This window comes from Ralstonia sp. RL (assembly GCF_001683835.1).
GTDB classification, from domain to species: domain Bacteria; phylum Pseudomonadota; class Gammaproteobacteria; order Burkholderiales; family Burkholderiaceae; genus Ralstonia; species Ralstonia mannitolilytica.
In genome coordinates, this window is the sequence record NZ_LWRX01000203.1 from 1 (window position 1) to 43,868 (window position 43,868).

Below are 43,868 nucleotides of genomic sequence, written 5' to 3' on the forward strand. Positions count from 1 at the left end.
CAAGACAAAGAAAGTAAGTCGCCCCCGGCAGGGGGTGAAACAAGGGATGCACCACCAACAAACAACCATATCGACAACAACAAGGAGACAACACATGCAGCACCCCCGCCGCACCATCCTCCGCCTGTCAATCGCCGCCACGCTGGCCACATCGCTCCTGGCCGGCGCCATCACCACCGCCCACGCAGAAGCCACCGAAGTCCGCATCTCCCACGGCTACGGCATCCTCTACCTGCCCATCATGGTCATGGCCAGCGAGCACCTGCTGGAGAAGCAAGCCAAGGCCGCCGGCCTGGGCGACGTAAAGGTCAGCTACCGCATCCTCGACGGCGGCAACGTCATCAACGACGCCATGCTCTCCGGCGCGCTCGACATCGCCTCGCTGGGCGTGCCCGGCTTCCTCACGTTGTGGGACAAAACCCGCGGCAGCGCGATGGAAGTGCGCGGCCTGTCATCGCTCAGCTCGTCGTCGATGTACCTGATGACGCGCAACCCCAACGTCAAAACGCTGGCGGATTTCTCCGACAAGGACCGCATCGCCGTGCCCGGCATCAAGACCTCGTTGCCCGCCGTGGTGCTGCAAATGGCCGCCGCCAAGACCTTCGGCGACAAGCAGTTCAACAAGCTCGACCCGATCACCGTGCCGCTGCCGCACCCCGACGCCACCGCCGTGATGCTGGCCGGCGGCAGCCAGATCAACAGCCACATGGCCTCGCCACCGTTCTCGTACACCGAGGCCGCTGCCCCGGGCCTGCACCGCGTGTTCAACACGGTCGACGTGCTCGGCAACATCACGCTGGACATGACCTACACGAGCAAGAAGTTCTACGAGGCCAACCCGAAACTGTCGGCGGCATTCGTGGCGGCGCTGGACGAAGCCAACGCATTCATCGCCAAGGACAAGACCAAGGCGGCGCAGATCTACATCGCCCAGTCGAAGGTGAAGAGTTCGCCGGAAGAGGTGAAGAAGATTCTCGATGATCCGGATTCGCGCTTCACGACGACGCCGGTGGGTGTCGCACACTATGCTGAGTTCATGCAGCGCGTGGGCACGCTCAAGAACAAGCCGGCGTCGTGGAAGGATCTGTTCTTCCCAACGGTGCAGAGCCGGCAGGGTTCGTAAGCACGCCGCGCGCAGCATCCACACGGAGACATTCCATGGCACTACGCATCGTCAGGCTCGGCGAGCCGCGTCACCCCGATGAAGGCTTGCGCATCGGCACCGTGCGGCGCCCGCCGCGCGGCGTGCCCAAGGAAGCATTCGCCAGCCGCGATTTCTATGACGTGTGGATGCCGCTGCTTTCGCCCACGCCCGAACTGGTCAAGCAAGCCCAGGCCGCGCAATCCCAGCACGATGAAAAAGCCTGGCACACCTTCGTGCGCCACTTCCGCACCGAAATGCGCGACGGCGATGCCGCCCGCCTGCTCGACATGCTGGCCGCGCTATCGCATCAGACCAACCTGTCGGTGGGCTGCTATTGCGAGGACGAAGCCCATTGCCACCGTTCCGTGCTGCGCGTGCTGCTGCAGGAGCGCGGCGCCAGAGTGGTCGGCTGACCCGGGCGCCTCAGCGCTGTCCTACCCCGCTCGGGTGACGACACTGCCCCCCGGCGAACCTATAACGAACGTACGCGCGACGCCCGTTTCGGCATCGCGCGGCCATCGTTTAGTTTCAGGAGTACCGCCATGGGCCGCCGCTACATCGACTGCCGGGCCTTCCCTAGCGAGACCAACTGCTCGGTCGCCATCAGCGCCGACAGCGACGCCGAGCTGCTCGAAGCCGCCGTGCAACACGCCGTTTCCGTGCACAAGCATGCCGACACGCCCGAGCTGCGGGCGCAGCTTCAAACGCTGTTCAAGGACGGCACACCCAGCGCCGAAGCGCCCCAGGTGGCAGCAGCCTGACCGCGCAGCCGCGTCAGCGGCGGGCGGATGCCGCGAGCATCAATCGCACCACATCGCATTGACTGTGCGTGTTCGTCTTGCGATAGACGTGCTTGAGGTGCGTGCGCACCGTGTCGAGCGAGATGCCGAGCTTGCGGGCAACGCTTGCCGGATCGGCGCCGTGTGCCAGCAGGTCGGCCACATCCGCCTCCCGCCGGGTGAGGTGGAAGAGACCTGTCAGCCAGGCGTTGGCCGGCTGCACCGGCGCCACGCCTGCGCGGGCGGCCGCGCGCTGCCAGCACAGCGGCAGCGCCTGTGCCACATGCGGCAGCAGAGCGAGCGGCCCCGCCCGGTACCCCGCACGCGCTCGCTGCCCCCGCGGCCGATCCTCGAACCACACCATGCCGCGCACTTCGGCGTCGGCAATCGGCCAGCCGGTCACGCCGTCGCCGTGCCTGGCGTGCAGCAGCAGCCTGGCCATGCAGACACCCTGCGACGCCGCCCAATGCCACCGCCCATCAACGCGCCAGCGCACCATGGCTGCGGCATGACGTGCACCGCACGCATCGCGCACTACGTCCATCATACCCACGGCATCGCCCGCGCACGCCGCCACGTAGCATTGGCGCAGCACGATTGCCGAGGCATGAGACGGCATGGCAACAAAGCGCGGCATGGATGCAATACGGGCGCAGCGGCCTGGCCGGTGCGCCCGTCGAAAAAAAGAACTTCATTATAGGAAGCACGCTTTGCGCGTGCTGCCATTTTTGCCCTAGGCCAATCCGCCCATCAGGCAAGGACACGGCGCGCCATCCAGCGTGCGCGCAGGTGATCGTAGGCGAGGTTGAAGAAGAACGTGTACGGCAGAAACAGCAGCATGATGCCGATGTCGAGCACGAACGCTTCCCACAGACCGACGTCGAGCCACCAGGCGGCCAGCGGCACCAGCATCAGGACCAGCCCGCCTTCGAACAGGCAGGCATGGACCACCCGCAGGATCACGGTGCGCGAGAGCCTGTAGCGACGCTCCACGCGCTCGAAGATGGCGTTGAACACCATGTTCCACACCATCGCCACTGCCGCAAACATGAGCGTCATCACGCCCATTTCGGCCAACGGCAAATCCATCAGCCAGCTAAACAGCGGCGCGCAGATCAGCATGGCAACCAACTCGAACGTCAGCGCATGGACAAGGCGCTCGGCCGGCGTTTTCTGTATGACTTGCATTGCATATACCTCCAAAGAACAGGGGTATTTTCATCGGTAAGAACCGTATGATCCAGTTCTTTGATATCGGTTTTTCCGATACTATGGGCGCTATGCCGCTCGCCGGAGGACTCAATGCGTCATTCACCCGAAGCCTTGCTCGCCTTTGCCGAAGCCGCCACGCTCGGTTCCTTTTCCGCCGCCGCCCGCAAATTGGGCAAGCGGCAGTCCACGATCAGCGAGGCGATCGCCAATCTCGAAATCGACCTGGGCCTGACGCTGTTCGACCGCAGCACGCGCCAGCCCACGCTGACGGAGGCGGGCCGCGCCATGTTCACGCAGGTGCGCCGCGTGCTCGAGGCCAGCGAGCAGATGGACCGGCTCGCCGCGCAGATGGCTGGTGGGCTGGAGGCACGCCTCACGCTGGTGGTGTCCGATACCTATCAGTCCGACCGCTATGAGCAGACGCTCGCCACGCTCGAGCAGCGCTACCCCGAACTTGAACTCGAATGCCTGATCGCCGAGCACGAAGACGTGGTCGACATCATCCAGCTGGGCCGTGCCCAGATCGGCCTGGTGGCCGCGCAGGCGGCATATCCGGCCGATATTGGATGGGCAACCATTGCGGAACAATCGGAGATCGGATTGTTCGTGGGGCTGCAGCACCCACTCGCCCGATACGGCGACGAGGAAGTGCCGCACGCCATACTCCGTGAGGCGCGCGAGCTGCGGCTGAACACGTTCGTCGATCCGACGGGCCCGCGAACCGACGCTGTGCCCGTGCGCAGCCTGCGCCGCTGGTCGGCGCCGAGCTACCTGATGCTGCTGGAAATGGCGGTGCTGGGCTTCGGCTGGACGGAACTGCCGCGCTGGCTGGTGGACCACTTTGCCGCCGACCGCCTGCACGAAATCCGCGCACGGGGCTGGCCCCGCCAGGTGCAGGTCGATGCAGTATGGTCGCGCAACCGTACGCTGGGCCAGGCAGGGGCGTGGCTGCTCGAAACCATGCTGTCGGGCTGATCCGTCAAAGCGGCTCGTCCAGCCGTTCGATGATCAGCCGGGACAGACGCGCCGTCTGCTCCTTGGTCAGCGTGAATTCCACGCCGAACGATGGAAACGCCGTCGTGCCTTCTTGCACCGACGACGTACCGGCCACGCGCCCCACCAGAGCGAAATCCTCCTGCTGCCCGTCGACGTAGGCGCTGAAGTCCAACGCAATGCGGTCGCCCGACCGAAACGTCGGGGCGGCACTCTGCACAAGGGCTCCGTTCAGGCAGATATCGCGCAGCACGGCGACGCGGTCCGTCGGCGCCGGGCACTGCCCTTCGGGACGCACCGTCGCACCAATGCGCACCTGCACCCGCCGCGCACGCCGCAACGGCATCTTTTGGACCTTGGCGGGCATGGACAACACGAGATAAGGCACCGGGAACTGGCCCGTCGCGACCACGCTGCACATCATGGTGATGACCGCGCGGCCCGAGAAGCCGCGCACCATCAGCACGTCGCGCGCTCCGGGCCGCAACGTGCGCTTGGCATCGGCAGGCTGCGTGATGAAGAGCGCCTCGCCTTCCACGTAGCCGATCAACCGGCACGGCAGAGGCCCGCGCAACGGCGCCGACTTCTCGTGGACTTGCAGCACGGTTCCGATGCTCAGCCCCGTGGCGCTCAGGCGCGGCCTGCCTTCCGGCGGTTCCTTGGGAGGCTCGGTGCCGGCGGTGTCCTGGGTGTCGACCTGCGTCAACGCCAGCACGGGCCCATGCTGGAACAGGAGCCGCACATCGTCGGGGTCGTGCACGACAACGCCGGCGGGCAACAGCAGACGGCCAGCGGGGTCGCCCATGATGAAAGGCAACGGTTGCCCGATCGGTACATCGTCCTGCGTGAGTTGCCGTGCGGCTTGGATCATGTCTTGGAGCGAGTCGTCTGTCGTGGTCACGGGCAAAAATGCCCGGGCAGGAACCTCCGGCATCTTGCAACAATGGCCGGTAAACCGACGGACATCAACCCCCCTCACGCGGCCTCATGCTGACGCCCGTCAACGGCAAGCGTTTTGTCATCCGGCCAGCGCCGTCGCCTCGATCTCCACGGCCAGGCCGTAGTGCAGCGTCGGCACCGGCACCACCGCACGCGCCGGGCGCACGTCCCCGATCCACGTACGGTACAGCGCATCGAAAGCCGGCCAGTGCGTTTCCATGTCGGTCACGTATACGCGCACCTGCACGAGGCGCGAGCGGCTGGTGCCCGACGCGGCCAGCACGGCGTCGAGGTTGGACAACACTTGCCGCACCTGCGTCTCGAACGGCGCGTCGACGAGTTTTTCACCGGCCGGCGTCACGGGAATCTGACCGGCCACGAAGACGAAGCCGTTGGCGCACACCGCGTGCGAGTAGTGCCCGGCGGGCGGGCGCAGCGCCGGCGCGTTGAGATAGCGCGCCTCGGTCGTGTCGCTCATGCGTGCTCCAGAACGAGCCTGGCGAAGTGCTGCAGGTCGACATTGCCCCCCGAGATGACGATGCCGACGCGCCTGCCGCGCACATCGACCTTGCCTTGCAGCGCCGCCGCGGCAGCCAGGCAGCCCGTAGGCTCGACCACCGACTTCATGCGGCCCGCAAAGAAGCGCATGGTGGCGACGAGTTCTGCATCGCTGACCGTGACGATGTCGTCGACGAGTTGCCGGATCACGGCAAACGTGTAGCGGCCCAGATGCTGGGTCTGCGCGCCGTCGGCCAGCGTCTTGGGCGTATCGATATGGACGATCTCGCCACGGCGCAGGCTCTGCTGGCCGTCGTTGCCGGCTTCGGGCTCCACGCCGATGATCTTGCAGGCGGGGTTCAGTGCGCGTGCGGCCGTGGCACACCCCGAGAGCAGCCCGCCGCCGCCCAGCGGTGTGAGCAGCACATCGAGCGGGCCGACTTCTTCGATCAGTTCCTTGGCCGCCGTGCCCTGCCCGGCCATCACGTGCGGATGGTCGTACGGCGGGATCAGCGTGAGGCCGTGTTCCTCGGCCAGCTTGCGGCCGATGGCCTCGCGGTCTTCGGTGTAGCGGTCGTAGAACACGACTTCACCGCCGTAGCCGCGCGTGGCTTCCACCTTGATGACAGGCGCATCCTTCGGCATGACGATCACCGCGCGCATGCCGAGCAGCCGCGCCGACAAGGCAATGGCCTGCGCATGGTTGCCCGACGAGAACGTGATCACGCCCGCCTTGCGCTGCTCGGGCGTGAACTGCAGCAGCGCGTTGTATGCGCCGCGAAACTTGAAAGCACCCATGCGCTGGAAGTTCTCGGCCTTGAAGAACAGCTCTGCGCCGGTCTGCGCGTTGGCGGTGCACGAGGTCAGCACGGGCGTCTTGTGCGCCACGCCTTGCAGGCGGGCATGCGCGGCAGCAATGTCGTCGTACGAAAGGGGCAGGCTCATGCAATGTCCTCGGAGTTTTCGGGCAGGTAGGTGTAGACGGTGGAGCGCGCCACGCCGAGCGTCTGCGCGACTTCAGACAACGCGCGGCGCAGGTTCAGCAGGCCGCTGGCGGCCAGTTCTCGCATGGCCTCGCGGCGCTGGTCGAGCGTCATCGCCATGGGTGTGGTGTTGCGCGCGACGGCAAAGCGTTCGAGTGCGGCACGCACTTCTTCCACGCGGCGGGGCGCGAGCGACTCGGCCACCGGCGGCGCTGCCACGTCAATGCGCACCAGTTGCGTGAGGCCGGCCGTCACGGCGCCGAGCATCGACACGTCCATGTTCAGGCAGATGGCGGCCACGTACTCGCCGCGGCTGTTCTTCAGCCCGATCGACGTGCTCTTGGCCGGCCGCCCATCGGGAAACCGGTTGGCGTAGTTTTCGATGACTTCCGGGAAGCCGGAATCGGCCATGCGCGCCAGGCCCATTTCCGTCGCGGCGTCGCCCACCCGGCGGCCCGAAAGATTGTTGGCGATGGCGACCACGGAATGGTCGGGATCGGTCAGGTCGTGCAGCACGACCTCCACCAGCGGCGCCAGCGTCTTGCCTAGCGCCTCGACGATCTTGCGCCCCTCGCGCAGGAGGAGGCGGTTTTCTTCAGCAGCCCTCATGGGTGTTGACGATACGTTATTTGTTGACATTTCGTCAATGGAAAGAGGCTCTGGCGCGCGCCGTCGGCCACCTCGCGCCACCGCTGAACTGTTACGCAATGGTCAACGTTGCAGCCTTTGTCTTCTGACAAACCCTCGGTGTGGTCAACGCGCGCCCTTGGCCGGCGTTAATCGGTCACGCACGTATCCCGTGTGCCTCGTTGAGGGTCTCGTTATGAAACTGTCTGCGTTGATGTTTTCGATGGGTGCGCTGGTGATGGGATCGGCGTTTGCGCAGGGCACCGCGGCGCCGGCCGCGCCCGCCGCCGCGGCACCTGCTGGCGTGCACGCAGTCTGCAAGGACGGCACGCCTTATAGCGGGGCGACCCTCAAGGGTGCCTGCCGCGGTCATGGCGGCGTCGACAAGAAGGCCAGCGCCGCGAGCGCCTCGACGGCACCTGCTCCGGCTCCGGCCCCTGCGGCCGCTGCACCGGCCAAGCCGGCTGCTGCCGCGCCCGCTGCACCTGCTGCAGCACCCGCCCCGACGCCCGCGCCCGCGCCGGCCAAGCCCGTTGCCGCTGCACCCGCCAAGCCGGCTGCCGCAGCGCCAGCCACCGTGGCTGCCGGTGGCGGCCCCGACAAGGTCTGGGCCAACGCCACCACCAAGGTCTACCACTGCGCGGGCGACCGTTACTACGGCAAGACCAAGCAGGGCCAGTACATGACCGAAGCCGACGCCAAGGCCCAGGGCATGCGACCGAGCCGAGGCAAGGGCTGCGCCAAGTAAGCGCCGCCGCCTGCTGCTGACACCGCACGCCGCGCCCGCCTGGTCGCGGCGTCTTCCTTTTCTGCCCTGCATCGCATGCCTTCACACCAGGAACATTCCGCCACCGCGCTGCAGCACGCAGAGAACTTCGCGCCGCTGGCCGCGCCCCCGCAGACGCCGCAGCGCCGCGTGCTGGGCGATGTGGTCGCCGGCCTGTCGATTGCGGGCCTGCTGCTGCCCGAAGCCGTCGCCTATGCGGGCATCGCGAGCCTGCCGCCGCAGGCAGGGCTGATCGCGCTGCTGTGCGGCCTCGTTGTCTACGCGCTGCTCGGCACAAGCCGGTTTGCCATCGTCTCGGCCACATCGTCGTCTGCGGCGGTGCTGTTCGCGACGGTGCTCTCGGAGCCCGGTACGAACGGCGCGACGGCACTCACGATGGCGGCGGCGCTCGTCATCGCGACGGGCGTGTTGTTCATCCTGGCCGGGCTGGCACGGCTGGGCGGCATGTCGGACTTCATCGCGCGGCCGGTGCTGCGCGGCTTCACGTTCGGGCTGGCACTGACCATCGCCATCAAGCAGTTGCCGAAGATCCTGGCGGTGCCCGTGCACCACAGCGACACCCTCCGCGTGGTACTGGACCTGCTCGGCAGCACGGGAAGCGCCAACCGCTACAGCGCGGCGCTCGGCGCGGTGGCACTTGTGCTGCTCTTCGGGCTCGGGCGCTGGGGGCGCATTCCGGCCACGCTGGTCGTCATCGTGCTCGCCATCGCAGTGGGCTATGGCGTCGACTGGCACGCTTATGGCATTGCCGTGGTGGGCCAGATCGACCTGCAGAACGTGAGCTTCGGCGTGCCGAGCCTGGGCCGCGTGCAATGGATGCAGAGTGCGGAGCTCGGCTTTGCGCTCATGCTGATCCTGTATGCCGAGTCGTACGGCTCGATCCGGAACTTCGCGCTCAAACACGGCGACAGCATGTCGGCCAACCGCGACCTCGTCGCGCTGGGCTGCGCGAATCTGCTGTCGGGCCTGCTGCACGGCATGCCGGTCGGCGCCGGGTATTCCGCCACGTCGGCCAACGAGGCGGCGGGCGCGCAGTCACGGCTGGCCGGGCTGTGCGCGGCGGCCGTGGTGGCGCTGATCGTCTGGCTGTTCCTTGCGCAGCTCGCACGGATTCCCGAGCCGGTGCTGGCCGCGATCGTGATCTTTGCCGTCAGCCATTCGCTGCACCCGGGCGTGTTCAAGCCGTACTGGACATGGCACCGCGATCGCCTCGTCGTCATCGCCGCGCTGCTGGCCGTGCTGGTGCTTGGCGTGCTGCACGGGCTGCTGGCGGCGATCGGCGTGAGCCTGCTGCTGACGCTGCGCCAGCTCTCCGAGCCCAACGTGAGCGTGCTCGGACGCCTGCGCGACAGCCATGATTTCGTCGATGTGTCCCTGCACGCCGACGCGAAGCCGCTGCCTGGCGTACTGATCGTCCGGCCGGAGGTGCCGCTGTTCTTCGCCAATACCGAACGCGTGCTCGGCAACGTGCGGGCGATGCTGCAGCAGCCGTACGACGTGCCCTTGCGCACGATCATGCTGAGCCTCGAAGAAACGCCCGACGTCGATGGCTCGGCCATCGAGGCCTTGCGCATCTTTGCGGCGGAATGTGCGGCGCGCGGCCTGCAGCTGATGCTGGTGCGGCTCAAGCCGCGTGCGCTGGCCGCCCTGCTGCGCGCCACCGACGAAACGCTGCGCCCGGCGATGCTGCACGAATTGAGCGTCGATGAGTGCGTGCAGTCCCTGGCCGCCGGCGGTTGACACGCACGAGGCGCGGCGGCCACGACTGCCATCGGTCAGCGCGCGACGGCCCCGCCGCCGCCCGCGCGTGCCCCTTCGAGGATGATCCGCGCCAGCTTGGCGTAGTCGCCATCGAAGTGATGGCCGCCGGGCAGCCTGACGAGCTGAACCTGCTTCGGGTCCAGGGCGGGGCAATTGCTGTCCTTCTCGTCCTTGCCGTAGATGCACATGCCGAGGCCCGTGGGCAGCCTCTGCGCCTCGGGCAGGATCAGCAGGCCCGACGAGCTGCTCGACACCCAGTTGGTCATGTGGAATTCGAAGTCGGCGCGCTTGCCCAGGCCCATCATCACCGCCAGCGCAACGTGGTCGCGCGAGGCGGCCGGCATGCGGTTGACGATGAACGGCAGCACGTCGGCGCCTTGCGAATAGCCGATCAGCAACGCCCTCGGCTTCTTCCACCGCGCGGCGTAGAAGCGCACGAGGCGGTCCATGTCGGCGGCAGCGGAGGCCGGTGTGCGCGGCGTCCAGAAATAGCGCAGCGAATCGACGCCGACCACCGGCACGCCCGATTTGGACAACGCGGCCGCGACCTCCTTGTCCAGCCCGGCCCAGCCGCCGTCGCCGGAGAGCAGCACCGCGAACAGGTCGGACGACGTGCCGGGCTGCGCGGCGACCTCGATGATCGGCAAGTCCGACACCGCGGCAGGCGGCGGCGCAGCGGGTGGCTTGCGCTGCGCCACGAGCTTGGCGAAGGCGGCCTTGAACAGCTCGTTCGCGGTGATGGGCTGAGCGTTCGCGCCCGACACGGACGCCGGCAGCGCCACCGACTGCGCGCCCGAGATCGTGTTGATGAAGGCTTGTGTGGCATGCGCATCGCACAGCGGGCCGGAGCGGCGCGCAAACGGCGTGAGCGTGTCGGATTGCAGCACGACCCACGGCGCCGACAGCTTGGTCGCCGGCAGCAGCACCACGCCGGCGTTCTCGGGCGGCTTGGTGCGCTTGGCGGTGGTCCGGCTCTCGCTCTGGCGGCGGCTGAAATGGATGCCCTCGCCCTTGCACAGCGGCTTGCGCAGTTCGAGCACCGGGCAGAACTCGATCGACATGGCTGCCGCGAAGATGTTGGGGCGCGCCTGGGCGATCATGGCGTACGCCAGCGCACCGCCTTCGTTGTCGCCGACGAGGATGGGCGGGAAATAGCCCGGCACCTTCTCGTACGCCTGCAGGAAGCGGCTGAAGTTTTCGAGATCCCCGTCGGGGAACGCGCAATCGCCAAAGTCGGCCTCGAGGCTGGAGAACAAAGCGGGCGTGGAGAGCCCCGCCACCAACGCACCCTGGTCGGCCAATGCCTCGGCCATGCGCGAGGCCGTGGTCGTCCAGCCCAGATCGCCCGAAAGCATCAGCACGACCGAGCGGATTTCGCCCCTGGGCTTGTAGACCGGCACATCGCGAAAGCGCCCGTGGGTGACGAACTCGACGGCGCCGGGCGCGGCAGCCGAGGTGGCCGGCGACACGACCGGCAGCGACAGCACGCCGCCGTTGGCTGCCTTGTTGGCCGCGACGGCGGCGGGGCTCATCTGCACGCGCGGCGGCATGTCGCCCTGCGGTGGCGCGGCTGTCACGCCGCTGGCGCCGGTCATCCCGACCGGCGGCACGAGCACCGGGCCCTGCACCGGCGCGGGCTTCGGTGCGGTAGCGGCCGCCCACGCATTGGGCACCACGGCGCACGCGGCCGCCAGCGCCATGCAGGCCGCGCCCACGCGGGCCGCCAGACGCCAGCCCCTGGGCTGCACTCCCCGATGCCGCGCCTCTTGCGGGCGCGGTGCTTGCCGACTCATTTGGAGATCACTCCCTTCAAGCCGCCGCCGATCAGCGCGGCGACGTCCGTCAATGTAAACAGCGGCGCGAGGCCGCCGCGTGCGAGCAGGTAGCGGGCTTCCCATACCGGCTCGAACTTGTCCTTGAAATTGCGCAACCCGCGGAAATTGTAGAAGCGCGCGCCATGGCGGAACATCATCCGTCCGAACCGGTGCCAGCGCGGCGCAAGCTGGTGCTCGACCATGCCGGACATGGGCGCCATCCCTAGTCCAAAGCGCTGATACCCCTCGGCCTGGAAGTGGAGAATGACCTTGCCGAACAGGAAATCCATCGTGCCCGGCGGCACGTTGCTGCGGTAGCGCATCAGGTCGACGCTGGCCTCGATGCGCAGCACGTCGGGGCACATCAGCGTGGCAAAGGCCAGGATGGCGCCTTCGCGTCGCACCACCGCCACGGGCTGGCGGAGGATGTAACGGTCTTCAAACGCGCCGAGCGAGAACCCCTTCTCGCGCGCGTTCTGGTTGCGCAGCCACTCGTCGGAGATGGCGCGCAGCTCCTCCAGGATGGCCGGCACGCCTTGGGGCGGCACGATCTCGAACGACAGCCCTTCGCGCTCGCCGCGCGTCACGCCGTGGCGCAGGTTGGCGCGGCGGGATCCCTTCAGGCTGAATTCCGGCAGGGACACGTATGCCTCCTCGCCGAGCTTGTACGCGCGCAGGCCGGCATCAAGGTACAGCGGCAGCGTCTGCGGGCGCGTCTTGTAGAACGCCGCGCGGCCGCCGTGCGCATCGGCCATTTCGATGAAGCGCCAGATCAGCTCGGGCCACTCCTGCTGCGCGCCCACCGGGTCGGACAGCGCCACCCACGAGCGCCCCTGCCGGGCATACATGATGAAAGCCTTGCCGGACGGCGAGAACAGCAGGCTCTTGTCGCCCATCAGGGCGAGCACGGCGTCGGCGGCGGGTTGGGCGCGGATGATCTCGGCGGCGCGGGCAAGGTCTTCTTCGGTGGGCAGGGCCGTCTCGCCGGGCTCGCTGCGGAACAGTTGCCACAGGCCGAAGCCGAGGCCCGTCACGGCCACCGCCATGAGCGCGCGGATGGAGCGCGGCGCATCGCCATCGAAGGTGAACTGCCACCAGAGCTGGTTGGCGTAGGCGACTTCGCGGTAGGCAAAGAAGAGGATCCACACGCACGCCGCGAACACGCATGCCATGGCGATGAGCCAGCCGGCCTCCAGCCGCTGCGAGAACAGCGACGACGGCCGGTCGAACTGCCGGCGCGAGATGACCAGCAGCACCGCCAGCGTCACGAGCACCGCCATCTCCGACACGGCGATGCCCTTGGGCAGCGCCAGCACGCCCGCCAGCAGCGACAGCACCAGCGCCGCCCACCACGCCGCGTCGAGCCGATGCAGCAGCCCCCGCGCGACAAACAGCATGACGAGCCCCGCCACGCTGCCGATCATGTGCGACGCCTCCACCAGGAACAGCGGCACGTGCATGCGCAGGAGATCTTCGGCCTCGTCGGTGGCAGGGGTGACGCCGGAGACGAGCAGCATCACGCCCGAGACCATCGTCAGCGCCGCCAGCAGCCCCGGCGATAGCTTGACCGCCGCGCGCCCGAACGGGGCAAACGGCGCACCCGCACCGGTGCCCGAGCGCAGCTCGAAGACGCCGAGCATGGCGGTGGCCAGCACCAGCGGCATCAGGAAGTAGATCGCCCGGTAGTAGAGCAGCGCAGCCAGGATCTCGGCCGGCGCCGCCTGGTCGCCGCACCCCAGCAGGATCACGGCCTCGAACACCCCCAGGCCGCCCGGGCTCTGGCTCAATACGCCCAGCGTGACGGCCAGCGCGTAGAAGGCTACGAACGTGGGCAGATCGACGGCGCCGGCCGGCATCAGGACCCACAGCGCCGCCGCCGCCGCGCTCAGGTCCGCCGCCGAGATCACGAACTGCCGCGCCGCGAGCCCGGGCGGCGGCAAGCGGATTTCCCAGCGGCCGACCAGCGTGACGTGCCGCTGCCGCAGGCACAACGCCAGCAGCACGACCACGCCAGCCAGAACGAGCAGCGCCACCGCTTCGAGCAGCGACGCCGGCAGATGCGTGATGGCGGCGATATGCGGTGCGCCCCACAGCAGCCCGACCGCGCCGAAGGCCGTGGTGGACACGCCCAGCGCGCTGGCATCGAACGCCACGGCAGCGGTCACGCGGTCGGCGTCGACACCGGCCGCTGTGTACAGGCGCGTGCGCACCGACCCCGCCGTCAGCGAACCGAGCCCGATCGTGTTGCCGAGCGCATAGGCAATGAACGAGGTGGCAGCGACCGTGCCTGGCGCCAGTTGCGCGCCGACATACCGCAAGCCCGATGCGTCGTACCGCGTCAGGGCGGCATAGCTGAGCGCCGTGGCCAAGGCGGCCAGCAACAGGCGCGAGAACGGCATGGCATGCAGCGCAGCCACCATGTCGGCGTAATGCACGTGGTCGAGCAGCGCATACAGGCTGTCGAAGACGAGCGCGCCCAGGACGAGCACGATGCCGATGACGGACCAGCCGCCCAGGCCGAAACCGGAATCGGCGCGGGAGGCGCTGGCGGATGGGTCGAGCGCGGCGTCTGCGCCGTCACGGGCGGAACGCTTGGGCGACGGTCTGCGCGAGGGGGGACTGGCGTCGTTGGACGCGGCGTCAGGCATGGTGAAACACGAAATCCTGCTGGCTTGAAGGGTGCGCCACGTCATGCACGCGGCTGAGCGCGGCGCCGGTGGCGCACCGGATGGGATGCGGGTACGCGCAAACGGGAGGTATCGGCGCGCGCCGGGCCGGAATCTGGCGGCCCTGCGGCTTGCGCCTCAAGAAGCGTCCCCAACCTGTGTTGAGCCCCCGTTGTTGCCGGGCGCGGTCGGTTGTCTTGCGGCCGCCGGCGCGCCGGTCATGTCGCGCGTGCGCGATCCGAACGTCATCTCTGATGTCACGTAATACGGACGAAGTGGCGATTGCGTTGACACATATTGCGCATTTTATGGCCTGGGCGCCTGTGCCGGCACTTCCGGCGGGACATCGGGCTTGCCGGTATCGACCGACACCGGGTCGCTCGCGGGAAAGGTTTCTTCGATGCCCTCGTCGAGCAGTGCCTCTTCGTGCGTATCCGCGACGGGCGGATACGGGTTGGCGGGCGCGGGCGTGGGCGAGGCGCGGTCGTCTGGCATGGCGTTCTCCAAGGGTGCGGATCCAGCATAGGCAAAGGTGGTGATGAGGTGGGCGGCCCGCCCCATCGACGCGGTGCGGTGCGGCGCGCCCGGCACATCCCCCAAGGGGTTAGCAAGTGCTGCACCTGCGCGACGCGGCGGCGTAGGAGCGCGTACGCAAACGTTTTCTCTGTGCAAAAGGTTCTACAACCTATTGCCTAGGAAGGTGGAGTCCGGTACACAATCGTCCGTCTCATCACTAATTCACAATTCGCGCATGCCTCTCCAGCGCGCTACGGCGGCCCTTCTGCGACGCCCTCCCCTGCTGATCGCCGGGGCGTCGGTGCTGTCGCTCGTGGTGACTGGGTTGACGGCACTGTCGCTGTGGGAGATGCGCGTCGACGCGCTGGCGCGCGCGCGGGACAGCGCAGACAACCTCGCACTGATCCTGCAGCGCGACATCGCGCGCAACATCGAAGTGTACGACCTGTCGCTGCAGGCCGTCATCGACACGGTCCATGATCCAGTCATCAGCGCGCTGCCGGCCAACGTGCGGCAGCTGGTGCTGTTTGACCGGTCCACCAACGCACAGGACATGGGCTCGCTGCTGGTCACGAACGCGGCGGGCGACGTGGTCGTCGATTCGCGCGCGGTGCCGCCCCGGCGCATCTACCTCGGCGATCGCGACTACTTCCAGGTGCAGCGGGGCTCCCCGAACATGGGGCTCTATATCAGCGAGCCGTTCAAGCCGCGCGTGAGCGGCCTGGAGACGTCGATCGGCCTGAGCCGGCGCCTGAACGGTCCCCACGGGGAGTTCAACGGCATCGTGGTCGGCACGCTGCGCCTGAACTACTTCCGCCGGCTCTTCGACGGCATCAACCTCGGCCCGCACGCGGCCGTGACGCTGGTGCGCACCGACGGCACGCTGCTCATGCGCCGCCCGTACGACGAACAACTCATCGGCCGCAGCGTTGCCGGTGCCACCGCGTTTCAGAAGCGCCTGCTGGCACCCGAGGGCTCCTACATCGACGTCGGCGGCATTGACAACATCGAACGGCTCTACAGCTTCCGCCATATCGGAGACCACCCGCTGATCGTCACGGTCGGGCTGGCCACCGAAGACATCTACGCCGAATGGTGGCAGCGCGCCTGGGTGATCGGCGGCATTGTGCTGATCCTCGACGCGGTGTTCATGGTGCTGTCTGTGCTCTTTGCGCGGCAGCTGCGCAAGCGCCTCGAGATGGAGCAGCAGCTGCAGCTCATGGCCAACACCGACAGCCTGACCGGCCTCGGCACGCGCCGCGCGCTCGATGCCGCGCTGGAAATGGAATGGCTGCGGTCCAACCGGCACCGCACGCCGATGTCGGTCCTGATGATCGACGTGGACGACTTCAAGCGCTACAACGACCGCTACGGCCACGCCGCCGGCGACACCGCGCTGCGCACCGTCGCGCGCTGCGTGAACGACAGCATCAAGCGGCCCGGCGACTTTGCCGGCCGGTACGGCGGCGAAGAGTTCTGCGCCGTGCTGCCCAATACGGACCTCAGCGGCGCCGTGCGCGTGGCTGAAGCCATTCGGGCCGCTGTCTTGGCGGCCGACGAGCCCAACGCGGGAAGTGCGTACGGCAAGCTGACGGTGAGCATCGGCGTGGCCGTGCATTCGGGCGTTGCCGCCGAAGACGACACGCTGGAAGACCTTGTTCGGCTGGCCGATGGACGGCTGTATGAAGCCAAGGCCGCAGGCCGCAACGTGGTCATGCCCAGACCGGAGCGGCCAAGGCTGGCGGTGGTGTAGGCGAGCGTGCGGCGTAAACCCTCCTTTTGGAGCATGCCGTCATCGGCCACGACTTCTGCACAATGCCGGGGGCTTTGAGGAAACCGCCGTGAGCAAACCACCGCATTCCCACTTCGATACATCTGCGCTTGCGCGCGAGCATCAATTCGCCGCGTGGCGGGACGCGATCAACGTGCTGTTCGACACGCGCTCTGCCGTGCCGCGCGCGGAGGGGTTCCGGGCCAGCGTCGATGCCTATCTGTGCGGGGAGACCGGCGTGGGCATGCTCAGCGCACAGGCACAACACTACGACCGCTCCCGCTCCAAGCTCGGGCGCGACGGCGTGGATGTCTACGTTCTGCAGTATTACCTGGAAGGCAGTTGCGGACAGCGCGATGGCGACAGCGGCAGCGCCACGCGCCCGGGCGATCTGTTCATCGTCGACGCTGCGCAGCCGCTCGCCACCAGCACGACCGACAGCCGCTTTCTGAGCCTGGCCGTGCCACGGCGCCTGCTGGCACCGCTGCTGCGCGCACCCGACGAACTGAGCATGCGCGTGCTGCGCGGCGACGCCCCGATGGTCGGGCTGCTGCGCGATCACCTGTGTTCGCTCTATCAGTCGATGGGGAAGTTGAGCGATGCCGAAGCGCAGGCCGTCATCCCGGGCACCCTGCAACTGGCTGCGGCCGCCATCAACTGCCAGGTGACCGAAGCCAGTGCGCCGGCCGTGAGGGAAAGCCTCTTTGCGTCGATCTGCCGACACATGCAGCACAACTTGTCGGATCTGACGCTTTCGCCCGAAGGCGTGGCCGTGCAGTTTGGCATCTCGCGTGCCACGCTCTACCGGCTGTTCGAGCGCGAAGGCGGCTTCTTCAACTACCTGCGCATGCAGCGCCTGCGACAGTGCCACGCGATCCTCGCCGACCGGTCGCAGACACACCGTTCGGTGGCCGAAATCGCGCAGACCTACGGTTTTTCCGACGCTTCGAACTTTGCACGTGCATACCGCCGCGCGACCAGCATGTCCCCGCGTGAGACGCGCATGCTGGCCGTCGAAGGGCGCGCCGCTGCCATGCCCTTCGTGCAGCACAAGGACTGGCGCACCTGGGTCATGCAGATGCGCTGATGCGCGCAGCGCCCCTCTTCCCGCACGCGTTTTTTCCTCCCTCCTCCCGCGCTTGCCGCTCCTGGGCTGAGACGCGCTGACAGGTTCGCGCGACAGCGGAACCGGTTAGCGGCGGCATGCGCCTTCTTCGTTGAAGCGCGCCCGTCGTGCATGCGAGCATCCGGCCCGACCTGACGAGAGCCGATGCGCTTGCGGCGGGCACGGACGATGTGCCCTCTCTTCGTCGAACAGGTCAAAGCGGTGCGGGCATCCCGCGCTTCGCACAACTCACAACGACAAAACGGGGGTCTCGTGAAAGACATAACGGGAAAAACGCTTGCCTTGACGCTGTTCGCCACCGTGGCCCTGGCCGCGTGCGGCGGCGGAGATTCCGGCAGCAACACGGCCAGCAATGGCGGCGGCAACAACGGCGGCAACACGCCGCCCGCATCCACCTGCGCAGAAACTGGCGTCGATGCCAAGTACGCCTGCCAGACCGGCAGCACCGAGCCGCTGTACGCCTACCAGTGGGCGCTCAGGCAGGCGAACAGCTTCTTTGCGGCGTTCGGTCTCGTCGCCGACGGCACGACCGACATTGATGTGGAAGACGTACACCGGGCCGGCGTCAAGGGCCAGGGCGTGAACGTGCTCGTGCTGGACGACGGCATCGATGTGCACAACGAAGACCTGTTCGCCAATGCCAACTCGGACATGACGCACAACTTCGACGATGGCTCAAACGATCCGACACCGGCAGACAATCCCGCGAACATCAAGGACGCGCACGGCACCAACGTGGCCGGCATCATCGCCGCGGCGCAGAACGGCAAGGGTGTGATGGGGATCGCGCCGCGGGCGACGTTGGGCGGTGCACGCTACCTGCGCGCGGCGAACCCCGACATTAACGCCGCCTATGGCGGCGCGGCCTGGTCGAAGAACGGCCACATCATCAATGCGTCGTACGGTGCGAACCCGCAGGCGCCCCTGGAGTACGACACGCCCACCTCGGCACAGACCGCGGTTCGCGCGTTCCCGAACCTGCGCGGCGGCCGTGGAATGGTGATGCTCAAGGCAGCGGGCAACGAGTATGACGCGATCGTGGTTCCAGGGCAGCCGGAGCGGACGTGCCCTGCCGCCGGAGGCGTTCCTGGGCTCGTCAGTTGCGAGAATCCGGCCAATGACCCCGAAGCGCTTGAGCCGGGCGTGATCCTGGTGGGCGCTGCCAATGCGCGTGGCGTCAAAGCGAGCTATTCAAACGCCGGATCGGTCAACTGGATCACGGGCCTGGGCGGCGAGTCCGGCAACGGCGGCAAGTACGGCGAGGTCGGGTCCGGGCCGAAGATCTTCTCCACCGACCTCAGCGGCTGCGCGCGCGGCTACAGCCGTGCCAATACAGACGAGCTGGATGACTTTGCGATGGCGGGCACGGCCACCAATCTGAAAGACAACCCGAAATGCGACTACTCGAGCATGAACGGCACGTCTGCGGCAACGCCCACGGTGTCCGGCGTGGTTGCGCTGATGCTCTCGGCCAATCCGAATCTGACCTGGCGCGATGTGCGTGAAATTCTGCGGGCCACCGCACGCAAGATCGACCCGGACTACGGCAATCGCGACGGCCGCAATGCCAAGATCGACCTGACGAGCAACACCACCACGGCCGACACGAGCACGAGCCTGGTTGACGGCGCCACCACCGCACGCCTGGACTACGGCTGGCAGACCAACGCCGCTGGCTATGCGTATTCGACGTGGTACGGCTTTGGATTGATCGACGCATCCGCCGCCGTGAAGATGGCCAAAGCCACCACAACGTATAAGCCGGCTGCCTTGTCGGTGCCGGATTTCGCGGCGGCGTTCGCCAACGTCAACCAGCTGAACTACGGCGCGGTGCAAAAGCTCGGCCAGTTCAACGTGTCGGGCACTGACAAGGTCGATGCCTTGCAGTTGCGGGTGTCGGGCTCCGTCTGCATTGGTAGCGTCGGCTTCTTTGTGAAATCGCCGTCGGGCACGGTGTCGGCGTTGTCCCTCCCGTACAACGGCTACTACAACAACGGCGTCAATGCCGTGAACAAGTACGGCCTTGGCAGCTACGCCTTCTACGGCGAAAACGCAGCCGGCACGTGGGAGGTCTATGCCGTCAGCGGCGTACCGACCAACGCCTGCTCGACGTACCAGCCCCAGGGCGGCACCCACACCGTGACCCTGGCCACGCCCCTGGCCGTGGAATACCGCGTGATTGCCGCCAAGTGAGCCCGTTCGGAGAACATTCAACATGATCCATGCAACTTTTATGAAAACCGCGTCGCTGGCGGTGCTCCTCTCGATGGGCGCCGCCTGCCAAGCCGCGGACCTGGCGGTCGGCAAGCACCTCAGCACGCAGGAACTTGCGCAGTACGCAAGTGCACCGACGGTGCAGATCGAAACGCAGTCGTTCAAGGTGCTTTCCAGCGGCACGCGTACCAAGGCCGCGGGCGCTGCGTCGGCAGCCGTCACGCAAGTCGCCAACGAGCGCGGCGTAGTTGGCGAGAGCCGCAACGAAGTGGTGGTCTCGCAGGTGTCAGTCGACAGCGTGCGCCAGGCAGTCGGCACCCTGCCCGCAACACCCGTGTCGGCGGAGTATTACGGACACCTGAACATCAGCACGCTGCGCTTTGCGTCGTTCCAGGAGGCCGTGAACGCGCGTGCGCAGCTCAAGAAGACGCTGCCGCAGGCGCGGGTCGACATTCCGATCCAGTACGCCAAGCCCGTGGCGCGCTGAGCGCCGCCGCCCCGTTGTACAAGACGCCCCGCCTCCGCGCGGGGCGTTTTGCATGGGGCGGCGTATCATCCGGGCCTTTCCCCAGTCAGGACAACACCATGACCAAGGCCACCGGCAGCTTCGAAGCGCTGGCCGCACGCGAAGGCGGCCTGCAGCACCGCCTCTCTTCCGCGCAACTCACCATGATCGCCATCGGCAGCGCGATCGGCACCGGCTTGTTCCTCGGCAGCGGTGCAGCCATTCAACTGGCCGGCCCGGGCGTCATCGCGAGTTACGCCATCGGGGCGTTCATCGCGCTGCTCCTCATGGGCTGCCTTGCCGAAATGGTCGTGGCGCACCCGACCACCGGCTCTTTCGGCGCCTATGCCGAGCACTACGTGAGCCCGCTGGCCGGCTTCCTCGTGCGCTATGCGTATTGGGCGGCCGTCGTCTTCGTCATCGGTGCAGAAGTGACCGCGGTCGCGGTGTACATGGCGTACTGGTTTCCGGGCGTGCCGGCGTGGGTGTGGATCGTCGGGTTCTCTGCCGTGCTGGTGTGGATCAATGCCAGCAGCGTCGACGTGTTTGGCGTGGCCGAATACTGGTGCTCGATGATCAAGGTGGTGGCCATCGTCGCGTTTCTGGCGGTGGCGAGCTACGCCATCTATCGTGCACCCGATGGCGGCCCGATCGGCTTTCACAACTACGTGAGCGCGGGCGGCTTCCTGCCGCACGGCTGGAATGGCGTGTGGTTCGGCGCGGTGGTCAGCATCTTCAGCTTCTTCGGTATCGAGCTGATTGCCGTGGCCGCCGGCGAGGCACGCGAGCCCGAAGCCGCCGCCACCAGCGCCTTCCGCTCAACGCTGTTCCGGCTGGTGTTCTTCTACCTTTGCACGCTCGCGCTGATGCTGGCCGTCGTGCCGTGGCAGCAGGCCGGCACGGGCAAGAGCCCGTTCGTGCGCGTGATGGAAATCCTCGGTATTGCCGGGGGTGCGGGCGTGATGAACTTCGTGGTGCTGACCGCAGCGCTGTCGTCGATGAACGCGCAGCTGTATGTATCGACGCGCATGCTGTTCAGCCTCGCGCGGGGCGGGCAGGCGCCTCAGGCGTTGGGCGCGGTAAGCCAGCGCGGCGTGCCGCTGCGCGCGCTGGCGGTGTCCAGCTCCGGTGCGGCATTGGCGGCGGTGCTGAGCGTGGTGCTGCCGGGGCACTCGTTCCTGCTGATGATGTCGCTGGCGATGTTCGGTGCGCTGTTTACGTGGCTCGTCATCTTTGTGACGCACTTGCGCTTCCGGCGGGCCGCCGAGCGCGAGGGTCGCGCATTGCGCTTTCGCATGTGGGGTTTTCCGGTGCTGACCACGCTTGGCGCGATCGCCATGGCGGTCATCATCGTGAGCACCGCTTGGATGCCCGATTTCCGGATGACGCTGGTGGTGGGTGTGCCGTTTCTGGTGCTGCTGGCGGTGGTGTTCGGGTGGGTGCGCGGCCGGCAGTGAACGCCTGACCGCGCCCCGGCTTCAGGCGCGCGCCAGCGCCTGATCCAGATCGGCCAGCAGATCATCGATATGCTCGATGCCGATCGACAGCCGGATCGTCTCCTGCCGCACACCGGCCTTGGCAAGCTCTGCCTCGGACAGCTGCCGGTGCGTGGTCGATGCCGGATGCGTCGCCAGCGACTTGGCGTCGCCAATGTTCACCAGCCGCGTGAACAACTGCAGCGCATCCTGAAAACGCGCCCCGGCAGCAAAACCGCCCTTCACGCCAAACGTGAGCAGCCCCGGCGCCTTGCCTGACAGGTATTTGTGCACGAGCCCGTGGTCGGGGTGGTCATCCAGGCTGGCGTGGTTGACCCACTCCACCTTGGCATGCCCGCGCAGATGCTGGGCGATCTGTGCTGCGTTCTGTGTGATGCGGTCGATGCGCAGGCCCAGCGTTTCGATGCCCTGCAGGATCAGGAACGCGTTGAACGGCGACAGCGCCGCGCCGGTATTGCGCAGCGGCACCACGCGGGCGCGGCCGATATACGCCGCGTCGCCCAGCGCTTCCGTATAGACGACACCGTGGTAGCTGACATCCGGCTCGTTCAGCCGCTTGAAGCGCGCCTTGTGCTTGGCCCACGGAAACTTGCCCGAATCGACGATCGCGCCGCCCAGGCTGGTGCCGTGGCCGCCCAGGTACTTCGTCAGCGAATGCACGACGATGTCGGCGCCGTGCTCGAACGGGCGCGTCAGGTACGGCGTCGGCACCGTGTTGTCGACGATGAGCGGCACGCCGTGGCGGTGCGCGATCTCCGCCAGCGCGGCAATGTCGGTGATGTTGCCGAGCGGGTTGCCGACGGTCTCGGCAAAGATGGCCTTGGTGCGGTCGTCGATCAGCGCTTCGAATGAAGCGGGGTCGCGCGGATCGGCAAACCGCGTGGTGATGCCCGACAGCGGCAGCGTGTGCGCAAAGAGGTTGTAGGTGCCGCCGTACAACGTGCTGGCCGAAACGATGTTGTCGCCGGCTTCCGCAATCGTCTGGATCGCATACGTGACAGCCGCCTGCCCCGACGCCAGCGCGAGCGCCCCGATGCCGCCCTCGAGCGCGGCGATGCGCTTCTCCAGCACATCGTTGGTCGGGTTCATGATGCGCGAGTAGATGTTGCCCGGCACCTTCAGGTCGAACAGATCGGCGCCGTGCTGCGTGTCGTCAAACGCAAAGGCCACCGTCTGGTAGATCGGCACGGCCACCGCACGGGTGGTCGGGTCGGCGCTGTAGCCGCCGTGCACGGCCACGGTGTCGAGTTTCCAGGCGGGGGCGATCGTGCTCAGGGATGGCTGCGTCATGCTGGCGTCTCCGGAAGGTCGTTCCGGCGAGCATATGGGCAGGCCCGCGGCGTGCGAACGACCGTTTTCGTCTTTGCTTATTCGCTGTGCCCGCCCCGGGGAGTGATCCACGCACGACGCCGTGTGCCGCCAGCGGCACGAATCTCGCTGCACGCAGGGCACACGTTCCGACGGAGCACGACAATGGCAAACCATGGCGGCACCACGACTTCTTACTGGGCGGCAAACACCGAACTGGCCAGCGCGCCGCTGCAGGGCGATGCGACCTGCGATGCCTGCGTGATTGGCGCCGGCATGGCCGGGCTGTCGGTCGCCTATGAACTGGCCGCAGCCGGCGCATCGGTCATCGTGCTGGACGCCGACACGGCAGGCGCCGGTGAAACGGGCCGCACCACGGCGCATCTCATGACGGCGTTCGACGACCGCTACTTCCACATCGAGGACCACCTCGGCCGCGAGGCCGCGCACATGATCGCGCAAAGCCACGCCGCCGCCATCGACCGGATCGAGACGATCTGCACGGCGGAATCCATCGCCTGCGGTTTCGAGCGGGTGGACGGCTACCTCTTTGTCGAATCGCCCGAGGATGAGGACGTTCTCGCCAAGGAGTTCGAAGCGGCACATCGCGCCGGGCTCGTGGATGTCGAGCGCGTGAGCGCCGTGCAGACGGGCAAGGCGGTGCTGCGCTCGGCGCTGCGGTTTCCGCGGCAGGGCCAGTTGCATCCGTTGAAGTATCTTGGCGGCCTCATCGAGGCCATCCGCCGTCGCGGCGGCCAGGTGTACGGCAAGACGCGCGCGACCGGCGTCGAAGACGGCAGCCCCGCCCGCGTGCTTACCGCCGATGGCCACCGCATACGCGCGGGCAGCGTCGTGGTGGCGACCAACACGCCGTTCATCGACCGGTTTGCGATCCACACCAAACAGGCGGCCTACCGCACGTTCGTGGTCGCCATGAAGGTGCGCCGGGGCGACATGCCGAACTGCCAGTTCTGGGATACGCCCGACCCCTACCATTACGTGCGCATCGCCGGGGACATCGACGCCGATCACCAGTTGCTCATCAGCGGGGGCGAAGACCACAAGGTCGGGCAGGCCGACGATGCCGACGCGCGCTTTGCCCGGCTCGTCCGCTGGACGCAGCAGCGCTTCCCGGTGGTGGACGACCCGCTGTACCGCTGGTCGGGCCAGGTCATGGAGCCGGTGGATGGCGTCGCCTTCATCGGGCGGAACCCGGGCGACGCGCATGTCTACGTGGTCACCGGCGACTCCGGCAACGGCATCACGCACGGCGCCATTGCCGGCATGTTGATCTGCGACCTCGTGCGCGGCCGCGACAATGCCTGGGCCGCGCTGTATGACCCGTCGCGCAGGTCGCTGTCGGCCGCGCTCGAATATGCCCGCGAGAACGCCAACGTCGCCGCGCGATATGCCGATTGGCTGGGCGGCGCCGCCGCCACGGCGTTGGACGCCATCCCGCTGGGCGAAGGCCATGTCGTCAAGGCGATCGGCCGGCATGTCGCCGCCTTCCGCAGCCAGGACGGCGTGCTGCACACCTTCGATGCCGCGTGCCCGCACCTGAAGTGCATGGTGCATTGGAACAGTCTGGAGAAGAGCTTCGACTGCCCCTGCCACGGCTCGCGCTTCGGCCCGGACGGCGCCGTGCTGCATGGGCCGGCCAACGTGGGGCTCAAGCGCATCGACGTGGGCAGCGACACAGAGCAGCGCTGAGCGGCTTCCGCGCTATTTCTCGTCCATCGCGCACGTCGACTCGGCCAGCGTGTGGAATGCCCGCTCCCCGGGAATCGTCTGTACGGGCTTGTAGTAGTCCCTCGGCCGCACCCGCTCCGACGGCTTCTTGACCCCGAACAGGCAGATGTCGTGGAGCATCATGCCGTCGGCGCGCACGTAGCCGCCATGGGTATACATGTCGTCGATCATCATCGACCTGAGCTTGGCCATCACGCGGTCGGCGTCGTCCGTGCCCGCAGCCTGCACGGCGTTGAGACACGTGAGCATGGCGGAATAGTCGACCGCCTGCAGCAGGTAGGACGAAAAGTCCGGGGCGCCGAGCGGATGCTTCCTGCCACCCACCACCCTGCCGCCGCCCGCTGCGACCACGCGGGCGATGCGCCGCGAACGGCCCCGCCGGAGGAACACACTGTCAAGCAGAGGCCGACAGTGGTGCGTTGAGGCGCTCGGCGCTCAGAAGACGCTGTTGATGACCACGACCGCATTCAGCGCCGTCACCAGCACCGTGGCCACGGTGGTCAGCACCACGACGCCGCGGCCGGCCACGTGCGGGCCCATCACATCGGGCCGACCCGTGAGCCAGACCAGCGCCGCCATCGGAAACGGCACCGCCATGCTCAGCACCACCTGGCTGAGCACCAGCGCCCGCGTCGCGTCCACCCCCGCCCCGATGACGATGAACGCCGGCACCATGGTGATCAGCCGCCGCAGCCAGACTGGAATGCGCACGTGCAGGAAGCCCTGCAGCACGATCTGCCCCGCCAGCGTGCCGACCACCGAACTGGACAGCCCCGAGGCGATCAACCCCACCACGAACACGACCGCCGCCGCCGCACCGAACAGCGGCATGAGCGTGACGTAGGCCGTTTCGATGCTGGCCACGTCGGCATGTGCGTCGTGAAACGCGCTGGCCGCTACCAGCACCATCGCCAGGTTGATGCAGCCGGCCACCGCCAGCGCCACCACCACCTCCACGTTGGAATAGCGCACCAGTTGCGCAGTCTCGCTCGCACTGCGCGGGCGCACGCGCGTATCGGTCAACCCCGAGTGCAGGAAGAGCGCATGCGGCATCACCGTCGCGCCCACGATGCCCGCCGCCAGCATCAGCGCATCCGGCGGCATGGCAGACGGCATCACGGCCTGGCGCAGCGCCGCCCCCCACGCAATGGGCAACATCCACACCTGGATGATGTAAGAGATACCGATCACGCCGACCAGCGCCCCGATCAGCAGTTCGACGCTGCGAAAGCCGCGCGCCTGCAATGTCAGCAGCAGATAGGTCGCGACGCCGGCCCCCACCATCGCGTGCAGCAGCGGCATGCCGGTCAGCAATGCGATGCCCACGGCGGCGCCGACGAACTCCGCCAGGTCGGTCGCCATGGCGGCCAGCTCGCTGATGAGCCACATCGCCAGGGCGGCGGGCGCGGGCAAATGCGCGCGGCACAGCTGCGCCAGGTTCTGACCCGTGACGATGCCCAGCCGCGCCGACAGCGCCTGGAACAGCATCGCCACCACGTTGGCTGCCACCACCACCCACAGCAGCTGGTAGCCATAGCCGGCGCCAGCCTGGATGCCGGTCGCGATATTGCCCGGGTCGGTATACGCCACCGACACCACGATGGCCGGCCCCATGAGGGGCGCCAGCACCCGCCAGCCTCGGCGCCGCCCTTCGAGCACGTCGTGCACCTGCGCGACCACGCAGGCAGAGGCAGAAGGCTTGTCGTGCACGAGGGGGAGACTGTCGTCCATGGGCGCAATGGGAGGGAGGGGCGTGGCGCTGCGGGTATTCGCAATCGGCGTTCCCGGGCCGACCGGCAGCGGCATACACAAAGGCCGCGCGCGATGGAACAGCCGTTGCGGACAGACCTTCGCCACTCCGGCATACGCACACCTGAACACGCTCTCAGGAGAATCCCATGTTCATGCACAACAAGCGATTGCAGTACACCGTGCGGGTCAGCGAAACCGACCCGGGCCTCGCCAACCTGCTACTTGAGCAGTTTGGCGGCCCTCAAGGTGAGTTGGCCGCGGCCATGCGTTACTTCACGCAGGCGGTGGCCGAAGAGGATCCGGGCCGCAAAGACATGCTCTACGACATCGCCACCGAAGAGCTGAGCCATCTGGAAGTGATCGGCACCATCGTGGCCATGCTCAATCGCGGGGCCAAGGGTGAGCTGGCCGAAGCCGTGGACGAACAGGCCGAGCTGTACCGCAAGCTCAACGGCGCTGGCAACGACAGCCACGTCACGCAGGTGCTCTATGGCGGCGGTCCGGCGCTGACCAACTCCGGCGGCGTGCCCTGGACGGCCGCGTACATCGACTCCATCGGCGAGCCCACCGCAGACTTGCGCTCGAACATCGCCGCGGAGGCACGCGCAAAGATCATCTACGAGCGCCTGATGAACGTGACCGACGACCCCGGCGTGCGCGAGGCGCTCGGCTTCCTGATGACACGCGAGATTGCGCACCAGAAGTCGTTCGAGAAGGCGCTGTATTCCATCTCGGGCAACTTCCCTCCGGGCAAGCTGCCGCCGGTGCCGGAGTTCAGCGATGCGTACTTCAAGATGTCGCGTGGGGCACCGGTGGTGCAGGCGCCATGGAACAGCGGCACGGGCCTGGAGCTTGTCGAAGAGCCGCCCATCCCGGCCGACCCAGGCGGCGACGGCAGTGCCTCGGTCCAGTTGAGCGACGTTGAACTCGCCACGCTGCAGGCGATGAAGGAGCGCCAGGCCTCCGACACCGCCACCGACCCGCGCACCGGCGCCGAACTGGGCGAGATGGGCGCGCAGGACGAAGAAGGTACCGCGTAATCCGCAACCCGCAACTCGAGCCGGCCCTTCCGTTCCGGCGTGGTGCGGAGGGGCCTTTCAGGAGAGCACGCATGGAAACCCAGGAACTGCTGACCATCGTCGTGACCACACTCGCAGCCATTGCAGCCTATTCGCTGGTGCGCGACCCGGCCGCCATACCCGGCGCCGTCGCCTCGCAAGCGGCCGTGCCGCGTTCGCGGCCGGCCCCCATGCTGGTGGACCTGGGATGGTGATGCACATGGCTTCCCCCGCCTCTGACAACAATGAAGCGCCGCGCATGTCCGACCTTCCCGATGCGCGCGTGGAATACGCCGGCTATACGATCCTCGTGTACGCGATCGAGAACGAACAAGGCGTGTGGCTGCCGCGGGTGACGGTGCTCCAGGGCGCAGAGCGCATCGAGATGCCGCAGCTCACGCAGGCGTGGCGCGGCTGGCTGACCCGCGGTGAAGCTGTGCGCGACGGCCTCGAGCAGGCGCATCTGCTGCTGAGCGGCGACCGGCATCAGCCGTGATCCCCCTCGGCGCCGCGCCGCTCGCGGGCCGGGCCTCGAATCGGCCGGACCAGCTCCATTGCGACACCGCCGGCTGCGAATGCAGCCGCTTGCCCGCGCGGCTGCCCACGGCGCGCTAGATCAGGGCGCCATAGGCGAGCGCCACCACGCATAGCAGCGCCACGAAGATCCAGCGGATGTCGGCCATCGGAGCGACCCGCGCTCAGCGCTTGGCCTCGAGCCCAGGCGTCTGTGCGCGGGTCAGGAAGGCCTGGGTCACTTCAGGCAGATGCTGCGACAGCCATTCGGCCATGGCGCGCTCCTGCGGCAGGATCGCGTCGCAGACGCGCACGGTCTCGGTGTCGCCGCAGTGCTGGGCCGCCGCGCGCAGCGTCGTATACGCCGCGATCTCCATGTGTTCGAACACATAGCCTGCCATCGAACCCTTGACGACTTCGTCCGAGACGAACATGCCGCTCAGGCCCTGCCCGAATGCGGTGATGCGCGCGGCCATGTCCTTGATGGCCGACGTGCTGCCGCCGAGCCGGTCGATGCACGACTTCACCATGCGCTGCTGCTCCCGCGTCTCTTCGATGTGCTGATCGATGCGTGCCTTGAGCTGCGGGTAATGCTCGAGCCGCGACGATTGGGAGCGCAGCATGTGTTCGGCCTGTTCTTCCATGGCGTGCGCGTCGCGCAACCAGTCGAGCAGATGGTCTTTGGCGGAGGTGGTCATAGGAACTCCTGTGTCGAGTGGAGCCAACGACAACGCAATGCACGGGCCTGCGCCGCTCGGGCAAGAGCCGGCGTGCGGCCGGCGAGCGGCACACGCATTGCTGCATCGTGCATGCAGGACTTGTTGCCTGCACCAACGACGGAGCAAATGATGTCCAACCAGAAGCGTAGCGAAGACAAGAGCAGTCAGACGTCCCGAAACGAAAACCGCCGCGACGAGGAACGCCGCGAGGGCGGCTCGGCGGAAAACCGGCGCGAGGAAGACCGCGAGCGCGAAAGCCGGCGCGATGAAGAACAGCGCCGCGAGCGCCGCGACGAAGAGCAGCGTCGCCAGGAGTAAGCCCGCAACCTCCTCCGGCCCGGGCCTCGCCGATGCGTTGCGGGGCCCTTTTTTTTGCCCCGCCCAGTGAGACATGCCATGACGCGCCCCTTCTCCGTTGACGACATCCTCCACCATGAGCGCATCACCGGCCTGGCTGCGTGCCCGGCACAGCGCGCGGTCTATTGCGTGGAATCGATCGACGCCCATGCCGACGCATACCGATCGTCTCTCTGGATCGCCGGCAACGAAGACGAACCGCCGTGGCAGCTCACCAGCGGCACCGCGCTCGACAGCGCCCCGCAATGGGCGCCCGATGCGCGCACCATCGCCTTTCTTTCCGACCGCGACGGCGGACCGCCGCAGATTTACACGATCCGCCCGCACGGCGGCGAGGCGCGCCGGCTCACGAACCTGCCCAATGGCGTGCAGACCTTCGCCTGGGCGCCCGATGGAAGGTCGCTGCTGGCCATCGCGCTCGCGCACGTCGACCCGCCGGACACGACGCACGGCAAGCGTTGTGCAGAAGGTGTGCAGGTCATCACGGAAGTGCCGTACAAGCTGGACGGTGTCGGCTTCACGCTCGATGAACGTACGCACCTGTTTACCGTCGATGCCGGCAGCGGCGCGCACCGGCAGCTCACACAGGGGCGCTACGAAGTCCGGCACGCAACGTGGAGTGCCGATGGCGAATCGCTGTACTACACACGCACGCGCGAAGGCAGGATGGCGCACCGCACCGACATCTGGACCCTGCGCCGCGACGGCACGGATGCGCGCCAGCTCACGCACGAAGTGGCCATCGTGCAAGACCCGGTGCCCTCGCCGGATGGCAAGCGCATCGCCTTTGCGGGCAGCGAGTGCGGCGGAGATTCCCAGACGCGGCTGTGGTGCCTCGACCTCGGCACGGGCAGCGTCAGCGGGCTCGGCAGCGCGGACATCGAAGTGGTTTCCGGCAAATCGCTGCACTGGTCTGCCGCGTCCGATGCCGTGGAGACCATCGCCGCCCGCAACGGCTTGCAGGAGGTGGCGCGCATCGACGCGGCGTCCGGACGCACCGAGACGGTGTTGTCCGGCCTCAGGCACATCTCGGCCATGAGTCGCGCGGGCGACACGCTGTACTTCGTGGCCGAGTCGATCGGCGAGCCCGGGCAGCTGCACGTCTGGGACGCCGGCAGCGGTGAAGAGCGCCAACTCACGGCACTCAACGCATGGTGGTACGAGCGCTGCCTGCCCGAGGTGCGCTACGAACCCTTTGTGGTGAAGAGCGATGCGGGCGGTGAGGAGACGGTCTGGGCCTGGGTCATCCGCAGTGCGCAGCCGCACACACCGGGGCCGTTGCTGATCGACTTTCATGGCGGGCCGGCGAGCTACGTGCTGCTGTCGTTCGCATCACACCCGTACTGGAACATCCTGTGGTCGCACGGGTGGACGATCGTGGCCGTCAACGCCGTGGGTTCGAGCAGCTTCGGCCGCGCATTCAGCGACAGGCTGCGCGGCCGGTGGGGTGAGCTGGACCTGCCGCAGCACCTCGCGGTGGCTGATACGCTGCACGCGAGTGGCGTGCACAACGGCATGCTCGCGGCTGCCGGCAAATCGTATGGCGGCTATCTCGCCGCATGGGCGGCGTGCACGACGGACCGGTTCCGCGCTGCGATCGTCTCCGCGCCGGTGGCCGACCTGCGCAGCCATTTCGGCACATCCGATTCGGGCCCGTATGCCGACCCCTACGCGCTGGACGGCAGCCCGTGGGACGCGCCGCAGACGTACAACCGCCTGTCGCCGGTTGCGTGTGCAGCGAATACCGTGACGCCGATGCTGCTTCTGCAAGGCATGGACGACGAGCGCTGCCCGCGCGGGCAAGCCGAGCAGCTCTTCACCGCGCTCACCGCCACCGACGCAGCCCCGGCGGAACTGGTGCTCTACCCTGGCGGCGGGCACCATTTCTTCGAGGACGGCCGCCCGTCGTACCGCATCGACGCGGCAGCACGCACGGTGGACTGGCTCACCCAGTGGCTCGCGCTGGAGCCGCCCCACCGCTGATGCGCGGCCGGATGCGTGCTATGTCTTCCACCCTTCGGCCGACATCCGTCCGAGGAGGATGCCGGCGCTCAACGCCATCCCAAGCGATATGAAACCCTCCGGCAGCCCAGAGGCGGTCCATCCCGTCGGCGCGCCGTCTGTGGGAATGAACCGGAATTCGCTGTGCCATCTGCCGTCTTCGCCCCGATCTGCGCGCACTTCCACGCGCCCCTTGTTCGCGCTCACTGTGGTCTGCATGCTCTTCTCCGTTGCCATCGCCGGTCTCCGCCTCGCATTCGGATGGCCCTTCCGTGAATGACCATACGAACGGCCGAAACGGGTGTCCAGCGTCTTATGCGCGACTCTGCGCAATAGTGATACGGGCGTTGGCTCTTACCGATGTGACGCCGGACGCAGGAGAGGAATTTGCTACGTGCGGCGTCCGTGCTCAAAGAGCGGCTCGCCGGCCTGCGTGAGCTCCAGGCCGCGCGTGCAGCGGCGCTGCCACGGCGCGCCGGTTTCGCGCGCCAATGCCTTCAGACGGCTGCTCAGGTTCGAGCGCGTCATGGCGGGCTTTTGCGCGGCGGAGGTAAAACTGCGCGCCTCCACGATCTCGACCAACAGGTGGATGAGCTTGAGCTCCATGGCGGGGCAGGAGCAGCAGCTCGGCGTTGTTCAATGGCATTCACCAGTGTGCGCAATCCCAAGCAGATTGTTCAGCGCCGTCCAATCCGGCATGCTGCGTAGATTCGAACCACAGCCAGACCGAGGCACCGAGACCTCGCGCCCGTCACCACGGAGACACGCATGACCGCCCACCTGATCTTCGACGATCGCCCCACCGACGCCGATACGCTGCTCGCGCGCGGCGCCGCCCTTGCCGGCGGTCTGCGCCGCATGGGCGTTCAGGAGGGCGACGTGATCGGCGTGCTGCTGCGCAATGCACCGGCCTACATCGACGTGATGCACGCCTGCCGCATCGCGGGATGCTACTTCTGCCCGATCAACTGGCACTTCACGCCGGCCGAGGTGGAATTCCTCGTGCGCGATTCGGGCGCCAAGGTATTGATCGGCCATCGCGATCTCGTCGACGCGGCGGAACCGCTGCTGCCGGCCCATGTGCAGCTGCTGCGCGTGGACGCCGAAGGCACCGACCGTGCCGACGGCTATGCCAACTGGCTTACGCTGCAGACGCCGTACGACGGGCCGCTGGTATCGCCGCGCGGGCACATGGCCTATACCTCGGGCACTACCGGGCGGCCCAAGGGCGTGGTGCGTCAGGCCGTGCCGCTCGACCAGCTCGACGCGCATCTGCAGAAGGCACGTGCCGTGGTGGCGGCCACGTTCGGTATCGTGCCGGGCTGCCGTGCGCTGGTGCCGGCGCCGCTCTATCACAGCGCACCCAGCCTCTTCGCACAGCAAGCCGCGCAGATGGCAGAGCTGCTGGTGGTGAACGCGCGTTTTGATGCGCTGCGCGTGCTCGAGCAGATCGAGCGCTACCGCATCGACACCGTCTACCTCGTGCCGATCATGTATGTGCGCCTGCTCAAGTTGACGGACGAAGAGCGCAGCCGCTACGACCTGTCTTCGCTGCGCTTCGTGGCGTCCACCGGTGCACCGTGCGCGCCGGAGATCAAACGCAAGATGATCGACTGGCTCGGCCCCGTCATCTATGAAACCTATGCGTCGAGCGAAACCGGCATGATCACGGTGATGGACCCGCGCGACGCCGCCACCCGCCCCGGCAGCGCGGGCCGCCCGGTGTGCGACGCCGAGGTGCGCATCCTGCGCGAAGACGGCACGCCATGCGCGACGGGCGAGATCGGCCTGATCTACAGCCGCCAGCCCGCCTACCCCGATTTCACCTACCGCGGCAACGACGAGGCGCGCCGCAAGATCGAGCGCGACGGCCTCGTCACGCTCGGCGACATGGGCTATCTCGATGCCGACGGCTACCTGTATGTGTGCGACCGCGCATCGGACATGGTCATCTCGGGCGGCGTGAACATCTACCCGGCCGAGATCGAACATGCGCTGCTGCGCCACCCCGATGTGGTCGACTGCGCCGTCTTTGGCGTGCCGTGCGATGAATACGGCGAGCGCCTCGTCGCGGTGGTGCAGACCGAACGCAAAGACCCGCAGGCCGAACCCGTGATCGAATGGCTGCGCGGGCAGATTGCAGGCTTCAAGATCCCGCGCCAGATTGAATTCACCACAGCACTGCCGCGCGACGACAACGGCAAGATCGCCAAGCGCCGGCTGCGCGATGCGTGGTGGGGCGACCGGCAGCGACGCGTATAAGGCTGCACGCACCGCCGCCGGCATCGGTCACGCAACTACCGCCTCCTGCGCTGTGCCCGACTTGGCGAACAGCGTGCGCTCCGTGAACTTGATGTTCTGCGGATCGTAGTACGGGTCGGCCCATGCGCCGGTCGGCTTCAACACCAGCGGCTTGTCGGCCGTGGCCTTCGATTCCCCCGCGCGAAAGCGGTAGTGGTCGAACAGGCGGATGGCCTCGATCGCATAGGCCGTGACGATGGCCGGGTCGTAGATGGCGATCAGGCTGTCGCCGTTCTGCTCTTCGCCGCCCTTTGACAGGTTGGACGAGCCGCAGAACACGACCGGCTCATCGCCATTGAAATCGCACACGACAAACTTGTGGTGGATGTGCTGGCCGGTGCCGGCATCCACTTCCTGCTTGAACGGCGCAGGCGCTTCGTCCTTCAAATACGCGAACGACACGGTTTGCGACGGCACATCGCGGCCGGGCGCAAAGGCATCGACACCACCCTGCTTGTCGATCACGCCCAGCGAGAGCAGCCCAGCCTTGTGCGGCACCACCTGTTCGAGCGTGGTCAGCATCTCGCCGCCGCCATCGGTGGCCATCACCGCAAACAGCACGGACGACAGCGCGCCCTTGACGCGGTCGGCCGCCTCCGTCAGCAACGCATCGGTCTGATGCGGCGAGAAGCCGAAGCGCGCACGCGGCGTACTGCCTTGCGGCACCGCCTGCCAGCTGGCGGCCAGCGCGTCGGCGCGGAAGGCTGCGGCCACCTTGCGGCTGCCGGCGGCGTCTTCACCGTATTGACCGATCCATCCCCACAGACGCTCGAACACCTGCGCATACAGCTGCGCAACGTCTTGCTCGAACACGAGCACGCTGTTGGCCTGCACATACAACCCGCGCAGCGAGAAGTTGGCAGAACCGGCCAGCACGCGCACCGGCTTGCCGGCCGCATCACGCAGCAAGATGGCCTTGTGGTGCTGGAACCGCGCCAGGTGCGTGCGGCGGACATCGGCGCCGGCTTGCCGGAAGTATTCGGCAGCCTGCGTCTCAAACGCGTTGGCGGTGCCGTGGCCCGTCGGGCTGGCGCCGTTGCCGACGTAGTTGTCCTGAATCACGCGGACCTTGCGGCCGTTCTGCGCAAGCCACGCAATCGCACGGATGATGTCAGGCTCGTCCAGGTCATAGGCCAGCACGTCGATGCCGTAACCCTCGGACGCATGGCACTGGTTCAGCAGATCGATGATGAGACGGCGGCCGGTGGCGCCCAGGTAGGCGTACTTGTTCTGATACGGCTGCGTGTCGTACAGCAGCGGCGATTTTGTCTGCGCGCGCTTGTCCGGCGCCAGCGCGGTGTTGCCGCCGTAGTGATCGATGAACGCCTGCGACGACACATACCCACGCACCATGCCCACGGTGGCCCAATCGCTCATCGGCTGCTGCAGCGTGACGGTGACGGTGCGCGTGGCGCGCGTCTCCAATTGCACAGGGTTCGTCGACGCGAAGTAGCGCGCGTGCACGGTGTAAGTCAGCTGCGCAGCGGCATGCGGCGGAAAGTGGACCCAGTGGAACGACTGAAACGGCGCGTCGATGGAATCGGCATAGTGGCCGGCCTTCAGCGGCGCATCTGCATGGATGGGCGTGTCGAAGGTGAGCCGGTTGGGCACCCAGTAAGGTGCCCCGCCCTGCGGCGTGCACTGGATGGCAAAACCGGCCAGATCGGCGCGATCGGCATCGGCCACATCAAAGGCGAACAGCACGGCGCTGTCGCCCTGATACACCTTCACCTGAAATGAATCGACGGATGTCGCCATGGGAGCCTCCTGGGGTGGCAGAGCATCCGTCCAGTTAGCACCGCGATTGTGACAACCATCTGACGCCGGGCACCGAAACCCAACTGCCATGCGGGTTGGCAGGCCGTGACTTCAACGCGGTTTCAATCCGATCTGCGGAGTCGCCCAGCCGGTGCGAGACGGCGGGGCAAAAAACGCGCAAAAAAAAACGCAGCGGAAGCCGCTGCGTACGATGAGAACGTGAGGGGTGACCTCTCCTCGCCCGCGTAAGTTACACGTAAGTGATGACAGAAATTTGTCACGAAACCGACTTATTACGCCGGACAGCCTGCAGGAAATGACGCATCCGCTGCTTTTGCGGCATGCCGGTCACATGCCGGTTCAACCAAGCCCCGCCAACGGGTGCAGCTCCGCCCGCCAGGGCGACGTCAGAAAATGCCGCACCCGCTCGGGCCGCACCTGCGGCAGCGTGGCCGGCGCCCAGCCAGGCCGGTGATCCTTATCCACCAGATGCGCGCGCACGCCTTCGCAGAAATCGCCTTCCTGGATTCCGCGCGCAACGATGCCCAGCTCCATTTGGAAGCATTCCGCCAGTGACAACTGCCGGCCCCGCAGCAACGCTTCGCGCGTGACATGCAGCATCGTCGGCGAATGCGTGGTCATGGCGTCAAGCGTCGCCTGCAGCCACTGGCGCGGCTCGCGTGCCGGTTCGCGTTCGAGGCTCTCTCGCAGCGTGGCCACAATGCGATCGACCGAAGACCGCCGGTCGAAATAGCGCAACACCCACGGCATCGCCTGTGCAAGCGGCGCGTGCGGAACGATGTTGCACGGCGGCTCGAATACACGGCGCAGCGCCTGCATGAGGTCGCCATCGTGCGGCATGCGCTGCAGGCGGTCTTCGAACGAGGCGAGCCATTCGGCAGGCACGCACACATCGGCCAGGTGGCAATGCAGCGCATCGGCGCCGGTGAGCGTCACGCCGGTCAGGCCGACATACAGCTCAAGCTCGGGCGCCATCACGCTCAGAAAGCGCGTGGCGCCCACGTCGGGCAGAAAACCGATGCGCGTTTCCGGCATCGCCATCTTCGTGCGCTCGGTCACGACGCGCAGCCGTGCGGCCTGCCCAAGACCCATGCCGCCGCCCATGGTGATGCCGTCCATCAGCGCAACGATGGGCTTCGGGAACTGGTGCAGCGCATAGTCGAGCCGGTATTCGTCGACGAAGAATTGCAGCCAGCCGTCGTCGCCGTCCATGCGGCCCTGTTGCGCCAGCTGATAGAGCGCGCGCACATCGCCGCCGGCGCAGAAGCCTTTCTGGCCCGCGCCGCGCAGCACCAGCGCGGCGATGCCGTCGTCATGGCGGCATTGCTCCAGCAGCGTGGCCAACTGGCGCACCATGCCGTGCGACAGCGCATTCAGGGCAGACGGCCGGTTCAAGGTGATGACGGCCACGCGGTTCACCACACGCATCAGCACCTCGGGCTCGGCAGCGGCGGCCTGGGGCGGCGCCGCCTGCAGTTGGACGGCACTCATTGCAGCGTCTCCGATTCGTGTGTGGAATGCCAGCGCGGCGCGCGCTTCTCCAGAAAGGCATTCACGCCCTCGCGCTGGTCCGGGTGGTCGAACAGATCGACAAAGCGCTCGCGCTCCACGGCCAGCGCCGCGCTGCGCGGCACGCCATTGCGCGCCTGATGGATGAGCTGCTTGCTGAAGGTGACGGCCTGCGGGCTCAACGTCGTCACCCGCAGCGCCATGGCGATGGCGGTTTCGCGAGCAGCGCCCGTTTCCACCACCTCTTCCACCAGGCCGATGCGCAGGGCGGTCTGCGCATCGACGCGCTCGCCGGTCAGGATCATGCGCTTGGCCCAGCCTTCACCCACGAGCCAGGGCAGCGTCTGCGTGCCGCAACCGCAGCACAGCAGGCCGACGGCCGTCTCCGGCACGGCCAGCTTGGCATGGGCCTCGGCGATGCGGATGTCGCATGCCAGCGCGCACTCCAGGCCACCGCCCATCGCAAAGCCGTTGATGGCGGCGATCACCACCGGGCGCGCATTCTGCAGGGCCTCGAACGCGGCACCGAAACGTGCAGCGGCCTCGCGCGCGACATCGCGATCGCCATCGGCAAAGGTGTTGAGGTCGGCGCCCGCGCTGAAGAACTTCGGCCCATCGCCGGTGACGACGACGGCGCGCACGCGTGCATCGGCGTTCAATCGCTCGACGGTGCCTTGCAGCTGCAGCAGACCTTCCGGGGTGAACGCGTTGGCCGGCGGACGCTTGAGCGTCAGCACTGCGACGGTGCCCTCATGCAGCGTTTCCAGTTCGATCATCACGCCGCTCCGTCTTTCCGATACAGCTTGATGACGGCGGAGAAATCCAGCTTGCCATCGCCCTTGCTGCTCACCGTTTGATAGAGCTGCTGCGCCAACGCGCCCAGGTAGACCGGCTGACGGACGGACTTTGCTGCGTCACCGGCCAGGCCCAGATCCTTGAGCATGAGGTCGGTGCCAAAGCCGCCCGTGTAGCCGCGCGACGACGGCGCGGTCTCGATTACGCCCGGGAACGGGTTGTAGGTGTCTGAACTCCAGCACCGGCCCGTCGACGTGTTGATGATGCCGCCCAGCACCTTCGGGTCAATGCCCAGCGCCTCGCCCAACGACATGGCTTCGGCCACGCCGACCATGGTGATGCCGAGCACGAGGTTGTTGCAGATCTTCGCGCCCTGGCCCGCGCCGGTGTCGCCGCAATGCACGAGGTTCTTGCCCATGGCGGACAGCACCGGACGCACCTGCTCGAACGCCTGTGCGGTGCCACCGACCATGAACGTCAGCGTGCCGGCTGCCGCGCCGCCCGTGCCGCCCGAGACCGGCGCATCGACAAAGGTGTTGCCGTGCTCGGCCGCCAGCGCGGCAAACGCCTTCACGCTGGCCGGGTCGATGGTGCTCGAATCGATGATGGGCACGCCCTTGGCGATACCCGCCAGCACGCCGTCTTCCGCCGTCAGCACGTGGCGTACATGCACGGCGGCGGGCAGCATGGTGATCACGGTTTCCGCGCCCGTCGCGGCGTCCTTGGGAGATGCAGCGGCCATGGCACCGGCTTCCACCAGCGCGCCCACGGCCTGCGTATTCAGATCAAAGACGGTCAGCGCGTGGCCCGCCTTGAGCAGGTTGCGCGCCATCGGGGCACCCATGTTGCCCAGGCCGATGAATGCGATTTTCATGTCAACGCTCCCGGTGCGATCAGCGCAGGCTGATGGTGGTATTCACGCCGCCGGCATCGACCGCGTCGTCAAACCAGCGCGCCGTGACCGTCTTCGTTTGCGTGTAGAACTGCACGACCTGCTTGCCGTACGGGCCCAGGTCGCCCAGCTTGGAGCCGCGCGAGCCGGTAAAGCTGAAGTACGGCACGGGCACCGGAATGGGAATGTTGATACCGACCTGCCCCACGTCGATCTCGCTCTGGAACTTGCGCGCCGCCGCACCGCTCTGCGTGAACAGGCCCACGCCGTTGCCGAACGGGTTGGCATTGACCAGCGCAATCGCATCGTCCAGCGTGGGCGCGGTCAGCACCAGCAGCACGGGCCCGAAGATTTCGTTGGTGTAGATGTCCATGTCGGTCTTCACGTCGGTAAAGACCGTGGGGCCGATGAAGTTGCCCTCTTCGTAACCCGCGACGCGCACATTGCGGCCGTCGAGCGCCAGCGTGGCGCCCTGCTGCACGCCCGATTCGATCAGGCCGAGAATGCGTTGCTTGGCGGCGCGTGACACGACGGGTCCGACATCGGTGCCCGGCTCGACACCGGCATTCACCTTGAGCGTTTTTGCCTTGGCGATCAGATCCGGCACCCACTGCTGCGCGGCGCCCACCAGCACGACGACGGAGGTCGCCATGCAGCGTTGCCCCGCTGCGCCGAAGGCCGCACCCACCAGCGCATTGATGGCCTGCTCGCGATTCGCGTCCGGCAGCACCACGGCGTGGTTCTTCGCGCCCATCATCGATTGCACACGCTTGCCGTGCTCGCTGCCGAGGCGATACACATGCGTGCCGACCGCGGTGGACCCGACAAACGAAATCGCCTTCACATGCTCGTGCGTGCACAGCGCATCCACCACGTCCTTGCCGCCGTGCACGACGTTCAGCACGCCCGGCGGCACCCCGGCTTCCAGCGCCAGCTCAACGAGCTGCATGGTCGACAGCGGATCCTGCTCCGAAGGCTTGAGCACGAACGTGTTGCCGCACACGATGGCCATCGGAAACATCCACAGCGGAATCATGGCCGGGAAGTTGAACGGCGTGATGCCCGCGCACACGCCAATCGGCTGGCGCAGCGTGTAGGTGTCGACCGCGCCGGCCACGTTCTCCAAAAATTCGCCCTGCTGCAGCGAGCCCACCGAGCAGGCATGCTCCACCACCTCCAGCCCGCGGAAGATGTCGCCTTCTGCATCGGGCAGCGTCTTGCCCTGCTCGGCCGTCAGCGTGCGGGCGATGCGCGGCGAGTGCTCGCGAATCAGCGCCTGGAACTTCAGCATGATGCGCATGCGCGCGCCGACCGGCGTGTTCTTCCACGTGGCAAATGCCGCATGTGCGGAGCGGATGGCCGCGTCCACTTCGCCGGCCGTGGCAAAAGGCACGCGCGCCAGCACTTCCTGCGTGGCGGGGTTCACGATGTCGCGCCATTCCTTCGACTGCGATTCAACAAATTCGCCGCCGATCAGCAGCTTGACGGTGGGCGGGGTGTCCTGCTGTGCAGCAGCCTTGGCGGAAGCGAGGGAAGCAACGGCGCTCATGGGAGTCTCCTGGCGATTCGGTATCGGTTGCGGTGGCGGTAGCGGTAGCGGTAGCGGTAATGGGTTCAATGCGGGACGGGCAAATCAGGCGAAGTCTTCTTCCCAGTACTCGCCGGGCAGGCGAGCCGGTTGCGGCGTACGTTCAAGCTCCAGCCGACGCAGTTCCACGCGGCGGATCTTTCCGGAGATCGTCTTGGGCAGCTCGCTGAACTGCAGCCGGCGGATGCGCTTGTAGGGCGCCAGCTTTTCGCGCGAGAACAGGAACACCGCGCGCGCCAGCTCGGGGCCAGCCTCATAGCCCTGGCGCACCGTCACGAACGCCTTGGGCACGGACAGCCGCAGCGGATCGGAACTCGGCACCACGGCGGCCTCGGCAATGGCCTCGTGCTCGATCAGCACGCTTTCCAGCTCGAAGGGGCTCAGCCGATAGTCGGACGACTTGAACACGTCGTCGGTGCGACCCACGTAGACGAAGTAGCCGTCGTCGCGCCGCATCGCCACATCGGACGTGTGGTAATAGCCGTTGCGCATGGCCTCGCCCGTGGCTTTGGCGTTGTTGGCGTAGCCCTGCATCAGGCCGAGCGGACGATGCGAGAGCGGCAGCACGATTTCGCCTTCGCTGTCGGGCTGATCGTCGTGGTCGACCAGTTCCACGCGGTAGCCGGGCAGCGGGCGCCCGACCGAGCCCGGCACAACCGGCTGGCCCGGCGTGTTGCCGATCTGGCAGGTGGTCTCGGTCTGGCCGAAGCCGTCGCGAATGGTCACGCCCCAGGCGCTGCGCACACGCTCGATGATCTCGGGGTTCAGCGGCTCGCCCGCACCGACGATCTCGCGCAGCTTGACGGCGTAGGTCGCCAGCGGCTCCTGCACCAGCATGCGCCACACGGTGGGCGGCGCGCACAGCGTGGTCACGTTGAAGCGCACCAGCACGTCCAGCGTGTCCTTCGGCACGAAGCGGGCGTAGTTGTAAACGAACACGCAGGCCTGCGCATTCCACGGGGCAAAGAAGCAGCTCCACGCGTGTTTCGCCCACCCGGGTGAGCTGATGTTCCAGTGGATGTCGCCGGGTTGCAGGCCGATCCAGTACATCGTCGACAGGTGCCCGACCGGATAGCTCTGGTGCGTGTGCTCGACCAGCTTCGGCTTGGACGTGGTGCCCGAGGTGAAGTACAGCAGCAACGGGTCGGTCGCCTTGGTCGGCCCCTCGGGCACGAACTGGGCGGGCGCCTCGTACGCTGCTGCCAGGTCGATCCAGCCTTCGCGCTGCGCGCCCACGGCGATGCGCTTGACGCTTGCATCCACACTGTCGAACTTGTGCAACTCTGCCGCGTCGACGACCACGCAGTTCGCGCCGCCGAGTTCAACGCGGTCGCGCACGTCATCCGGCGAAAGCTGCGTCGTGGCCGGCAGCACCACCGCACCGAGCTTCATCGCCGCGAGCATCACGTCCCACAGTTCGACGCGGTTCGGCAGCATCAGCAGCAGACGGTCACCCCGCACGATGCCAAGCCCACGCAGGAAGTTCGCCATGCGCGACGAGCGCTCCGACATCTGCGCAAACGACAGCTTCAACCCTTCGCCATGCGCGTCATCGACGATCCACAGCGCCGGGTTGTCGTTGCCGCGCGCCATCACATCGAAGTAGTCGAGCGCCCAGTTGAACGTGTCCAGCGTCGGCCACGCAAACTCGCGATACGCCCGGTCGTAGTCGGTGCGATGGCGCAGCAGAAAATCGCGCGCTTCCACAAAACCCTGTGCTGCAGATACCGGTTCGTTCATCGTCGTCTCCTGGTCGGCGCGTTTTCGCTCTTTCGTATGCGGTCGATGTGCGCGGGGCGTGCTACACGTGCCGCGCGATCACCATCCGCTGGACTTCGCTGGTGCCTTCGTAGATCTGGGTGATGCGTGCATCGCGGTAGTGGCGCTCGACGGCGTAGTCGGCCAGGTAGCCATAGCCGCCGTGGATCTGGATGGCGTTGGAGCAGATTTCTTCCGCCAGTTCCGATGCGTAGAGCTTGGCCTGCGAGGCCTCCGACAGGCACGGTTTGTCTGCACTGCGCAGGCGCGCCGCGTGGTGAACGAGCAGGCGCGCCGCATTCAGGCGCGTGGCCATGTCGGCCAGCATGTTGGCGATGGTCTGGTGCTCGCGCAGCGCCTTGCCGAACTGGATGCGCTCATTCGCGTAGTTGCGTGCCGCATCGAACGCGGCGCGCGCAATGCCCACGGCCTGCGCGGCAATGCCGATGCGCCCACCTTCCAGGTTCGACAACGCGATCTTCAAGCCCTCGCCACGTTCGCCCAGCAGGTTCTCTTCGGGCACGGCGCAGTCTTCCAGCGTGATCGGGCACGTGTCAGACGCGCGAATGCCGAGCTTGTGTTCGGGCCGCCCAACGTGAAAGCCCGGCGTGTCCGTCGGCACGATGAAGGCGGAGATGCCGCGCTTGCCCGCCTCAGGGTCCGTCACGGCAAAGACGATGGCGATGTTGGCGCGTGCGCCGTTGGTGACGAACTGCTTGTTGCCGTTGAGCACCCACTTGCCGTCGCGCAGCACCGCACGCGTGCGCAGGTTGTTGGCCTCGGAGCCGGCATGCGGCTCGGTCAGGCAGAACGCGCCAATCGCGCGGCCGGTGGCCAGATCCGGCAGGTAACGCGCCTTCTGTGCCTCGGTGCCGAACTTGAGGATCGGCCCGCAGCCCACCGAGTTGTGCACGCTCATCATCGTCGCGCTGGCAGCGCAACCGGCGGCCACCTCCTCCAGCGCGAGCGCATAGGCCACGTAGTCCGTGTACGAACCGCCCCACTCCGCGGGCACGATCATGCCTAGCAGGCCCAACTCACCCATCTCGCGCACCACCTCGTCGGGCAAGGCGCCGTCACGGTCCCACTGCGCGGCGTTGGGCGCCAGGCGCTCGGTGGCAAAATCGCGCGCGGCGTCCTGGATCATCCGCTGCTCTTCGGTATAGAGGTCGTCCATCGCTTGGCTCTTGCTTGTTTGCTGACCGGTGCCGCGTGACGCTGCCTGTGCAGGCGCCTTACACTGTGCAGCCCGCGGCGCTCCGGTTCGATGGGGAAAAAGTGTAGGCACGCGGCTGGGCGGCTTCGATGCCCGTCACGATCAACTTGCGTGAGCGGATTTGCCATACCGATGAAAAACAACGAGAAAGGAACCGTCTCTGTCAGCCTCGTCAACGAGGCCGTGACGCGCGCCCGCGCGCATGGCGTGGACATGCAGCCCATCATGGCCGCCGCAGGCATCACGCCGCAGATGCTGGCGCAGCCGCGCAGCCGCGTGTCATCGGCGCAGTACGGTGCGCTGTGGGCCGGCATTGCGCAGGCCATGGACGACGAGTTCTTCGGGCAGGATGCGCACCCCATGCGCTGGGGCAGCTTCGTGGCGATGACGCAGGCGGCGCTGACCGCCCGCACGGGCCGGCAGGCGCTCGCCCGGGCCACGGGTTTTCTGCGCCTGGTGCTGGACGATCTGCATGTGCGCGTTGAAGAAGACGATCAGCGTGTGCGCCTCGTCTTTGTGCACCGCAAGGGCACGCGGGTGCCGCCCATGTTCACCTACGCCACGTGGCTCATCATGGTCTACGGGCTGGTGTGCTGGCTCGTGGGGCGGCGCATTCCGTTCATTGCCGCGCGCTTCCGTTGTGCGGCGCCGCAGGATGCGCAGGAATATCGCCTGATGTTCTGCGACGACATGGTGTTCAGGCACGATGCGTCGTACGTCGACCTGTCGCCCGATTTTCTGG

At 67.1% G+C, this 43,868-nt stretch carries 41 protein-coding genes; 19 read left to right on the forward strand and 22 right to left on the reverse strand.

The window, feature by feature from the left end:
• The first annotated feature begins 94 nt into the window (after window positions 1–94).
• From A6M56_RS18900 to A6M56_RS18910, 3 genes are all read left to right on the forward strand, one after another.
• Window positions 95–1,123 carry an ABC transporter substrate-binding protein gene (locus A6M56_RS18900; protein ID WP_102079065.1) on the forward strand — a complete coding sequence of 343 codons (1,029 nt, stop codon included), beginning with the start codon at window positions 95–97 and terminating at the stop codon, window positions 1,121–1,123.
• Window positions 1,124–1,158: 35 nt separating this feature from the next.
• On the forward strand, window positions 1,159–1,557 hold the full coding sequence (locus A6M56_RS18905) for a DUF488 domain-containing protein (protein WP_102079066.1): 399 nt from the start codon (window positions 1,159–1,161) through the stop codon (window positions 1,555–1,557).
• 129 nt (window positions 1,558–1,686) lie between these two features.
• Complete coding sequence (locus tag A6M56_RS18910) at window positions 1,687–1,905, forward strand: DUF1059 domain-containing protein (protein WP_045219573.1); 219 nt, start codon at window positions 1,687–1,689, stop codon at window positions 1,903–1,905.
• Window positions 1,906–1,918: 13 nt separating this feature from the next.
• Here A6M56_RS18910 and A6M56_RS18915 read toward each other — a convergent pair whose 3' ends face one another.
• Window positions 1,919–2,560 (reverse strand): helix-turn-helix transcriptional regulator, encoded by a 642-nt coding sequence (locus tag A6M56_RS18915; protein WP_102079067.1) that lies wholly within the window; start codon window positions 2,558–2,560, stop codon window positions 1,919–1,921.
• Window positions 2,561–2,673: 113 nt separating this feature from the next.
• Complete coding sequence (locus A6M56_RS18920; RefSeq protein WP_045219569.1) at window positions 2,674–3,111, reverse strand: multidrug/biocide efflux PACE transporter; 438 nt, start codon at window positions 3,109–3,111, stop codon at window positions 2,674–2,676.
• Window positions 3,112–3,225: 114 nt separating this feature from the next.
• Here A6M56_RS18920 and A6M56_RS18925 point away from each other — a divergent pair, with 114 nt between their 5' ends.
• Window positions 3,226–4,110: a LysR family transcriptional regulator gene (locus A6M56_RS18925; RefSeq protein WP_045219567.1), complete on the forward strand. Its 885-nt coding sequence runs from the start codon at window positions 3,226–3,228 to the stop codon at window positions 4,108–4,110.
• A gap of 4 nt (window positions 4,111–4,114) precedes the next feature.
• Here A6M56_RS18925 and A6M56_RS18930 read toward each other — a convergent pair whose 3' ends face one another.
• The 4 genes from A6M56_RS18930 to A6M56_RS18945 all read right to left on the reverse strand — a co-directional run bounded on the left by A6M56_RS18930 (window position 4,115) and on the right by A6M56_RS18945 (window position 7,157).
• Window positions 4,115–4,999, reverse strand: coding sequence for a flagellar brake protein (locus A6M56_RS18930; RefSeq protein WP_102079444.1), 885 nt, complete (start codon window positions 4,997–4,999; stop codon window positions 4,115–4,117).
• Between the two features lie 147 nt (window positions 5,000–5,146).
• On the reverse strand, window positions 5,147–5,545 hold the full coding sequence (locus A6M56_RS18935) for a RidA family protein (protein WP_045219565.1): 399 nt from the start codon (window positions 5,543–5,545) through the stop codon (window positions 5,147–5,149).
• Window positions 5,542–6,510 (reverse strand): threo-3-hydroxy-L-aspartate ammonia-lyase, encoded by a 969-nt coding sequence (locus tag A6M56_RS18940; RefSeq protein WP_045219563.1) that lies wholly within the window; start codon window positions 6,508–6,510, stop codon window positions 5,542–5,544. Before A6M56_RS18940 ends, A6M56_RS18935 begins: the two co-directional genes overlap by 4 nt.
• Complete coding sequence (locus A6M56_RS18945; protein WP_102079068.1) at window positions 6,507–7,157, reverse strand: helix-turn-helix transcriptional regulator; 651 nt, start codon at window positions 7,155–7,157, stop codon at window positions 6,507–6,509. Before A6M56_RS18945 ends, A6M56_RS18940 begins: the two co-directional genes overlap by 4 nt.
• Before the next feature lie 214 nt (window positions 7,158–7,371).
• Between A6M56_RS18945 and A6M56_RS18950 the strand changes: the two genes are divergently transcribed.
• A complete protein-coding gene (locus A6M56_RS18950) occupies window positions 7,372–7,923 on the forward strand; it encodes a DUF3761 domain-containing protein (RefSeq protein WP_102079069.1) in 552 nt (183 codons plus the stop codon).
• Window positions 7,924–7,998: 75 nt separating this feature from the next.
• Window positions 7,999–9,702, forward strand: coding sequence for a SulP family inorganic anion transporter (locus A6M56_RS18955; protein ID WP_102079070.1), 1,704 nt, complete (start codon window positions 7,999–8,001; stop codon window positions 9,700–9,702).
• A gap of 35 nt (window positions 9,703–9,737) precedes the next feature.
• Here the strand turns inward: A6M56_RS18955 and A6M56_RS18960 are convergent, their stop codons facing one another.
• From A6M56_RS18960 to A6M56_RS18970, 3 genes are all read right to left on the reverse strand, one after another.
• The gene (locus A6M56_RS18960; RefSeq protein ID WP_102079071.1) at window positions 9,738–11,516 is read right to left on the reverse strand and encodes a virulence factor family protein; all 1,779 of its coding nucleotides are present in this window, start codon (window positions 11,514–11,516) and stop codon (window positions 9,738–9,740) included.
• Window positions 11,513–14,185, reverse strand: coding sequence for a bifunctional lysylphosphatidylglycerol flippase/synthetase MprF (gene mprF, locus A6M56_RS18965; RefSeq protein WP_062738795.1), 2,673 nt, complete (start codon window positions 14,183–14,185; stop codon window positions 11,513–11,515). The genes A6M56_RS18960 and mprF overlap by 4 nt, the downstream gene beginning before the upstream one ends.
• A 324-nt stretch (window positions 14,186–14,509) precedes the next feature.
• The gene (locus A6M56_RS18970) at window positions 14,510–14,698 is read right to left on the reverse strand and encodes a hypothetical protein (protein WP_286758335.1); all 189 of its coding nucleotides are present in this window, start codon (window positions 14,696–14,698) and stop codon (window positions 14,510–14,512) included.
• Between the two features lie 256 nt (window positions 14,699–14,954).
• Between A6M56_RS18970 and A6M56_RS18975 the strand changes: the two genes are divergently transcribed.
• From A6M56_RS18975 to A6M56_RS18995, 5 genes are all read left to right on the forward strand, one after another.
• Window positions 14,955–16,472, forward strand: a complete 1,518-nt coding sequence (locus A6M56_RS18975) for a sensor domain-containing diguanylate cyclase (protein WP_045219549.1) — start codon at window positions 14,955–14,957, stop codon at window positions 16,470–16,472.
• 88 nt (window positions 16,473–16,560) lie between these two features.
• Window positions 16,561–17,577 carry an AraC-like ligand-binding domain-containing protein gene (locus A6M56_RS18980; RefSeq protein ID WP_102079072.1) on the forward strand — a complete coding sequence of 339 codons (1,017 nt, stop codon included), beginning with the start codon at window positions 16,561–16,563 and terminating at the stop codon, window positions 17,575–17,577.
• Between the two features lie 321 nt (window positions 17,578–17,898).
• Window positions 17,899–19,809, forward strand: coding sequence for a S8 family serine peptidase (locus A6M56_RS18985; RefSeq protein WP_233902559.1), 1,911 nt, complete (start codon window positions 17,899–17,901; stop codon window positions 19,807–19,809).
• 40 nt (window positions 19,810–19,849) lie between these two features.
• The gene (locus A6M56_RS18990) at window positions 19,850–20,317 is read left to right on the forward strand and encodes a hypothetical protein (protein ID WP_045219545.1); all 468 of its coding nucleotides are present in this window, start codon (window positions 19,850–19,852) and stop codon (window positions 20,315–20,317) included.
• A 98-nt stretch (window positions 20,318–20,415) separates the two neighbouring features.
• Complete coding sequence (locus A6M56_RS18995) at window positions 20,416–21,792, forward strand: amino acid permease (RefSeq protein WP_045219543.1); 1,377 nt, start codon at window positions 20,416–20,418, stop codon at window positions 21,790–21,792.
• 21 nt (window positions 21,793–21,813) lie between these two features.
• Here A6M56_RS18995 and A6M56_RS19000 read toward each other — a convergent pair whose 3' ends face one another.
• Complete coding sequence (locus A6M56_RS19000; RefSeq protein WP_102079073.1) at window positions 21,814–23,121, reverse strand: O-acetylhomoserine aminocarboxypropyltransferase/cysteine synthase family protein; 1,308 nt, start codon at window positions 23,119–23,121, stop codon at window positions 21,814–21,816.
• Window positions 23,122–23,304: 183 nt separating this feature from the next.
• Between A6M56_RS19000 and A6M56_RS19005 the strand changes: the two genes are divergently transcribed.
• Window positions 23,305–24,849 carry an FAD-dependent oxidoreductase gene (locus A6M56_RS19005; RefSeq protein WP_102079074.1) on the forward strand — a complete coding sequence of 515 codons (1,545 nt, stop codon included), beginning with the start codon at window positions 23,305–23,307 and terminating at the stop codon, window positions 24,847–24,849.
• 12 nt (window positions 24,850–24,861) lie between these two features.
• Here the strand turns inward: A6M56_RS19005 and A6M56_RS19010 are convergent, their stop codons facing one another.
• The gene (locus tag A6M56_RS19010) at window positions 24,862–25,239 is read right to left on the reverse strand and encodes an ABC transporter substrate-binding protein (RefSeq protein ID WP_145997136.1); all 378 of its coding nucleotides are present in this window, start codon (window positions 25,237–25,239) and stop codon (window positions 24,862–24,864) included.
• A gap of 84 nt (window positions 25,240–25,323) precedes the next feature.
• The gene (locus tag A6M56_RS19015; protein ID WP_102079076.1) at window positions 25,324–26,619 is read right to left on the reverse strand and encodes an Nramp family divalent metal transporter; all 1,296 of its coding nucleotides are present in this window, start codon (window positions 26,617–26,619) and stop codon (window positions 25,324–25,326) included.
• Between the two features lie 167 nt (window positions 26,620–26,786).
• Here A6M56_RS19015 and A6M56_RS19020 point away from each other — a divergent pair, with 167 nt between their 5' ends.
• The 3 genes from A6M56_RS19020 (at window position 26,787) to A6M56_RS19030 (ending at window position 28,194) form a co-directional block, all read left to right on the forward strand.
• Window positions 26,787–27,680 carry a manganese catalase family protein gene (locus tag A6M56_RS19020; RefSeq protein ID WP_045219532.1) on the forward strand — a complete coding sequence of 298 codons (894 nt, stop codon included), beginning with the start codon at window positions 26,787–26,789 and terminating at the stop codon, window positions 27,678–27,680.
• A gap of 71 nt (window positions 27,681–27,751) precedes the next feature.
• The gene (locus tag A6M56_RS19025; protein WP_157774026.1) at window positions 27,752–27,913 is read left to right on the forward strand and encodes a hypothetical protein; all 162 of its coding nucleotides are present in this window, start codon (window positions 27,752–27,754) and stop codon (window positions 27,911–27,913) included.
• Between the two features lie 5 nt (window positions 27,914–27,918).
• On the forward strand, window positions 27,919–28,194 hold the full coding sequence (locus A6M56_RS19030) for a DUF6566 family protein (RefSeq protein ID WP_145997137.1): 276 nt from the start codon (window positions 27,919–27,921) through the stop codon (window positions 28,192–28,194).
• A gap of 202 nt (window positions 28,195–28,396) precedes the next feature.
• On the opposite strand, the gene A6M56_RS19035 is transcribed toward A6M56_RS19030, so the two are convergent.
• A complete protein-coding gene (locus A6M56_RS19035) occupies window positions 28,397–28,909 on the reverse strand; it encodes a ferritin-like domain-containing protein (protein WP_045219528.1) in 513 nt (170 codons plus the stop codon).
• 111 nt (window positions 28,910–29,020) lie between these two features.
• Here A6M56_RS19035 and A6M56_RS19040 point away from each other — a divergent pair, with 111 nt between their 5' ends.
• Both A6M56_RS19040 and A6M56_RS19045 read left to right on the forward strand, forming a co-directional pair.
• On the forward strand, window positions 29,021–29,248 hold the full coding sequence (locus A6M56_RS19040; RefSeq protein WP_147282544.1) for a hypothetical protein: 228 nt from the start codon (window positions 29,021–29,023) through the stop codon (window positions 29,246–29,248).
• Between the two features lie 78 nt (window positions 29,249–29,326).
• Window positions 29,327–31,270, forward strand: coding sequence for a S9 family peptidase (locus A6M56_RS19045; RefSeq protein ID WP_102079079.1), 1,944 nt, complete (start codon window positions 29,327–29,329; stop codon window positions 31,268–31,270).
• Window positions 31,271–31,288: 18 nt separating this feature from the next.
• Here the strand turns inward: A6M56_RS19045 and A6M56_RS19050 are convergent, their stop codons facing one another.
• Together A6M56_RS19050 and A6M56_RS19055 are read right to left on the reverse strand one after the other, a co-directional pair.
• Entirely contained in the window at window positions 31,289–31,507 is a 219-nt protein-coding gene (locus tag A6M56_RS19050) for a hypothetical protein (RefSeq protein WP_145997138.1), read from the reverse strand.
• Window positions 31,508–31,678: 171 nt separating this feature from the next.
• Window positions 31,679–31,894 carry a LysR family transcriptional regulator gene (locus tag A6M56_RS19055; protein ID WP_102079080.1) on the reverse strand — a complete coding sequence of 72 codons (216 nt, stop codon included), beginning with the start codon at window positions 31,892–31,894 and terminating at the stop codon, window positions 31,679–31,681.
• 162 nt (window positions 31,895–32,056) lie between these two features.
• Between A6M56_RS19055 and A6M56_RS19060 the strand changes: the two genes are divergently transcribed.
• A complete protein-coding gene (locus tag A6M56_RS19060) occupies window positions 32,057–33,550 on the forward strand; it encodes an acyl-CoA synthetase (RefSeq protein ID WP_102079081.1) in 1,494 nt (497 codons plus the stop codon).
• A gap of 27 nt (window positions 33,551–33,577) precedes the next feature.
• Here the strand turns inward: A6M56_RS19060 and A6M56_RS19065 are convergent, their stop codons facing one another.
• The 7 genes from A6M56_RS19065 to A6M56_RS19095 all read right to left on the reverse strand — a co-directional run bounded on the left by A6M56_RS19065 (window position 33,578) and on the right by A6M56_RS19095 (window position 43,087).
• Window positions 33,578–35,347 (reverse strand): phospholipase D-like domain-containing protein, encoded by a 1,770-nt coding sequence (locus A6M56_RS19065; protein ID WP_102079082.1) that lies wholly within the window; start codon window positions 35,345–35,347, stop codon window positions 33,578–33,580.
• Between the two features lie 360 nt (window positions 35,348–35,707).
• Window positions 35,708–36,859, reverse strand: coding sequence for an enoyl-CoA hydratase/isomerase family protein (locus tag A6M56_RS19070; protein WP_102079083.1), 1,152 nt, complete (start codon window positions 36,857–36,859; stop codon window positions 35,708–35,710).
• Window positions 36,856–37,653 carry an enoyl-CoA hydratase gene (locus tag A6M56_RS19075; protein WP_102079084.1) on the reverse strand — a complete coding sequence of 266 codons (798 nt, stop codon included), beginning with the start codon at window positions 37,651–37,653 and terminating at the stop codon, window positions 36,856–36,858. Before A6M56_RS19075 ends, A6M56_RS19070 begins: the two co-directional genes overlap by 4 nt.
• Window positions 37,653–38,546 carry a 3-hydroxyisobutyrate dehydrogenase gene (gene mmsB, locus A6M56_RS19080; RefSeq protein WP_102079085.1) on the reverse strand — a complete coding sequence of 298 codons (894 nt, stop codon included), beginning with the start codon at window positions 38,544–38,546 and terminating at the stop codon, window positions 37,653–37,655. Before mmsB ends, A6M56_RS19075 begins: the two co-directional genes overlap by 1 nt.
• Window positions 38,547–38,565: 19 nt before the next feature.
• Window positions 38,566–40,113: a CoA-acylating methylmalonate-semialdehyde dehydrogenase gene (locus tag A6M56_RS19085; protein ID WP_102079086.1), complete on the reverse strand. Its 1,548-nt coding sequence runs from the start codon at window positions 40,111–40,113 to the stop codon at window positions 38,566–38,568.
• A gap of 84 nt (window positions 40,114–40,197) precedes the next feature.
• Complete coding sequence (locus A6M56_RS19090; protein ID WP_102079087.1) at window positions 40,198–41,892, reverse strand: AMP-binding protein; 1,695 nt, start codon at window positions 41,890–41,892, stop codon at window positions 40,198–40,200.
• Between the two features lie 61 nt (window positions 41,893–41,953).
• The gene (locus A6M56_RS19095) at window positions 41,954–43,087 is read right to left on the reverse strand and encodes an acyl-CoA dehydrogenase (RefSeq protein ID WP_045219507.1); all 1,134 of its coding nucleotides are present in this window, start codon (window positions 43,085–43,087) and stop codon (window positions 41,954–41,956) included.
• A gap of 171 nt (window positions 43,088–43,258) precedes the next feature.
• Here A6M56_RS19095 and A6M56_RS19100 point away from each other — a divergent pair.
• A partial coding sequence (locus A6M56_RS19100; protein ID WP_286758341.1) for an AraC family transcriptional regulator occupies window positions 43,259–43,868 on the forward strand: 610 nt, incomplete at its 3' end.

Excerpts from the sequence above, each read along its gene's own strand:
- A6M56_RS18900 (WP_102079065.1), top strand. The coding sequence starts at position 95 with ATGCAGCACCCCCGCCGCACCATCCTCCGCCTGTCAATCGCCGCCACG.
- A6M56_RS18905 (WP_102079066.1), top strand. The coding sequence starts at position 1,159 with ATGGCACTACGCATCGTCAGGCTCGGCGAGCCGCGTCACCCCGATGAA.
- A6M56_RS18910 (WP_045219573.1), top strand. The coding sequence starts at position 1,687 with ATGGGCCGCCGCTACATCGACTGCCGGGCCTTCCCTAGCGAGACCAAC.
- A6M56_RS18915 (WP_102079067.1), bottom strand. The coding sequence starts at position 2,560 with ATGCCGCGCTTTGTTGCCATGCCGTCTCATGCCTCGGCAATCGTGCTG.
- A6M56_RS18920 (WP_045219569.1), bottom strand. The coding sequence starts at position 3,111 with ATGCAAGTCATACAGAAAACGCCGGCCGAGCGCCTTGTCCATGCGCTG.
- A6M56_RS18925 (WP_045219567.1), top strand. The coding sequence starts at position 3,226 with ATGCGTCATTCACCCGAAGCCTTGCTCGCCTTTGCCGAAGCCGCCACG.
- A6M56_RS18930 (WP_102079444.1), bottom strand. The coding sequence starts at position 4,999 with ATGATCCAAGCCGCACGGCAACTCACGCAGGACGATGTACCGATCGGG.
- A6M56_RS18935 (WP_045219565.1), bottom strand. The coding sequence starts at position 5,545 with ATGAGCGACACGACCGAGGCGCGCTATCTCAACGCGCCGGCGCTGCGC.
- A6M56_RS18940 (WP_045219563.1), bottom strand. The coding sequence starts at position 6,510 with ATGAGCCTGCCCCTTTCGTACGACGACATTGCTGCCGCGCATGCCCGC.
- A6M56_RS18945 (WP_102079068.1), bottom strand. The coding sequence starts at position 7,157 with ATGAGGGCTGCTGAAGAAAACCGCCTCCTCCTGCGCGAGGGGCGCAAG.
- A6M56_RS18950 (WP_102079069.1), top strand. The coding sequence starts at position 7,372 with ATGAAACTGTCTGCGTTGATGTTTTCGATGGGTGCGCTGGTGATGGGA.
- A6M56_RS18955 (WP_102079070.1), top strand. The coding sequence starts at position 7,999 with ATGCCTTCACACCAGGAACATTCCGCCACCGCGCTGCAGCACGCAGAG.
- A6M56_RS18960 (WP_102079071.1), bottom strand. The coding sequence starts at position 11,516 with ATGAGTCGGCAAGCACCGCGCCCGCAAGAGGCGCGGCATCGGGGAGTG.
- mprF (WP_062738795.1), bottom strand. The coding sequence starts at position 14,185 with ATGCCTGACGCCGCGTCCAACGACGCCAGTCCCCCCTCGCGCAGACCG.
- A6M56_RS18970 (WP_286758335.1), bottom strand. The coding sequence starts at position 14,698 with ATGCCAGACGACCGCGCCTCGCCCACGCCCGCGCCCGCCAACCCGTAT.
- A6M56_RS18975 (WP_045219549.1), top strand. The coding sequence starts at position 14,955 with ATGCCTCTCCAGCGCGCTACGGCGGCCCTTCTGCGACGCCCTCCCCTG.
- A6M56_RS18990 (WP_045219545.1), top strand. The coding sequence starts at position 19,850 with ATGAAAACCGCGTCGCTGGCGGTGCTCCTCTCGATGGGCGCCGCCTGC.
- A6M56_RS18995 (WP_045219543.1), top strand. The coding sequence starts at position 20,416 with ATGACCAAGGCCACCGGCAGCTTCGAAGCGCTGGCCGCACGCGAAGGC.
- A6M56_RS19000 (WP_102079073.1), bottom strand. The coding sequence starts at position 23,121 with ATGACGCAGCCATCCCTGAGCACGATCGCCCCCGCCTGGAAACTCGAC.
- A6M56_RS19005 (WP_102079074.1), top strand. The coding sequence starts at position 23,305 with ATGGCAAACCATGGCGGCACCACGACTTCTTACTGGGCGGCAAACACC.
- A6M56_RS19015 (WP_102079076.1), bottom strand. The coding sequence starts at position 26,619 with ATGGACGACAGTCTCCCCCTCGTGCACGACAAGCCTTCTGCCTCTGCC.
- A6M56_RS19020 (WP_045219532.1), top strand. The coding sequence starts at position 26,787 with ATGTTCATGCACAACAAGCGATTGCAGTACACCGTGCGGGTCAGCGAA.
- A6M56_RS19025 (WP_157774026.1), top strand. The coding sequence starts at position 27,752 with ATGGAAACCCAGGAACTGCTGACCATCGTCGTGACCACACTCGCAGCC.
- A6M56_RS19030 (WP_145997137.1), top strand. The coding sequence starts at position 27,919 with ATGGCTTCCCCCGCCTCTGACAACAATGAAGCGCCGCGCATGTCCGAC.
- A6M56_RS19035 (WP_045219528.1), bottom strand. The coding sequence starts at position 28,909 with ATGACCACCTCCGCCAAAGACCATCTGCTCGACTGGTTGCGCGACGCG.
- A6M56_RS19040 (WP_147282544.1), top strand. The coding sequence starts at position 29,021 with ATGCAGGACTTGTTGCCTGCACCAACGACGGAGCAAATGATGTCCAAC.
- A6M56_RS19045 (WP_102079079.1), top strand. The coding sequence starts at position 29,327 with ATGACGCGCCCCTTCTCCGTTGACGACATCCTCCACCATGAGCGCATC.
- A6M56_RS19050 (WP_145997138.1), bottom strand. The coding sequence starts at position 31,507 with ATGCAGACCACAGTGAGCGCGAACAAGGGGCGCGTGGAAGTGCGCGCA.
- A6M56_RS19055 (WP_102079080.1), bottom strand. The coding sequence starts at position 31,894 with ATGGAGCTCAAGCTCATCCACCTGTTGGTCGAGATCGTGGAGGCGCGC.
- A6M56_RS19060 (WP_102079081.1), top strand. The coding sequence starts at position 32,057 with ATGACCGCCCACCTGATCTTCGACGATCGCCCCACCGACGCCGATACG.
- A6M56_RS19065 (WP_102079082.1), bottom strand. The coding sequence starts at position 35,347 with ATGGCGACATCCGTCGATTCATTTCAGGTGAAGGTGTATCAGGGCGAC.
- A6M56_RS19070 (WP_102079083.1), bottom strand. The coding sequence starts at position 36,859 with ATGAGTGCCGTCCAACTGCAGGCGGCGCCGCCCCAGGCCGCCGCTGCC.
- A6M56_RS19075 (WP_102079084.1), bottom strand. The coding sequence starts at position 37,653 with ATGATCGAACTGGAAACGCTGCATGAGGGCACCGTCGCAGTGCTGACG.
- mmsB (WP_102079085.1), bottom strand. The coding sequence starts at position 38,546 with ATGAAAATCGCATTCATCGGCCTGGGCAACATGGGTGCCCCGATGGCG.
- A6M56_RS19085 (WP_102079086.1), bottom strand. The coding sequence starts at position 40,113 with ATGAGCGCCGTTGCTTCCCTCGCTTCCGCCAAGGCTGCTGCACAGCAG.
- A6M56_RS19090 (WP_102079087.1), bottom strand. The coding sequence starts at position 41,892 with ATGAACGAACCGGTATCTGCAGCACAGGGTTTTGTGGAAGCGCGCGAT.
- A6M56_RS19095 (WP_045219507.1), bottom strand. The coding sequence starts at position 43,087 with ATGGACGACCTCTATACCGAAGAGCAGCGGATGATCCAGGACGCCGCG.